Below are 57,671 nucleotides of genomic sequence, written 5' to 3'. Positions count from 1 at the left end.
AGCAGCCTATGCCTTGGGGCGCTGCCCACTATAGCAAATACACCCAATACTTACCCACCAGAAGCGGTTGCTGCCTTTATGGCTGACTGTGAACCTAAGTTTGCGGCGCAAGCACCTGCCGGCTTTGGCGATCGCGGCGATCGCTACTGCACCTGCGTCATTAACCGCCTCCAAGAAACCATGCCCTATGAGCAGTTTCGTCAGCTTGACCCCAACGAGGAACCGCCAGAGCTGAAGGCGGCCACCCATAACTGCATTACCTCTATCTTTTAAGATGTTAAAGATGCCTTGACATCCTCCCCTTGCTAACGGGGTTGCCGGAGGTTTGGATGAGTTACCCCCTACATCTGTTTTGGCACCGCCGCGACCTGCGCCTTGCCGATAACTTAGGTTTGTACGCAGCGCGGCAGCACACCCCAACGGTGGTTGGGGTCTTCTGTTTTGACCCAGCACTGCTGCAAGGGCAAGATGTGGCCGCAGTGCGGGTGGCCTACTTGCTGGGGTGCCTACAGGCGCTCAAGGAAGCGTACCAGCAACGGGGAGGCTGTCTGCTCATGGTGCAGGGGGATCCGCGGCAAGTGATCCCAGAGGTGGCCACCACCTTAAAGGCCACAGCGGTACACTGGCACGAAGACGTGGAACCCTACGCCAGAGAGCGCGATCGCGCCGTTGCCGCCACCCTAAATGACCTTGGCATCGCCGTTCACCGCCAGTGGGATCAGCTATTGCACCCCCCCAGTGCTGTGCAAACCCAACAGGGACAGCCCTACACTGTCTATACCCCCTTTTGGCGCAATTGGTCAGCCCTGCCCAAAGCCGCTCCCGTGCCACCGCCACCAGACTTTGCCCCCCTAGAGGCCACCGAAATAGCGAGCATCCCCTTGCCCAGCACCCATGACTTAGGCTTTGACTGGTCGGGGGAGTTGATTTTAGCTCCAGGAGAAGCAGCAGCAGCCCAACAGCTCGCGCACTTCAGCCAGCACGCCATTTACGAATACGGTGAGCAGCGGAACTACCCCGGGCGACCCGGCACTGCCCTATTAAGCCCTGCCTTAAAATTTGGCGTGATCGGCATTCGCACCATCTGGGCCGCCAGTGAAGCAGCCCTCGAGCACGCCCGCAGTGATGAAGCCCGTGCCAGTATTCGCACGTGGCAGCAGGAACTGGCCTGGCGGGAATTCTATCAGCACGCCCTCTACTGGTTTCCAGAGTTGGCCGAACGTCCCTATCGTCAAGGGTTTGCCAGCTTTCCGTGGGTAAATGACATATCACAGTTTGAGGCTTGGTGTCGCGGCGAGACCGGCTACCCGATAGTGGATGCCGCCATGCGCCAGTTGAACGAAACCGGTTGGATGCACAACCGCTGTCGCATGATTGTCGCCAGCTTTCTCACAAAGGACTTAATCATTAATCCACAGTGGGGGGAGCGGTATTTTATGCAGCGCCTCATCGATGGCGATTTAGCCGCAAACAATGGCGGCTGGCAGTGGAGTGCCTCCAGTGGCATGGATCCAAAGCCACTGCGCATTTTTAATCCCATGAGCCAAGCACAAAAATTTGACCCCGATGCCGACTATATCCGTCGGTGGCTACCGGAACTGCGCTCGGTTGACACGCCAGAGTTACTATCCGGGAGTATTTCTCCGTTGGAGCGTTATCGCTGTGGCTATCCGCCCCCCATCGTCGATCACCACGTGCAACAGCAACGCTTTAAGCAAATGTATCACGACCATTTCCGCCGCTGAGTTCCCTCGATTCCCTTGCGACCAGAACAGCGTTATCCTGAAAAGGAATCATTGTTCGGTTGCCCTTGGCTCACACTCATGAATATCCTTGGTAATCTGCTCACTCCCCCCACCACTCCCGTGCAAACCCSCCCCCGCCGTGGGATTGAAATTAAATCTAAGCGGGAAATTGACATTATGCGGCAAGCCTCACGGATTGTGGCTACCGTCTTGAAAGAAATTTCCGAGATCATCAAGCCCGGGATGACCACCGCCGATCTTGATGCCTATGCGGAGCAGCGAATTCGGGAGATGGGAGCTACCCCCAGTTTTAAGGGTTACCAAGGGTTTCCGGCTTCCATTTGCGCCTCAATTAATAATGAAGTGGTTCACGGTATCCCCAGCCCTCGCAAGGTAATCCGCAACGGCGATATTGTGAAAATCGATACTGGCGCTTACTACAATGGGTTCCATGGTGACTCCTGCATTACCATTGCCGTGGGTCAGGTGTCGGAGAGTGCCAGTAAATTAGTCAAAGTAGCCGAAGAAGCACTCTATCGGGGGATTGAGCAAGTCAAAGAAGGCAACTACCTGATGGATTTGGCGGGAGCCATTCAAGACTACGTGGAAGCCAATGGGTTTGTTGTGGTTGAGGATTTCACTGGCCATGGGGTAGGGCGCAATCTTCACGAAGAGCCGTCAGTGTTTAACTTTCGCACGAATGAATTGAAGAATGTGCGACTGCGCTCAGGGATGACCCTTGCCATTGAACCCATTGTGAACGCTGGGTCGAAGCAGGTGCGAATTTTGCAGGATCGCTGGACAGCGGTGACGGTGGACAATGCCTTGTCAGCCCAGTTTGAGCATACTGTCTTGGTTACCAAGACGGGCTATGAAATACTCACAGATCGCCAACTGGTGAGCTAAGGATGAGTAACACCCACAGTCCCGCTGAGGTGCTCGAACGTCATTGTTTCTGCCGTAGTCGCAAGTTTACGTTTGAGGTCAACCAGTATCGTCTCCCCCACGGTGCAGTGGCAGTGATGGGAACGGTGCGGCATCCGGGGGGTGCCTTGGCGGTGCCTGTAACCCCTAGTGGTCATCTGGTACTGGTGAAACAATACCGTTTTGCTACTGAGAAGTATCTCCTTGAGTTTCCGGCAGGTACCGTAGAGGATCATGAAAATCCCTTTAAGACCATTGAGCGGGAAATACAAGAGGAAACGGGCTACCGTGCCCACCAGTGGCAACCCCTTGGCGAGTTTTACATTGCCCCTGGCTACTCCGATGAAGTCATCTACGCCTATTTGGCCACCGATCTTGAACCCTTAGCCACCCCTCCAGCGCAGGATGATGATGAGCACATTGAAACCCTAGAGTTCAGTATTCCCGATTTTGAAGCGGCTATTCGCAGTGGTCAGGTGGTCGATGCCAAAACCATTACCAGTTTCTATTTAGCCCTGCCCTATTTATCTGCTACAAGCTAAAGTATAGGGAACCGATACATCGATGCATTGCGTCCCAAGGTAGTTAGGTGCACTCCAGCAAGGAGACAAGCCAGTGATCTCGAAAGTGACTCGTTCCCGTCCTGCTCTAATTGTGCTAGCGGCAGTCGGCTTGGCCTCAGCAGGGACGGCAGTATGGCTCACCCTCAATCCACCACGGTTTGATGACCCACAGCCGCAACCCACCCCCACCGATGTTGCTCGACAGCAGGACACGCAAGTGTTTTGGCTGGTGAGTGAGGGAGATGCATTGGTATTGGTGCCAACGACAGTCCGCCTTGAAGGTGACCCAGCCCAACCAGAACTCTTGATCAAGTCCCGACTGGAGCGGTTATTTGCTGGGCCGGTCAATGCAGATGTGGCCACCAGTATTCCTGAAAATACGCGATTGAATCGCGTCGAGGTCAAGGCGGATGGGATTCATATTGATGTGTCAAGAGAGTTTACCCGTGGCGGTGGTAGCACCTCAATGCAAGGACGTTTAGGCCAAGKGATCTTTACTGCAACAGCGAATGATCCCGAGGCTCCTGTGTGGATTTCTGTGGCTGGAGAGCCGTTACGGGTTCTAGGGGGGGAGGGGCTGGAGGTAACCCAACCGATGACCCGCAAGCAGTTTCAAGCGGCGTTTCCTTTGCGCCGCCAATAGTGCCACGCCAAACCGATGACAATGAGGCCACTGCCGCTGCACCACACCACTGGCTCCACCCAAACGGTAAGCCCACCACAGCCCACTAGCCCGACAATTGCTAACCAGCGGGGAAACTGGCGATCGCCCTCTGGCAGTTGTAGTGCAGCCCAGTTGGTAATGGCATAGTAAATCAAGACACTGAAGGCGCTAAACGACCAGGTGGTTTTGACATTGCCAAGGAGCACGAGCAGACAAATCCCCAAACTGACCGTCAGAATGGCCGCCGTGGGTCGAGATCCCTCCAGACTAATCTGTGCCAACACCGCTGGTAAATCTCCCCGCCGTGCCATGGCCAGCACCATCCGCGACAGGCCAAGGATCAGGTTGAGCAAAATACCGACCATGGCGGCAATGGCACCCACAGCAATGAAAGGACGCACCCAAGGGACACCAAAACTAGTCACCAGTACCTCTAGGGGAGCGGCTTGCTGATGGGCAGCCTGCCCTAACGCGGTTGGCCCTACCCCAGCTAGGGCGACAACAGTAACAGCACCGTAGAGCAACATCACAAGGCCAATAGTCACACCAATGGCGCGGGGAATCGTTTGCTGGGGGGCTTTCACTTCCTCGCCGAGAACGGTAATACGGGCATAGCCGCTGTAGGCCACAAACATCAGGGCGGTGGCCTGAAGGACATCCGGTAACCGCAAGGGATCCCAGCCTAGGGTTAATCCTACCCAAGCTTGGCGTTGGGCGTACTGCGCTGCCACAATCACAAAGGTCAATAAGCTTAAGAACGTGACGGTGAGAATGGCTAGATTGACGTGGCTGGAGCGGCGCACCCCTAAAATAACCACCCCAGTGAGCAGCCAAATTAAGGCGATGGCACCAACGACAGGCGCCGAATCATCGAGGTTGACTGCTGGCAGCACGCTTAACAGATAACCCATACACCCTAAGGCGGCAGTAGCGGCTGAGGCTGACTTGGCCACCAGAAACATCCAGCCTGCGGTGAACCCCAAGGCGGGGCTAAGGTAGCGATAGCCATACTCATAGGTGCCGCCACTGAGGGGGTGGCTGGCCGCCAGTTGGGCGCTACTTAACCCATTGCACAATGCCAGTCCAGCCGCTAAGGCGAGGGCAACTAATACCCATGAGCCAGCGATGCCCGCTGCAATCCCGAGACTGACAAAAATACCCGTGCCGATCATGGAGCCAAGACCCGTGAGGATGGCTCCCGTGAGACCCAGTTCCCGTTTGAGCATTGTTTAGGAGTGATCTGATACGTTGACTGTAACGGTCTGTGAGGGGCGTAATTGTCTGGATAGGGGCAACTGCTGCCATTGGCTCCCGAGCACGTGGCGCTGATTAATCAGGTAGATGCTGATGAGGGTGAAACCAACCCCTAGCAATTGTAGCCGACTCAGGGTTTCTGCCAAGAGCAGATGGCCAAAGGTGAGGGCAAACACCGGGGTTAAAAAGGTGAGGGCACTCAGGCTGGTTAGGTTGCCTTGGGCCGCAAAGTAAAAGAACACACCGTAGGCAATGGCACTGCCAAAGACGGTGGCATACCCTAAGTTGAGTAAATCTCCAGTGTGCAGGTTTAACCACGGTGCTGGCTGGTGTAGGCTGGCGATCGCCAACAGGGGTAGCCCCCCCAAGACCATATGCCAGCCGGTGGCCACAATCGGATCGACATGGCGTGCCACTGGCCGCATCAAAATCGTCCCCACTGCCATTGAGAGCGCCGCTAAGAGCATCCACAATTCGCCTCGCTGCCCCCAGTTGTGCCAAGAAATGGCGGCGAACGGTTGCGGCTGTTGTAGCAGGTGCAGTAGATCGTCCCCTAGGCCAATGCAGCTAATGCCCAGCACCCCTAGCCCTAATCCCAGCCAGCCCCACCCCCCGACGCGCTCAGCGTAGAGCCAGCGAGCAAGCAAGGCCACCGCCAAGGGTTGGGAGTCAATCATCACTGAGCCTAACCCCGCCCCGGTCTTGGCTAAGCCAGTGGCTAAAAATCCCTGAAATAATAACCCATCCACTACTGCAAATACGAGAATCCAGCCCCATGCCTTAGGGGTACTTGGTTGCGGTTTCCCCAAGGCGATCGCTAAAAGGATCACAAGCACTCCGGCGGGCACTAGTCGCACCCCTGCAACAAAGAAGGGGGAGGTATGGGGCAGCACCTCTTTCATGGCCACCATTGCTGTTCCCCAGAAGAAGAAGGGGGAAATGAGGATGAAGCGTTGTAGCAGGGTGGTCACGGCAGTCTAGGGTAAATTGTTAAGGATTATTACGTTTTATTTACCTAGATTATACCGCCTGTTTCACATTGGTGCAGCAGTGGTGTATTCGATCCGCTTATCGCCAAAGGGGAAGTAATACCAGTGAATGGTGAGGCCATGGCGATCGCACTCGATGTAGTCGTCGCGGTAGAGGCTTGCGGGGGTGTCCATGCAGTTAGCTCCAAGGCAACAAACAGGTCAAGGTCTGTAACTCGGTTGCAGGGCTCAGATCAAGCTGGGCTAGAAGCATCCGATCTAAGGCCATGGCACCACACAGGAGCATCATATACAAAATCGAAAATTTGAAGAGGGAGCGTGCCCGCTCTTTGTCACTGGGGACTTGGGTGAGGTGCCAAGCGCGATAGAGAAACCCTCCCCCCAAGGCGATCGCTGCTAGACCGTAGCCCCAGCCCACCACACCACAGGGATAGATCAGCAATAGGGAGGTTGGAACTAACGCAAGGGTATAGAGGAAAATTTGCCGTGCAGTGGTCGCGTCGCCATCGACCACCGGTAACATTGGCACGTTCACCCGGGCATAATCGTCTTGGATGAGCATGGCCAAGGGCCAAAAGTGGGGGGGAGTCCAGATAAAAATAATGGCAAAAAGCACCCACGCTGCCCAACTGAGTTCACCGGTGACGGCTGCCCAGCCCACAAGGGGAGGAAKGGCACCAGCGGCACCGCCAATGACAATATTCTGAGGGGAAGAGCGCTTTAGCCAGTGGGTATAGACCCCCACATAAACCGCAATACCCGCCATGGCTAAGCACGCACTCAGGAGGTTTGCAAAGACGGCGAGGAGAATAAAGGCGATCGCCGCGAGGGTGAGGGCAAAAAGTAAGGCTTCTAGGGGCGACACCCGTCCCGATGGCAGGGGGCGATGGCGAGTACGCTCCATGATTGCATCAATATCGCGATCGTAGAGGCAGTTAATGGTGTTGGCGGCTCCCGCGGCACAGGCACCACTCAGCAAGGTGACAAGGAGTAACCACGGTGAGACAGTGCCTTCACTGGCCACCACCATAGCGGCAGCGGTGGTAATCAAAAACAGGAGGATTAAGCGGGGCTTGGTCAGTTGCCAATAATCTGCCAATAGACTTTGCCAAGCCCGAGGCGTGGTGGCTGTCAAGATAGTTTCTGGCATAGGGTCAGTCCTGTAGGGTGCTAGGGGGCGATCGCCCCATTGGCGGCAGAGTCAGCGCGATCGCGCCCGGCAAGGGTAGTCAAGGCCACCAGTAAGCCAAGGAGAGTTGCCCCAACAAGCTGGTGCGCTACGGTGAGCGGCGGCACCTGTAGCTTGAGTTGGAACGTTGCTACCCCTAAACCAATTTGAGCCGCAATAACAAACAGCAAACTAAAACTGAGCTGCCGCAGTACAGTTGCCAAGGCGGGGCTACGCCATGCAACAGTCACCACGGCAAGAACGCTTAAGGTGGCCGGCGCAACCCCTAATAAGTGGCTATTGAGCACATGACACAGGCGATCGCCGTACAGGCACTGATGCACAGCCCATTGGGAAGACACCAGCCCGCCGAGGATGCTCTGGCCATAGACACACACCGTTGCAATGGCAGCGGTTAACCTTAGCCACCGCGATGTGCCGGTTCCCTGAAACGGCACCAGCCCCACCGTGATACTGACCAACAGGCAAAAGAAAAGCAGCCCCGTGCCCAAGTGAGCCGTGACCACTTCAAACCGCAGCAGTTCTGTTACGGTCAAGCCACCGAGAATCCCCTGAAGCACCACAAGAGCAAGGGCGCTGGCCGCCGCATAGGGTAACCAACGGGGCAAGGCGTGTCGCCATGCAATGCTCAACCCCGCAAAGGCGATCGCCATCCCGCCCAAGCTCGTCGCTAGCAGACGATGAAACCACTCTAGGAAGACCTGGAGGTTCATTTGCTTTTGGGGAACCAAGGTGCCAAAACACAGGGGCCAATCGGGACAGGCCAGACCGGCATCCATAACGCGGGTGGCACTGCCAACGGCCATCAAAACGAGCGTAAAGAGACTCATCAGCAGCACGAGTCGCATTATCCATTGACGACGGTTGTCAAGCGCAACTAGCGAACTAGACTCTTGGAGATCAAAGCGCCCAAGCACTGATTTTTCCTCGACAGCAACATTCCCCATGGTAAAGAGGCTAAGGGCGGGATCAGGGGTGCGGTAAAAATCTATAGCTTTTCTTTAAGTTTCAACCAGAGTATAAATATTCTTTACGTATTGATTCTAGTTTGTTCTAGCATTGGCCTATATTGGCCTAAAACGAGGGTTCCCCAGGGCTGGGTTGGCGTTGCAAAAAGTGTAGGAAGTCGAGAAGTTCCTCATCACTCAGTTGTTGGCGCGATCGCTTGCCATAGCGCTCTAGCAAACACGCACGACCTTGGGCGTCCGTCCAGCCAAGGCGTTTCATCTCAACGGTGGTTTGGGCAATTTCATCGGCAAAGTCCACTGGTTCCTGTTTCGGAGCCACTTTCTCTGCGGCGGGTTTGTTGGCAGTCCTACCCCGCCGCGCAATGGGTGGAGGAGCAGGCTCTAACATCAGCTCTGAGGTCTCGTCCTCCGGCCATGGTGCTGCCCCTAAGGCGGCGCGTTGAGGAGATGGGTCTGCGGCAATTAACTCAGCTTGGGTTTGTAGGGGTAGGTGAATCCCCAGCAGTTGCAATGCCCGTTGCCGGGCGCTATCCTCTGCCTGCTCAAGGGTGGGGGCGGCGGCCATTCCCGTGGCCAGAACACTGCCCCCGACCAAGAGGGAGGTTTTGACAATAAAGAGGTCGTCATGAATTTGTAGCAGTTCACTGACCAAGCTGCCCGTAGGATAGCGACGATGGAATTCGCTCAGAGTATGCACATCCGCCATGGCGATCGCCTCTCAGCAATACCAGCAATCCCGTTCATCGTAGCTTATCTGGCTGTCGCTGCTAAGGGCAAGCAGGCAGAATTTTAGCAGTAGGCGCTTTACTGCAGCACTTGCCCCATATAGTCCCCCCACAGGGCAGCAGCTAGGCCACTACTCCCTTGGGTAGGGCTGTTATCGTCGTTGCCTAGCCAAATCCCCGTGAGAACATCTGCAGCAGGAACATAGCCAATAAACCACAGATCCCGCCCATCGTTGGTGGTGCCCGTTTTGCCTGCGACAGGCCAGCTCAGTGCTGCCGCGCGACCGGTGCCCCGACTCACGACAGCGGTCAATAGGTCGGTCATCTGGTTGGCGATCGCCATCTCGAGCACTGGCTGAGGTGCCTCTGTCTTGGCCTGATAGATCACCCGGCAGGTCTGCCAAGCGGTGGGGGTGGTACAGTCGCTGCCGTCGCGCACCTCAAGAATGGTGTGGGGAGGAATCCGCTTGCCAGCATTGGCGAGGACGGCAAAGGCACCACTCATCTCTAGGAGGGTAGTTTCGCTTTGCCCCAGCACTAAACCGGGTACCGCTTGCAGAGGGGTGCTCAGCCCCATCCGTTGCGCCAGTTGAATCGTGGGCTGTAGCCCGACCTCCTGAGCCAGCCGCAGGGCAATGGGGTTTTCTGAGAGGGCAAGGGCAGTGGCTAAATCCATGGCGCCTCCCCCGTGGCGGCAGCCCTCAAAGCGTTGCCCCTGCCAAAATACCGGCTCGCACGATAGGGTCTCGCGGGGCGATCGCCCCTGCCGCAGGGCTTCAGCAAAGACAAAAATTTTGAAGGTGGAGCCAGGTTGGCGCATCGCTAGGGTCGCGCGGTTAAACTGGCTTTTTTGGTAGTCAACCCCGCCCACAAGGGCACGGATCAGCCCCGTACTCGGTTCGAGGGTGAGGATTGCCCCTTGACTAACGCCGTAGCTGAGCGCAACCTCATTGATAAAGGTTTTGAGGCTGGCTTCGGCAGTGGCCTGCCAAGTGGGGTCTAACCCTGTCTGTACAATTAGGTTCCCTTCCCGGGCTAGGTCTTCGCCCAATAGCCGATCTAACTCGTGGTACACCTGATCGGTGTAGTAGGGAGCACGCTGCGCCGCAAACACCTCCTTGGCTTTAGGGCTGAGTTCAATGCGCGATCGCCGGGCGCGATCGGCGTCTTCCTTGCTAATCCGCCCCTGCTGTACCATCCGCAACAGCACCCGATTTCGATAATCGACGGCGGCATCGTAATCCCGCACGGGGTTAAAGCGGTTCGGTGCTGGCAAAATACCCACCAGTGTTGCCGCCTCATTAAGGGTGAGGTCTTTAGCGGACTTGCCAAAAAAGAACTGGGCAGCATCTTCAAAGCCGGTGTTCCCTACCCCCAAATACACCCGGTTCAGGTAGGTCAACAGTAATTCATCCTTGCTAWAAAAGGCCTCTAACTTCAGGGCGACGACCATTTCCCGCCACTTGCGCCCCAACGAGTCATCGGTGCCCACGTAAGAGCGAAAGAGGGTACGTGCCAATTGCTGTGAGAGGGTACTGGCTCCTTCCCGTAACTCGCCGCCGCGCATATTGGTGATAACTGCTCGCGCCAGACCGAGGGGATCCATCCCAAAATGCCAGTAATACCGCGAATCTTCGGAAGCGAGCACCCCATGGATCAGATAGGGGGAGAACTCCCTAAGGTGGCGCAGTTCTTGGTGAGGCCGACTCTCCACGGGATTCACCGGCTGCCCTTGGCGATCGAGGAGAACAATGGGGCCTTGCTCAATGGCTGGGATGGGATGCACAGAAACCTTCGCTGCTTCGGCAGTGATGATCCCCCCCGCGAGTAGGCTCACCCCCAGCAGGCCGTACAGACTGTAGCACACCCCCTTTACCCAGCGAGGCGGTGGGTTCACAAACCGCAGGGTGACCCCATTTTGCAGTTCTGGCGGCCCTAGGGTCAGCACATCCCCATCGTGGAGCACATCCACCGCCATTTTCTGCCGCCCCCGGTATAGGCCATTGGTGGAGTCWAAATCCCGAATCTCAAAGMCCCCTGTGGGGGTCAACCGCCGCAGCTCGGCATGACAACCACTGACAATTTCGCTGTCAATGATAATATCGGCCTTGGTGCGGCTGCGGCCAAGGATGTAGCGATCGCCCAAGAGGGGATACCTACGGTGTGCCCCGGCTCCCTCAACCCAGAGTTCCGTTTTGCGTGCAGTCTCCTGAACCGGTACTTGGCTCCAATCAAACCGTGCCTGTACCGTCTCTACCGCTTGGGTGAGAGTTTGCGTCATGGTATGCCACAGGTTACGGGGTGAGTTGCTCATAGCTGTGGTAAACGGTTGCCGGAGGAGGCACGTGCAACTTGCATAGACGTAGCCACCATGCCATCGTATCCCCTAGCGATCGGGCATATACCCAGAGGGCACCGCAGTGGGATCGCTATCGCGCCTTGAACTCAGCAGCTCCATGCGATCAACCAAGATGACGGGGGTGGAGCGATCGACACCGGTGGTGCGATCTTGCCAGCGATCAAACTTGAGGCTGCCTTTGATGCCAAGGAGAGTGCCTTTGCGAACGTAGTCGGCAGCAACTTGTGCCGTTTTACCCCAAATTTCTAAATTAAACCAGTCGGGTTGGTCGTCTTTGCTGGGACGGTTGACCGCCAGGGTGAGGCGGCATTTGACACTGCCGGATTCAAAGTAGCGCACCTCCGGATCGCCCCCCACCCGACCAACCAGATGCACAACGTTTAGACTCATGGCTCAGCCTCCGAATACGTCGCCTTAACACTCTATTCTAGGGGGTGCGGTCTGTACCCACTCAAGCAATTCCGCGTAGGGCATGGGTCTGGCAAAAATAAAACCTTGAATAACATCACACCCCAAAGCAGTGAGTTGCTCTAGTTGCGCGACTGTTTCCACCCCTTCGGCCACGATGGGCAACCCCAGTCCTTTTGCCAGATCAATAATGGCTTTGGTAATGGCTTGATCTTGGCGATCGCTGACAATATCTTCCACAAAGGAGCGATCAATCTTCAGCCCCGTAATCGGAAAGTGTTTGAGATAGGTGAGGGAGGCATATCCCGTGCCAAAGTCGTCAAGGATAATGCCCACCCCAAGGGCGCGCAAATGACTGAGAATTTGTTGGGTGAGGTTGACGTTGTGAATAGCGGTTGATTCGGTAATTTCTAAGGTGAGCAGGTGCGGTGGCAACCGAGAGGCCGCAAGACTCTGCTGAATTTCCTCAAGCAGGTTTGGGTGCAAAAACTGCCGCGACGACAGGTTCACCGCAACCCCGACCCCTGCCAATCCTTGTTGGCGTTGCCATGCTTGACAGTCATGACAGGCGCGGCGGAGCGCCCAGTCCCCAATGGGTAAAATTAAACCATTTTCTTCTGCCATATTAATAAATCGCCCAGGGCCAAGTAACCCTTGCGTAGGATGCTGCCAACGCACAAGGGCTTCGATGTGGTGAATCTGTCGCCGTTTCAGATCAAGTTGGGGCTGATAGTAAAGGCACAGCTCTTCAAAGCTGAGGGCAGTGTGCAGGTCATTTTCAAGGCGCAGGAGGGCATGGGCGGCAGAGTTAAAGCTGTCGGTGTAGAACTGGTAGGTATTCCGTCCGGTTTCCTTGGCACGGTAGAGTGCCGTATCTGCATTCCGCAGCAGTAGATCGACTGACTCGCCATGATCAGGGTACACAGCAATGCCAATACTGGTGGTGATGTGGAGATGGTGGCCATCCAAAATAAACTCGGGCTTGAGGGCGTGGAGAATTCGCTCGGCCACAATGGCTAAATCATCACTGTGGTGCACCATCGGCAGCAGAATGGTAAATTCATCGCCCCCCCAGCGGGCAATGGTGTCAGTTTCCCGTAGGGAGTGTACTAGGCGATCGGCCACCTGTTGCAGGAGTTGATCGCCAATGGCATGGCCAAGGGTATCGTTAATCACTTTGAAGCGGTCTAGATCCAGAAACATCACCCCCMCCCGCTGCTGCGACCGCCGGGATTCCGCTAAGGCAAGGGAGAGGCGATCGTCAAAGAGGGCGCGGTTCGGTAGCCCCGTCAGGAGATCGTGAAAGGCTTGATAGTGAATCGTGCGTTCTGAGAGTTTGCGCTCGGTAATATCAACAACGGTGCCTTCAAAATAAGCAAGGCGACCGTCGTCATCGTAAACTGCCCGGGCATTTTCAGAGATCCAAATAATCTGGCCATCGCGACGATACACTTGGGACTCAAAGTCGGTAACAATACCGTTTTTCACAAGAGCTTGGACAAATTCGTCGCGTCGTCGGGCATCGACATACAGTTGATGGGCAATATCTGTCAGTTCAGCTTGCAGTTGCGCAGGTGATTCATAGCCATAGATGCGCGCTAGAGCCGGGTTAACGTTCAGGTAGTAACCATCGGGGGTGGACTGAAAGATGCCTTCGGTGGCATTTTCAAAAATACTGCGGTACTGGGCTTCAGCGCGACGGAGTTCTGCGTCCACCCGAATGCGATCGCTAATATTGCGGACGAAGGCCACGACTTCGTCATCTTGGAATGGCAACAGGCGGGCTTCAAAAAATTGCTCTCCCTGGGGGTAGGGGAGTGAGTAGGTCAGCGTCGACAGGGCGCGATCGCGCAGCACTTGACCAATGGCATCCTGAAATTGCTTAGCAACTGAGGTGGGCAGGAACTCAAACATTGAACGCCCCAGCAGTTCTGACTCAGGCACGTAGAGTTCGGCATGAGCGCCCCCCTTATAGTCCAAAATCGTTGTGTCCGCCGCAATCCGAAAGTAACGATCGGGATACACCGCAAAAATCGCTTCCATCTCTGCCGTGGCTTGCTGAAGCTGAGCCGCTGCTAGTTTGCTTTGGGTAATGTCTTCGACTGTACCTTCGTAGTAGCAGACCTGCCCTGCCTCATTGCGAACGACGCGGGCGTGCTCCGAAACCCAAATAATGGAGCCATCCTTCCGATACACTTGGGATTCAAAGTTGCTGAGGGTGGGATGCTGCTCCAGAGCTGCGACAAAGTCTTGCCGTCGCTGGGGGTCAACATAGATCTGAGTAGGAATGTGCTGAACAGTATTGATGAGTTCATCGGGAGACGCATAGCCATACATGCGCGCCAAAGCAGGATTCACTGCCAAATAGCGACCCTCCGGCGTGGACTGAAACATTCCCTCTACAGCATTTTCAAAAATACTGCGGTATTTGCTTTCAGCGGCTCGCAGCGATCGCTCCGTTTCTTGGCGCTCCAGCACATTGGTAAAGGTGGCAGCCATCACCTCCATCAGGGGCAACAGGGTCTCTAAGTCCTGCCGCGCTTGCCTCACAAAATCTAAGCCCAGAAAACCAATGATTTCAGAGCCACGGCGCAGCGCAACCACAATGAGGGACTGAATCCCTTGGGCGTCTAAGCCAGCGCGATCGCGGAGATCTAAGGGCAGGTCTGTCACGCGCGGCCAAAGCACGTGCCAGTGGGTGTACAGTTGCTGAAAAAAGAGGGGGAAGTCCGTGCTGGCAACCCCCTGAAGAGTGTCTTGTTGGGGTTCGATGTCTGCTGCACACCACTCATAGGTATTCGAGAAGCTCCTTAGGGTTGGGGTGTCTCGCTCAAAAAGATAGCTGCGATCGGCGGCAGTGATCTCCCCCAATAAACGCAAAACCTTGTGAATCCCTTCAGGGATGTTGGCCAAGGGCAGATTAATAAACTCGCTGGCAACGGTACTGATTAACTTTTCGTAGCGCAGTTGCTGCTCTAGATGCGCTTCGTGGGCTTTCAGGGCACGCTCAGCACGGATGCGCTCTAGTTCTGCGGTAAGGCGCACCCCAAAAATTTTCAGCAGCCCCTCAATGTAGGCGACCCGCTCAAGAGGCTGTGAGTGCATAATCGCCACCAACCCAAGGGTTTCGCCTAAGGAGTTGCGCAAGGGGATCCCAATGTAGGCTTCAACCCCAGCTGTGGCCAGCATCTCATCCTTAGGAAACAGGCGAGCGACCCCTTGGCTGTAAAAACAGGTATCGGCATGGAGAACACCAGCACAGGGTGTATCGGCCAGACAGTAGCTCAGGGGCGGGTGCAGTTCGCCCTGACAGCAGTAGGCAACTGTGGTGACCCAATCATTATTTCGACCGCTGATCTCCCCAATCAGGACATGATCCACACCCAACTGCTGGCTGAGAAATTGAGCCAAATGACAGACAAAATCACTGCCAACCCACTGATTCAGGCCAGCGATGGGTTGTTCGAGGGCGTATTCTAATTCTTTCCAGAGGGTGATGTCGGCGATCGCCCCATCAATGGCAATGACGCGGCCAAGGCTATCCAGCACCGGTATGCCTTGCTCCCGCACCCAGCGTAGATGCCCATCCCGATGGTGAATGCGATACTCGATTTCATAGGGGCTGGCGTGGGCGATCGCCTGCTCAATAGTTGCCAGTACCTGCGGCAAGTCCTGAGGATAGGTAATTTCATTCAGCCCCTGATCGCCACGGCTCAAGAAATCGGCGGGCGTATAGCCGGTTACGGCGAAGCACCCCTGACTCAGATAGGTGAGTTGCCAAGGTGGCGTACTCTCACAGGAAAAAATAAATCCCAGTAATTGATCTAGCAGTTGGCTCAATCGTGCCGGATTTTCATAAATAGGGCTACGACTCGTGTCTTTATCGAGCAGGCCAAGAATAAAACCAGTTGTAGTTCTCCCACTGTCTTCTGGCAGGGGGATAAAGCTGAAACAGAGATGGCGGTAACAGTGTTGAATGCTCACTTGCTGCTGCCAGCATTGGTTTAAGCAAGCCACTAGGCGCTCATCCTGCAGGAGGTCTGTCCTTGGCAGGTATTGCCCTAAAAGCTGCTGTGCAACTGCATTGACACTGAGCACCTGATAGCAAGGACGGGCTGCATCTACCCCTAGTAAAAGCATTCCTTGGCTACTAAAGCTAAAAATGCTCTCTAACAGGCGATCGTGCAACAACTCCCTCAACGTGCTGTTTATCGTTAGGAGAGGCATTGCAGCTGTACTGTCTTCAAACCTAGACGGCTGAGCCACAGTTGATTTAGTCTGATGATTTTACAGTGTATTACTCGCTACTCTAAACGATCGTGCCAATCATTGACTGTTAAGCCGAAAACAGTTTGCACACTTGCTATGCCACCTAATTCCTTGGGGTGACCCCTGATCAATGAATCATCAGAATCAGCACAATAACTAATCAAAATAGAAAAGCGTTACCACCTTATGCTGTTCCTCTGCCAATTCACAGGTTTGCAGAAGGGTATGGCTATCGTGAAAGGCAAAACAGATCAGTTGTTGACAGCGGGAAACAATTTCTTGGTTACATAGTGCACTGGCTTCTCCCAAGGGAAGTTGATCATTCTCAGGTTTTTCAACCAAGTGCATCACCTTGTCAAGCTGCTGCCGCGACTCCCGCGGTTGTCGTTCTAGGCTCTGGGGCAGAATCACCGTTAACAAGTTGGGGTTTGCCCGCATGGCACCGCGAATCGCCGCTGCATTCGTTCCCAGAGCACCGGAGGTCATCAGACGGTTGCCTGCCAAAACCAATGCATAACTCATCATTTCAATCAGGTGCTGATGAGTAATAGGCACATGACGCGACCCCAAAAGGGCAATTCGCTTGGGACCGGCATTCTGGATAGTGGCTAATTCTTGTAAAAATTCGTCAATTTTTGGGGAATCTATGCCCGGAAGATCAGTCGCCTGGGTCAAGACGGTGTCTCATGTGCTACAGAACGAGGTTATTTTAGCACGTTAGAGCGACTTCTATCCTTTAGGGCGGGGAGTATGTCAAAGTGTGTAACAACTTGGCTAGAGGGCAAAATTCCCTGAAATACTAGAGGGTAGCGTTACCTAAGGTGCGTTTGTGGCGTATCCCTTACACATTGCCTTTGTTTGGCACCAGCATCAACCCCTCTACAAAAGTTGCCGTACAGGTCAGTATCTTCTGCCGTGGGTGCGCTTGCATGGCACTAAAGATTACCTAGATTTAATTCTAGTGCTAGCGAAGTATCCCCGCCTCAAGCAAACCGTCAATTTAGTGCCCTCTCTGATTTTGCAAATAGAAGATTATGTCAATGGTGTGGCACTAGACCCGTACCTGACCGCCGCCCTCACCCCTGTTGAGCAACTCACGGATCAACAGCGGTGGTTTATCATTGAGCATTTTTTTGATGCCCACCACCGCACGATGATTGATCCCCATCCCCGCTATCGCGAACTCTACGAGCAACGGCAGACGGAAGGGGCAGTGTGGTGTTGGCAGCACTGGCACCCCCAAGACTATGGCGATCTGCTGGCATGGCACAATCTGGCATGGATTGATCCGTTCTATTGGCAGGAGGAAGAGGTGAGTCAGTGGCTTGCCCAAGGACGAAACTTCAGCCTCAGCGATCGCCAGCGGATTATTTCCAAACAGCGGGACATTCTGCGGCAAATTGTGCCTCAGCATCGCGCTTTGCAAGAGGCCGGTCAAATAGAGGTAACGACCACCCCCTACACACATCCCATCTTGCCCTTACTGGTGGATACCGATGCCGCAAAGGTGGCCGTTCCGCAGATAACCCTGCCTCAGCACCGCTTTCAGTATCCCCACGATGTGTCCCGGCACCTGCGGCGATCGCGCGTGCTCTACGAACACTATTTTGGGTGTGCCCCCCGTGGGTTGTGGCCCTCCGAAGAGGCCGTCAGCCCCGCCATTTTACCCGCCATCATTGAGCAGGGATTTGAGTGGATTTGCTCCGATGAAGCAGTCTTAGGGTGGACGACGGGTACCTACTTTCACCGCAATGAAGCAGGGGTGGTTCAAGAGGCGGCGGTTTTGTACCAACCCTATCGGCTCACCACCAGCAGTGGAGATTTGAACATTATCTTTCGTGATCACCGTCTCTCCGATTTAATTGGCTTTACCTACAGTGCCATATCCCCTGAAACAGCGGCAGCAGACTTGATCCACCAGTTAGAGGGCATTCGGCAGCACCTGTTGGCTTACGAAGGAACCGGCGGCACTGCCCTTGAGCAACCGTGGCTAGTGACGATCGCCCTCGATGGCGAAAACTGCTGGGAGTACTATCCTCGCGATGGCTTACCCTTTCTGGAAACCCTTTACCAGTTACTCAGTGATCATCCGCACTTGCAGTGTGTCTCTGTAGCCGAATATTTGCAAACCCATCCGCCGCGAGCTGTGCTGGCGGGCGAATCGCTCCACAGTGGTTCATGGATTGACGGTAATTTCTGTACGTGGATTGGGGATCCGGTCAAAAACAAAGCCTGGGATTACTTGGCGGCGGCACGCCAAACCCTTGAACGCCATCCTGACGCAACAGAGCAGGCCAACCCAGCGGCGTGGGAAGCCCTCTTGGCGGCTGAAGGCTCTGATTGGTTTTGGTGGTTTGGTGAGGGGCATTCCTCCAATCACGATGCCATGTTTGATCAGCTATTTCGCGAACATTTAATTGCACTGTACGAGGCTCTTGGCGAGCCGGTGCCCGAGTACTTAAATGAGCCACTTGAAGTTCACGAAGCTAAGGATACTTATCCTCCCCAAGGGTTTATTCACCCGCAAATTGATGGGCGTGGCGACGAACAGGACTGGAACTTTGCGGGTCGGATTCACATTGGCGGCAACCGTGGCACGATGCACCGGCAAACCCTGATCAACCGCCTCTGGTATGGTGTTGATCACCTTAACATCTATATGCGGCTGGATGCCCCTGCTCAAAAGCAGCCCTTTGGTACCGAGATTGGCACCGTCCACTTTTGCTGGTACTACCCCAATGTGGTGACCTATAATAGCCCGCTGTCCCTAAAGGAGTATCCTGACGAGCCACCCCTCAATTACTTGTATCACCACCAACTGGTCATTGACATCGAACGTCAATGCATTGAGTTTAGCGAGGCGATCGCCAACAACCAATGGCAGCCTCAGACCACCCATGCTCAATATGCTCTAGAGACGTGCCTCGAAGTTGCAATCCCTTGGGCGGATCTCCACCTCAAACCAGACTGTGGTTTACACCTCCTAGTCATTCTGGCGCAGCACGGCTATTACCTTGATCATTTTCCCACTGAGCAATTGCTGTTTTTGAGGACACCCTAGCCACTGGCTGTGCTTTGGTGAGAGGATGATTGCAGCCCGTTTGAACCTAGCGTTGCGCGATAGTGTCTCTGTCTCACTATGTTACAAACACGTTCTCAACACGTATTCAATCGCAAGTAAATGGATACCATTCCGATTCTTGATCTGAAGGCACAGTACCAAAGCCTACAACCTGAAATTGATCGCGCCATTGCCGAGGTGCTAGCTTCCGGACAGTTTATCCTTGGACCTGAGGTTCATGCCTTTGAAGCCGAGGTGGCCGCTTATTTGGGGGTGCGTCATGCCGTTGCCGTGAATTCCGGCACCGATGCGCTGGTGATTGCGTTGCGTAGCCTCGGGATTGGCAGTGGTGATGAGGTGATTACCACCCCTTTTTCTTTTTTTGCCACAGCGGAGTCAATTAGCTTGGTGGGGGCACGCCCGGTCTTTGTGGATGTGAATTTGCGCTCCTTTAACCTTAACCCCGCTAATATTACCGCTGCGATTACTCCGCGCACCAAGGCCATCATGCCGGTACATTTGTTTGGCCGCCCTGCTGCCATGGGTGAGATCCACGAATTGGCACAGACGTACAAATTAGCCATTATTGAAGACTGTGCCCAATCCTTTGGTGCCCGCTATTGCCCCCCCTGCGACCAGTGCCAGTGTGCTGAATCAACCCAGGCATTGTTGGCCAATCGTTTGACCGGGGCGATCGGAACCATGGGGGCATTTTCATTTTTTCCTACCAAAAACTTAGGTGCCTATGGCGATGGCGGCTTAATTACCACCAATGATGATGAGCTGGCAGGACAGGCACGGATGCTGCGTGTCCATGGTTCGCGGCAACGCTACCACCATGAAACCCTAGGGTATAACTCGCGCCTAGATAGCGTGCAGGCAGCCATTTTGCGGGTGAAACTTCCCCATATTGATCGCTGGAACCAAGAACGGCGACGGGTGGCAGCCACCTATAACCGCGAATTAGCCGGAATTGAGGGGCTAGTAACGCCTGAAATCGTCCCCGGTCATGTTTTTCATCAATACACGGTGCGTGTGCTCCATGGCGATCGCGATCGCCTAGCTGCTTTTCTCAAAGCCGCAGGCATTAGTTCAATGATTTACTATCCCATTCCCCAAGATCACTGCCCCATGTACAAGGGGCAATATCCGCCCAATCCCGTGAGCGATCGCCTTGCGGGGGAAGTCCTCAGCCTACCCATTTGGCCAGAGTTAAGCGATGCTACAATTGCCCACATTGCCGCAACTATCCGTGAGTTTTTTGCCACCTCCCGCTAAACTCAGGGTCAAGAACCATCGAGCTATACTATGCTTTAGGGTGACTTAGGGCAGTTTGAGCTGTATGCTAATCCTCTTTCGCGTGGACTCTGCCACCATGATTGGCATCGGTCACCTCATGCGCTGTCTCACCTTGGCAGATGCCCTAAGGCGCAGAGGTGCAACCTGTGAATTTATTTGCCGTAACCACCCCCATAACAGTATCGATTTAGTTAGGCAGCAGGGCTTTAGGGTTTATGAACTACCCCAAGCCGCTGAACCCACCGCACCAGATGATTTAGGCGTGGAGGCGATCGCTGACGCGATTGACACCTGCCAAATCATTGAGCGGTGTCCCACAATCCCCGACTGGCTCATTGTGGATCATTACGGCATTGATCGGGAATGGGAGCTAAAACTCCGTCCATATGTTAAACGTATTTTTGCCATTGATGATTTAGCAAATCGTCCCCACGACTGTGATGTGTTGCTAGATCAAAATGACTACAATAGAGGCGCTTATACACAATTAGTATTACCTTTTTGCTTATGCTTACTAGGCTCAGAGTATTCGATCATTAGAAATGAATTTCTAATATCAACGAAAAAAATAAGGCCTTTTAACAATCGTTTGTCAAAAGTATTTATTTATTTTGGAAGTAGCGATCCTTACGGATTAACACTATTAACAATTAACAGCGTTCTAGATAAAGATTTAATTAATTTAGAAGTAGATATTATAGTTTCAAAAGATAATTCGTTTTTTGATCAGATAAAAAATATAGCAGATGACAAAAATTATAATTTATACACATTTCATGAAAATATTTGCGATCTTATGAACTTAGCAGACTTAGGTATTGGAGCGGGAGGAACAACTGCTAAAGAAAGGATAGCTACAGGCTTGCCTTCTATTGTTGTAAGTCTTGGTCTTGATCAAGAAAGAAATTGTATTCATTTAAGCAAATCAGAAAAAATTTATTACTTAGGTAGTTATTTGTCCGTAGATACAAATCAAATGAGAGATGCCATAATAAAGTTAAAGAATAACCCTGATCAGTTATCGAGAATGTCACTCAATTGTATCAACTCATATATTGTGGATGGGGTTTCTAAAATTTGTAGAGTTCTGCTAAAGGACAGATAAATGAAACAAAAAGTTGCAGTTGCTATTGGAACTGGTGATGAGCAATCATACTTTATCAATCTAGCAAAGAAATTAGGTTTTTTTGTCATTGGTTTTGATAAAAGCATCAATAGTAAAGGCTCTAGCATTTGTGATGTATTTTATCCTATCTGCATATCAGATGTAGATAAAATTATTAATACACTTGAAAAGTACAAACCAGAATTTGTTATTCCATCTCCTATTGGAAAAAGACTGACAACAATAGGACTTATACATGATTATTTTCAAATCAATTCATTTAATCATTTTGCAACTGAATCCGTAACCAATAAACTGATCTTTAGTCAACTTCTTAAAAGATTAAATATACCTCATCCCCAAACTAGGATATTTCAAGATATAGATCAAATTATAGCTAATTTTGATCAAATTGATTTTCCAGTCATTGCCAAGCCAAATGAAGGTTCGGGAAGTCGTGGGGTATTTATCATTAAAAATAAAAATTCTATACTAGATTTCAAAAATTACTATAATCAAAACAAAGAATTTTATAAATCTGGAATATTAATCCAGTCTTATATTGATGGTAGTCATATAGGTGTGGATGGATTATTATTAAATAATAAAATAATAAATATAAATTTAAGAAAAAAGTTCTTAAATAAATCAACCCATCCTCTAGAAATTGGTTATCTAGCTCCATTTTTTATCTCTAATGAGATTTACCAAAGTTTAATAAATTCACTTAACAGTGTACTCAAAGAATTAAATGTTAAGTCTTGTGTATTTCATGCTGACATTATAATCGTCAAGAAAAAGGCTTACATAATTGAAATGTCTTTCAGACCTTCTGGTATGAATATATCATCAGTTCTTTTACCCGAGTGTCTTAGAATTAATTATTGTAAGCATTATATGATGCATTTTATTTGTGATGATGAACTTTTGTTTTCAGAAAAAAACCATTATCGATATCAAAACAGTAAATTTGATCGATATTATGTTATGGATTATTTCTTTTGTGATAGTTATATTAATAAGAGAGTGAGATTTCCAACCTTTGATAAGATATGTCAACTATTCCAAATATATAAATTAGAGATTCCTAAAAATGGAATTCTAGAAATTCACGAACCAATCACATCTTTACAAATGCTAAAAAATGGATTTATGATCTATGAAACAAATTTAGATTGCGATCAAATAGATGTGAATCGTCATAGATTTTATAGTTTATTTAAGGAGATCTGAAAAATGGATAAGTATGAAGAAATTAATAAAAATACTTCATCTCAATACTTAATTCATAATCCTAAATATCCTGATGATAGAGTTGTAGCACATGTAATCCGTTTCTTACGATCATCTACTGTTCAACCCTCTAATCTTACGGCGATAGATATTGGATGTGGTGTTGGTCGTCACGTAAAGCTACTAGATGACTTGAACTTCGATGCATACGGTATTGACTATGCTGATAATGTAGCAACTGTAGTAACACAACAGTTTCCAAGTATAAAACCAGATAATATCTATCATGGTGATTATCGAAATTATAACTTTTCTAAAAAATTTGATTTGATACTGATGTGGGGAACTGTTTTTCAATGCAAGAAAAGCCAAGTCATTTTTAATTTGTTAAGGTTGAAAGAACTTCTAAATCAAAATGGACAATTGATTTTGAATTTTCGATCAAAAAATAATTGGTTTTATGGCTTGGGTGAAAAAATAGAAGAGGATAGTTATTTTATAGATGAAAGAGGAAAAGAATATGCAGGCTATATTTACTCTTTTTTTGAAAAAAGTGAAATAGATGAAATGATACAAAAATGCAATCTTAAAGTTGTTGAATGCGAAAAAGTAAATTTAATTCGAGAAGCTCATTTATCCAATCAAGAACACGAATGGTGGATTTATAGAATTCAAAACTCTAAATAAATTAGAAGCTTAACCATCAATTCGATCTCAAGATGCAAAAATGTTTCCTAAAATTTTAACACATAATCCATTTATTATTGCTGAGTTATCAGGCAATCACAGACAGGAACTTGAGACTGCTTTGGCAATGGTTAATGCAGCGGCTCATGCTGGTGTATCTGCAGTTAAGTTACAAACCTATACTCCAGAAACTTTGACTATCAAATCTTCACGTCCTGAATTTTACACAAATAGTAAAGGCTTATGGGCAAATCAAACTCTCTATGACCTCTACAAAACAGCATATACCCCTTGGGAATGGCATCAACCGATATTTGAACGAGCGAGGGAGCTTGGGCTGATTGCGTTTAGCACCCCATTTGACTTAACGGCTGTTGACTTTCTGGAAAAGTTGAACTGCCCTATTTATAAAATCGCGTCTTTTGAAAATGCTGATTTACCCCTGATAAGGCGCGTGGCTGAAACTGGCAAGCCTGTAATTATGTCCACCGGTATGGCAACGCTGGCGGAGCTAGACGAGGCTGTGCGCACCATTCGCTCCACGGGTAACAATCAAATTGTGCTGCTGAAATGTACGAGTACCTATCCAGCAGACCCTACTGATTCTAACCTGCGTACAATTCCCCATTTGAAGGACTTATTTGGCTGCGAGGTGGGGCTATCGGATCACACGCTGGGGATTGGTGTGGCAGTGGCCGCAGTTGCATTAGGTGCAACGGTTATTGAGAAGCACTTTACCCTTAGTCGGGCAGACGGTGGGGTGGATGCCGCCTTTAGTATGGAACCCCATGAGATGAAGTTACTGGTTGAAGAAACCCGCCGCGCGTATCAGGCACTTGGTCACGTGCATTACGGCCCCACTGAGGCGGAGAAAAAATCGCTGGTCTATCGGCGATCGCTGTATTTTGTCAAAGATATGCTCCCAGGTGAGGAGATTACCCCTGAAGCCATTCGCTCGATTCGTCCTGGCTATGGCTTACCGCCAAAGTATTACGAGGTGCTCCTAGGTAAGCGGGTGAAGATGGCTATTGAGCGTGGCACGCCTGTTTCATGGGATGTTTTCTGACGGTTATGACGGTAGGGGAGCTTACTGACACTATTCACCGTCCTAAAATAGATAGCGTCTCTTCGAAACGATTAAGAGATGCTGTAATACTGAATTCTTCAAGGCTGGCGCCCATACACGATGATGCTGCGATTTTCTCCTATCCTTGGTTCATTCCTGGTGCTGAGCGGGCTACCCTCAGTAGCTGCGCCTACCTCATGGCTAGATCACCCGCCACAACCTTGGAATCGTCAAGGTGAAGCGTTGCCAACCGCCAAGAGCGCTGAGGGGTGGAGCCTGAATGCCAAACAGTGTGCTCAGGTGATCCGTGCCCCCCAATCACCGGCAGAAAGAGCGTTGCGCCAGCGGGGGTGGTATCTATTTGGGAGAGCAGCCAAACATAACGCAGTAGAGATTGTGCTTGGGAATATTGGCTTTGATGGGATGTGTCGGCCAATGGGTTACCAAGCCTTTGTTTTTATGGATGGACGGTATGCAGGCACACTTTCCCCTGAACTGATGAACGCTCGTAGTGATGGCTCCCTCGTGGGGGATATGAAGTTTACTGGCGATCGCACCGTTGAAGTGAAGTTTGCCCGCTATCGTGAAACCGACCCACTGTGCTGCCCCAGTCGCATGAGTAGGGTGACCTACCAACTGCGTAACGGCAGAACTCCGACCGTTATGGTGACCCGTATTACAACGGTACCCACCTCAGAGCCACGCTCAACCTCCTCTGTTGAGAAGCTCACCGGCCAGCGCTGGCAATTACGGCGGATTGGCACCAACCAAGAGGTGACCCTAGATAGTGTGTTTCTTGAGTTTAATGCGGCACAGCAGCGGGTGACGGGCTTTAGTGGCTGCAATTATTTCAATGGCGGCTATCGCCTGACGGATCACGGCCTAACCTTTGGCGCGATCGCCAGTACTAAACGCGCCTGCCTAGAGGCACCGATTCAAACCATCGAGATGAATTTCTATGAGGCATTGGGGCAAACAACCCGCTATCACCTTGCGGGGGATCAGTTGCATTTCTATGGGGGCGATCGCCTATTATTAACGTTCCAGCCAATACCCTAACGGTTGATTTCTCCTAAATATCTGGGATTCCCTTAATGACTGAAAAACCTCGACTGCGTAAACTGAACCGCCGTGACGAGCGTCCGCACAACAGTAGTGGTAAACCCCGACCCCAGCGTCAACACCGGCCTAGCCAAGGAAAGCGGGTCGCGCCGAGCCGCCCCACCCGCCGTGAAGCCCCAGAGCTAGCGAATGATGCCCCCGAGTTACTCTACGGGCGGCATACTGTGCTTTCGGCGCTTGAAAGTGGTCGTCCCTGCAACCGCATTTGGGTCATTCCTGCCCTGCGCTACGATCCGCGCTTTCACCAACGGCTGAATGATGCGAAGCAGCAGGGGGCTGTAATTGATACCGTCACCCCTGAGCGGCTGGATCAACTCTGCCAGCGGGGTCGCCATCAAGGCATTGCGATTCAGGTAGCCGCCTACAGCTATTGGCAGTTGGACGATCTATTAGCGAAGGCACGTACCGCGCCTCATCCTGTTTTGCTCGCAGCAGATGGCATTACAGATCCGCAAAATCTCGGTGCCATGATTCGCACGGCGGAAGCCCTGGGGATGCAGGGAATGATTCTTCCCCAGCGCCGCGCCGTCGGTATTACTGCAACAGTGGCCAAAGCGGCCGCAGGCGCCCTGGATCATTTGCCAGTGGCGCGGGTGGTGAACTTAAATCAAGCCTTGGAAGCATTGAAGGCCGCCGGATATTGGCTCTATGGCCTCTCAGAACGAGGTTCTATCCCACTTTCAAAGGTCACATTTGATCACCCCACGGTCTTTGTGGTGGGTGGCGAAGGCCAAGGGGTTAGCTTGCAAACCCAAAAGCACTGTGACCATCTTGTGGCCATTCCTCTTGCTGGACGCACCAACAGCCTCAATGCTGCCGTTGCTGTGGGAATTGCCCTTTACGAGGTGTGCCGTCAGCGATCGCCCGCCTGGGATTTAACAAAGGGGGATATTGCCAATCCCTAGGTAGCCATTGGACGAGGAGGGCACCGTGCAAAAAGCAATCCTGCGAAAACAGTTCCTGCACTGGCGCGAGCAACTGAGTGACAGTGAGTGGCAGGAGCGCAGTCATCGCCTCTGTGAGCACCTCTTGGCTCAGCCCCAGTTTCAAGCAGCAACCACTATCTTGACCTATGTACCCCATCGCCGGGAACCCGATGTGCGCTCCCTCTGGAGTATTCCGAAGCGGTGGGGACTGCCACGGGTAGTCGGTAACACCTTGGTGTGGCACGAGCTTACCAGCCCTGATGCGGTGCTACAAGTCGGACGCTACGGCATTCTAGAACCAGCAGCAGCATGGCCGCCCATTGATCCCTCAACGGTGGAGTTGTGCTTGGTGCCTGCCATTGCCTGCGATCGCCGGGGGTATCGCTTGGGGTACGGTGCCGGTTTCTTTGACCGCCTCTTTGCGGATCCCCTGTGGCAGGCCATTCCCCGCTGGGGGATTGTGTTTGCCGCCACCGATCAGGTGTCATTTCCAGTAGAGGCGTGGGATCATCCCCTCACAGCAGTATGCAGCGAAGAGGGGCTACGGTTGACCAACCTATGAATCTTAGGACAAGCGGCTATTCCACGCGGTGGCCGCATCATTGAGAGCCTGATCAATTGTTTTGCGCTCCAGCAGAACAGCTTGCAGGTTTTCGTAGAGCAGCCGTTGCAGTTGCTTAATATCGCGCACTGGTGGAATCAGGACTTGTGCCTGCGACATTTGCGCCGCACTCACCGCCCGGGCACGCTCCACGGGCGTGGCTGTTGCCCCCACCGACTGAAAGTAGGGATCGTCTAAGGCCGCTTGGGTTGAGGGCAACACATTAGCAGCTTTGGCAAACGCCAGTTGATTCTCGTTATTTGTAACAAACAGCGCAAATTCAACGGCAAGATCAGGATGCTGCGTTTGCCGAGGCACCAGCAGGTTCATGACCGCAACATTTTTTTTACCCGTCTCCCCCGTTAGTTGGGGCGCAGGGGCAGAAACGGCGGCAATCGTCGGGGCATTAGTGGCAATAGTATTTAAGAACTCTGGGCTGGTCATTAGCAGTGCTGTTTGCCCTGACTGGTACAGTTCAATTCCCTGACGATGGCCCTCGGTCAGCACTTGCGGCGGCAGCAATCCCTGACGGTACAAATCCACCCAGTACTGAAATGCGGCGCGCCCCTCAGGACTATTAAATGCTGCCCGTCCTTCGTCATCCACTAAGGTCACCCCCATCTGTACCATCGATTCCATGAGTTCGGCAGAGTCTTCCGGCACCATAGTGATAAAGAAGGCGTATTTCCCCGTTTTTTCTTTAACTGCTTTGGCAACGGTGGCCAGTTCTGCGTAGGTTTGGGGTGGTGTTTCCACGCCCGCCGCCTTGAGGAGGTCTTGGTTGTAGATAGTGATCCGTGAGGTTAAGTACCAAGGCACGGCAAAACTCTGGCCATCGAGGGTGGTGGCCTCCCAAATTTTGGGTAAGTAGCTCTGCCGTACCGCTGCGGGCACGTAGTCATTGAGGTTCAGCCATGCATTCCGTGCTGCCAATTGCGAGGCAAAGTCAGGGTTGAGGTTAACCACATCTGGTGCTGTACGAGCAGAAACGGCGGTTAAAATTTTGCTTTGCATTGCCGTCCATGGCACATCCACCCAGCGTACCTTAACCCCAGAGTGTTGGGCTTCAAACTTAGCAATCAGGGTGTTGAAGTAATCGGTGAATTTCGGCTGGAGTTGCATGGTCCAGAACTCAATCTGGGTGCCATTCGTGGCTGGTGGTGAAACGCAACTAGGCAGCAGGGCTAAACACAGCCCTAAGAGGAGCCAACAGCACCACCGGAGCCAACGGGGCGATCGCCAAACCAACATGTAAATCTCCTCAAAGGGGCGGTAACTCAGCGGTACAGGCACGACAGCGCGTTGCTGCAAGGGGAACCTGCTCTAGACAGTACGGACACTGTCGTTGTTCCGAGGATGGGGGTCTTTTGGGTAAGACGGGCAGGAGACATCGCAAAATAACAAACAGACTCAGAGCAATGATCACAAAATCAAGCACGTTGCCCAAAAAACTACCAATTTTAATCCCGCTTCCAACGGTTATTTCCCGCCAATTACCACCCGGAATAATCGGGTTGAGCAAGGGCATGAGCACATCTTGAACAAGAGACGAAATAACCCGGCCAAAGGCTCCACCAATCATCACCGCGATTGCCAGATCAATCACGTTGCCCTTGAGGGCAAACGCCCAAAAGTCTTGCCAAAACTGCTGTGCTTTGCGACGGCTGCTGCGAGCCATTAGAACCTCTTCGTGCACACCCATAGACTAGCGGGTTATGGCTAGTATGCAATTCTGGGTGTATCCTAGGCAATTAGCTGAGTGTTGCTGGCAGCTTTGGTGCGGCTTCCGGCTCCAAAATCCGGTCAATAATACCGTACTCCTTCGCTGCATAAGGGGTCATGTATAGCAGCCGATCCATGTCGCGGCTAATGCGTTCTGGGGGCTGCCCCGTATTTTGCGCCAAGATCTGAATCATCGTTTCCTTATTGGCTAGAACCTCTCGGGCACGAATTTGAATGTCTGAGGCTTGGCCTTGGGCATAGCTTTTCATCTGGTGAAGCACGATGGTGGCGTGGGGCAAGCTAGCGCGACACCCCTTTGTTCCTGCCGAGAGGAGCATGGCTGCCATCCCCATCGCTTGACCAATGCAAATCGTATGCACTGGCGGCTTAATGTAGCGTAACGTATCACAGATAGCAAAGGCTTCAGTTTCAAAACCAATCGGTTCACCATCGTAGCGGGAGGTTCCCGTGGAATTGATGTAGATGCGAATGGGCTTTTCGGGGTCGTCGTACTGCAAGTACAGTAGCTCAGCAATAATCAGTTCCGTTACCGCTGGTACTAAGGGCATCCCCAGATAAACAATGCGCTCCTTCAACAGTAACGACGGCAAATCAGGCGGCGGTGTTCGGTAGTAGGCATCACCGTAGTAAGCCGCTTGGGCAGCAGTAATGGGCAACCGCATAGGACGTTCAGCGAATGACAGACTACCTGTACTCTAGCAAGATTATTGCCCGTTAGATCGGCAGTATCCGTTTAGCCAGCTTGCCAGCCATTGTGGACGGTCTAGGCTGAGCCTGCCGTAGGCATAGGCTGCCATCTGCTAGAATTGGCACATCACCTGCCGACGAGCCTTGCAGGATCGCCATGACTAGACTCTGAGTGCAGATATGGGATCGATAGAGCGTTGCGATCCGGTTTTCCCAATTGCCCTGAAAGCTATATGAATCAACTGCTCAACTCTCGCCTGATGTCTGCTGTCCTAATTGTGGCGGGGGTGATCTTCGTTTTTCTGCTCAATTCAGTGGTGGTCATTAACCCCGGTCAAGCAGGGGTCTTAAGTATTCTCGGGAAGGCTCAAGATGGGCCGCTGTTGGAAGGGTTGCACTGGAAACCCCCCTTCATTGCCGCCGTGGATATTTACGATGTTACGGTGCAAAAATTTGAAGTTCCTGCCAAAAGTGCCACAAAAGACCTACAGGATATTACCGCCAGTTTTGCCATTAATTTTCGTCTCGATCCTTTAGCCGTTGTGGAGGTTCGCCGCACCCAAGGGACTCTTGAGAATATTGTTACCAAAATCATTGCCCCACAAACTCAAGAAGCATTCAAAATTGCTGCTGCTCGCCGCACTGCTGAAGAAGCTATTACAAAACGCGATGAACTGAAGGATGACTTTGATACGGCCCTTAGCGATCGCCTTGCCAAATACAACATCATTGTCCTTGACACCAGTGTGGTGAATCTGGACTTTTCTAACGAATTTTCTAAGGCTGTAGAAGACAAACAAATTGCTGAGCAGCGGGCGCAGCGGGCCGTCTATGTCGCCCAAGAAGCCGCCCAGCAAGCCCAAGCCGAAATTAACCGCGCCCAAGGCAAAGCAGAAGCCCAACGCCTATTAGCTGAAACCTTGAAGGCAGCAGGGGGGCAACTGGTTCTGCAAAAAGAAGCCATTGAAGCGTGGCGAGAGGGCGGTGCCCAAGTGCCAGAGGTGCTTGTCATCAATGGCGAGGGTGGCACACCACCCTTCTTCTTGAACTTGGCACCCTCCCAGTCAAAGTAGGATGGCAGCCGCGAGAGATTTTGAAGCGACAATTTTCTAGGGTGAGCGATCGCCCAAATCCCGCCTAAAATTGAGAGGAGTAGCTCGCTCCTAACCGTTAGATTTCTGTCAACATTCAGCCATGACTCCAGCCTTTGCCCCCCTTTCACCAAATCAGCAAATTTTGCCACTTACCGCCGAAACTAATTCTCGAGGACATCTTGTCATTGGTGGCTGTGATGTTGTTGAACTTGTTGCCCAGTTTGGCTCCCCCCTCTACATCCTTGACGAGATAACCTTTCGCACCGCTTGTCGCCAGTACGTCGATACCTTCCAGCACAGCTATGGAGGTGACACCCTAGTACTATATGCCTCCAAAGCGTGGAACTCCTTAGCAACCTGCGCCCTTGCCCATAGCGAAGGGTTAGGCATTGATGTGGCCTCTGGGGGTGAACTTTACACCGCCTTGGCGGCGGGTGTGCCTGCCTCCAAGATTTACTTCCACGGTAACAACAAATCCCCTCAAGAATTGCTCTACGCCCTTGAAGTGAACTGTACCATTGTGGCGGACAATTGGTTGGAGTTAGAACGATTGGCTGCCTATGCCGAAGAGCACGATCTGGGAATGCCGCCCCGGGTGATGCTGCGACTGACGCCGGGGATTGAGTGCCACACCCATGAGTATATCCGCACGGGGCATCTTGACAGTAAATTTGGTTTCGATCCCCAGCAATTTCCTGAGCTGCTCCGGTTTGCCCGCGCCCATCCTGAACTTGACTGGGTTGGAATCCATGCTCATATTGGGTCGCAGATCTTTGAGCAGCAACCCCACCTTGATTTGTGCATCGTTCTGGTGGAGTGGCTCCAAGCAGCGCGGGAGGCTATGCTGCCCATGCGGGAACTGAACATAGGCGGCGGTCTAGGTATTCGCTATGTTGAAACCGATAATCCACCGGCGATCGCCCCGTGGAGCAAAGCCATTAGCCATCACCTCAGCCATGCCTGTCGCGATCGCAACCTTGCCTTGCCAAAACTCATTTGTGAACCGGGGCGCTCCATTGTTGGGCCAGCCGCCGTTACCGCCTACACAGTCGGCAGTCGCAAAACCATTCCTGGGCTACGTACCTACATTGCTGTCGATGGGGGCATGTCTGACAACCCCCGCCCCATTACCTACCAAGCGCAGTACACCGCCCTGTGCGCCAATCGCATGACTGCCGCTGCCACTGACACTGTCTGCATTGCTGGCAAGCACTGCGAATCCGGCGACATTTTGCTGCCAGCCGCCACCTTACCCCCCCTGCAACCCAACGATATCCTTGTTATTGCCAGCACCGGTGCCTATAACTACAGCATGGCCTCTAACTACAACCGCCTAACGCGGCCAGCAGCAGTACTGGTGTGTGAAGGCGAGGCGAATCTAATTTTGCAACGGGAAACCTACGCAGATCTTACGGCTCACGATGTTTTACCCCTACGCCTGACACCCACCACCTAGGAGGACGAGAGTACTTGGATGATTGTCCTCACCCTTGGCCTCCTTGGAACCCTACCGTGGCCACTGGTTTCCTCAGAAACACAAACCCGCTTAAAAATGCTTGTGGATGTGGTGTTGGTGTTGGCCTTAACCTACACCATTTTACGGGTCATTGCAGAGCGGCGGACGCTGTGGATGGTACGTGGCTTTATCTTCCTCATTTTTGCTGCATCCCTGAGTCGGGCGCTTGAACTTAACTTTCTCACCTTTGTCCTGAATAATCTGGTCGTGGGGTCAGCGGTGGCGCTAGCAGTGATTCTCCAATCGGAAATCCGTATTTTCCTAGAGCAGTTAGGGCGGGGGCAGTTTTTTGGCCAACCAAGGGTGGAGTCAACCCTGACCAATGATGCTGTGGATCTAGTGGTTGCTGCGGTGAAAGAACTCTCTCAGGATCGCACAGGCGCGTTAATTCTCCTAGAAACCCACACCCAGCTCAGCCCCCAAGACTTTACCCATGCTGGCATTCCCTTGCAGGCTCGCCTCTCTCCCGAACTCATTACCTCAATTTTTCAGGTGAACTCGCCCCTACACGATGGCGCTATTTGGGTACGCGGCAGTGAAGTGGTGGCGGCCAAGCTCATTTTGCCCTTGTCAGAGCGCACGGGGCCATGGCAGTTGGGTACCCGTCACCGTGCCGCCTTGGGCATTACCGAGCGTATTAGTCACTGCGTTTGCGTTGTCGTCTCTGAGGAGACAGGCTCAATTTCCCTTGCCTTTAAGGGAGACCTTCAGCGTCCCCTCACAAGCAGTAAACTAGGGGAGTTGCTGCGTCAGTACGTGCAGGAGGAAACGGCGGGAACTTCCAAGCCAAGTCAGCGTAACCGCAGCTTAAAATTCTGGAAAATGGTTTGGCCTCTCCGCTAATTTGAGCCTATTGGATGTGCCCATGACCCTACAGCCCCATTCCCTGATCACACTACCGGATGATCTTGATCCCGATCGCCTTCCTCGCCATGTCGCTGTCATTATGGACGGGAATGGTCGCTGGGCACGGCAACGGCACTTACCCCGGATTATGGGGCATCAGCGGGGGGTAGATACCCTCAAGGACTTGCTGCGCTGCTGCAAAGACTGGGGAATCGAGGCCTTAACCGCCTACGCCTTTTCAACGGAAAACTGGGGTCGCCCTCTACCGGAAGTCGATTTTTTAATGACCCTCTTTGAGCGGGTGCTGCGGCGGGAACTCCCAGAAATGGTCGAAGAAGGGGTACAAATCCACTTTGTGGGAGATTTAACCTGTTTACCCCCCTCGCTGCAAGCGGAAATTGAGCGGGCGATGTCGGCGACGGCTCATAATCAAAAGATCAAGTTTGTGGTAGCCACGAACTATGGCGGCCGGCGGGAAATTATCCAAGCCTGTCGCTCCCTTGCAGCAAAGGTTAAAGCAGGGGTACTAGATCCAGCGGACATTGATGAGGTGCTCTTTGAGCGGCATTTGTACACTGGGGGGTTACCGGATCCCGATTTGCTGATTCGCACCAGTGGCGAAATGCGGGTGAGCAACTTTTTGCTGTGGCAGGTGGCCTACGCGGAAATTTACGTGACCAACACCCTCTGGCCCGATTTTGACCGAGCCGCCTTCCATGAGGCACTCCGGAACTTTCAGCAACGCCACCGCCGCTTTGGGCGACTATAAAAGACTGTAAACTACTCCCAGCTAAAGCAGGGAGCTTTTAGTAGCCCTGCAGTTAGCAAGCCAACCGCGAGCCTCTGGGGTGGTTTACAACACCCCCAATCGACCGTTACCAGTGCCTTGAACAACCGTTTCTGGTGTCCGCAGTACAATTATAACCTAAAACAACTGAAGTTGCTAAAGGAGCTTTCCTCCCCGCACTGAAGTACGGGGCTTCCAGCCCTACCCGATGTGAAAGCGAACTGGCACCGCTTCAGGGGGTTTGTGCAAAAGCGGTTCCGCAATCCCGTATGATCAAAAGTTGACGCTTCGAGAAATATCTGCGCCATGGAAACCCTCAAAATCACTGTTTATATCGTGGTCACGTTCTTTGTCTTGCTCTTTGTCTTTGGCTTCCTGTCTGGGGATCCTGCCCGTAATCCCAAACGCAAAGATCTAGAGTAACCCTCGCCAAAGGGGGGGAACATCGGGTAACGTATCAAGGCAGTAACCATGAGGAATCTTGACCCTTGTTTTGGCTGCCAGTATTTGCAAGTCTTCCCCCCCCGTTACTCAATCAACCGGCGGATATTACGGAGGTCACTGGGGTAGCTCAAGCAGATCTGCTCGGGGCGCCGGTTGTTCCAGACCTGAGCGTCTCCGTTCCACCAACGGTCAACCCAACTGCGGATTTCACTGCGCCATTACGTTTAGCCGAGGCCGATGCAGATACTGCCGTTGTCCGAGATCAACCCCTTGAGGTTACCGCCGATCGCCAAGAATTTGATCTGCTGCGTCGTCTCTTTAGTGCCATTGGCAATGTTTTATTGCGTTTTCGGCAAGCCGAGCTAAGTGCCGATCGCATTCAAACCGACCTGACGTCGCAAATTTTAGTAGCGGAAGGTAATGTCACAATTACGCGGGGCGATCAGGTGCTGCGGGGCGATCGCCTCGAGTATAATTTGCAACTTGATCAAGGGCTGATAACTAATGCCAGTGGCGTTGTCAATGCCTCCCGCGTCAATCAAGATTTAGACATCAGCCGCAGCGCTGACCCATCCAACTTGCCTGGGTTTAGTGACAGTGAACGACGGACTCTCCAAGCAGAGGTCACCGATGCGCTAGATCGGTTGCGCTTTGAAGCCGATCGGCTGGAATTTGATGGTCGCCGTTGGTACGCCACGAATCTCCGCGTTACTAACGATCCCTTTAGTCCACCAGAATTAGAAGTGCGGGCACAGGAGGCCACCGCACAACCCATCAACCCCGACGAAACACTCTTAACTCTACGACGAGGCCGGGTGGTGTTTGATCAGCGAGTGGCCTTACCCATTGTCCTACGACAATTTGTGGTTGGCCGTCCCTACGAAATTTTACCCCTAGAATTTGGCTATGATGAGCAGGATCGCGGCGGGGKGTTCTTAATCTACCGTTACGCCGCCATTAATACCCGCAACACCACGCTGACGCTGTTGCCCTCTATCTATCTGCAGCGCATTCTCAGTAATAATTTTGCCCTTACCCGTGCCAATAGCTATGGAGCGGCCATGGAACTCAGCCATCGGTTTAGTCCCCAAACCCGTATCCGTGGCTATGGGTTTTTAACGACCCTAGACCCTGCTGACTGGCCTCGCACCTCGCGGGCGATCGCCCAACTACGCCACAGCATCAACAGCCAAAATCTTTTTAATGTTTCGGCGATTTATCGCCAACGCATTTTCAACGGCTCCCTGGGCGAGCAGGAACTCAAAAGTAGTTTTGGCGGCACGTTTACCTCCCCCGGTATTCCCTTGGGCCATGGTCTCACCCTCAGCTATCTTCTTGGTGGCCAGTATGTCACTGCCGCCAGTGATTTGGCCTCCTTACCCCCAGAACCCACCCTCGGTCGGCTGCAAGCAGGAGCTAACCTGAATTGGGTTACCCCCCTCTGGCAGGGGACGCCCTTGCCCCCCACCCAAACCGAAGGATTGCGCTACACCCCTCGCCCTGTACAGCCCTTTTTGCAGTTCTACACAAACGTTGGTGGCGTGGCCAACTACTATACCAACGGCAGTACCCAGCCCGCCCTGATCACGGGCGCCGGGTTTCGGGGACAGTTTGGCCACTTGTCTCGCAACTGGTTTGACTACACTAGCTTCGATCTGGGGTTTACCCAGACCTTTAATGATCAGTCGTCCCCCTACCTGTTTGATCGGATTGCTGACTTTAGCGTTGTCAATGTGGGTCTGTTGCAACAACTGTACGGGCCGGTGCGAGCAGGGGCACAAATGCAAATTAACGTTGATACCGGTGCTGTCTTTAATACGGATATTCTAGTGGAGTATAGCCGCCGCACCTATGGGGTGGTGGTACGCTATAACCTTGATCGCCAAATTGCCGCCATTCTCTTCCGCATCAATGGGTTTAACTGGCAGGGCAATGCCGATCCCTTCTCTAGTCCCGTCCTTGGTACTGCTGAGGATGGCGTTATCCGCCCCGATTTACCCTAGTCCCCCCATGGTTTATGAACACACCACGCATTCAGATCTTCCCCACCTTACAGGCACTCACCGCTGCCGCAATTGATACTGTTCTTGAGCAGGCGGCAGCAGCAATTAGCAAGCGGGGGTGCTTCACAATTGCCCTAGCGGGAGGTAACACCCCCAAACCCCTGTATGAAGGATTGGCCAAGGCGAACACCCCTTGGGCGCAATGGCAAATCTTTTGGGGCGATGAACGCTACGTCCCCCACGATCACCCCGACAGTAATGCGGGTATGGCCATGGCCACGTGGCTTAAGCACATTGACATTCCAACCGCAAATATTCACCCGATGCCAACGGATGAGCCAGACCCAGCCGTGGCGGCTGATCGCTATGAAGCAACCTTACAGCAGGTGTTGGCTCCTGCAACGGGCACCATTCCCTCGTTAGATCTCATCCTTTTAGGGATGGGGCCGGATGGCCATACGGCTTCCTTGTTTCCACACACTGCCGCGTTGCAGGTACGCGATCGCCTTGTTACCGTGGGGGATAAGGATGGGCAACCGCGCCTAACCTTGACCGTACCGTTTATTAACCAAGCGCGGTACATCCTCTTTCTGGTGACTGGAGCGAATAAACAAACCGCCCTTCGTCACATCCTTAGCCGCACTGGTGACCCGCACACCTATCCAGCTATGCTGATCGAGGGGCAGTGTACATGGTTCCTAGATCAGGCTGCCGCAGAGGGAGTCGTTGAAGCGCAAGGCGTATAAACTGTATGGGCGAGGTCAGACTCGAACTGACATGGGGAAACCCCGCTACATTTTGAGTGTAGTGCGTCTACCATTTCGCCACTCGCCCTCGGACTTATTACTATAGCACGCTTGGTGAGGCATTCTTGCTAAATTGGGGCACATCAACCAAAGCGCCCACTCACATAGTCCATCGTTGCTTGCTCTTTCGGACTGTTAAAGATGACGCTGGTGGCATCACACTCCACAAGGTAGCCTACTCGATTCCCCTTAGCAGTGGCCTCAGCATTGAAAAAGGCGGTGCGATCGCTCACCCGGGTCGCCTGCTGCATATTGTGGGTGACAATCACAATTGTATAGTTCTGTTTTAATTCGTGAATCAGCTCCTCCACTTTGAGGGTGGAGATGGGGTCAAGCGCAGAGCAAGGTTCATCCATGAGAATTACCTCTGGGCGGGTGGCGATCGTCCGGGCAATACACAGCCGCTGTTGTTGCCCGCCGGAGAGCGATAGACCACTTTCCTTGAGTTTGTCCTTGACTTCATCCCACAACGCCGCTTGGCGCAGAGACGTTTCTACAAGCTCGTCTAGGTCTCCTTTATACTTATTGACCCGTGCACCAAAAACCACATTATCGTAGATAGATTTCGGGAATGGATTTGGCTTTTGAAACACCATGCCAACCCGCCGCCGCACTTCAACTGGATCAACTGTTTTTTCGTAAAGATCTTTATTGTGATAGGTAATCTTCCCCTCGACACGGGCACCGGGAACCAGATCGTTCATGCGATTAAAGCAACGCAGTAGCGTACTTTTCCCACAACCAGACGGACCAATGAGGGCAGTGACTTGGTTGGCATAAATATCCAAAGTCACAACGGGTAAGGCTGGAAGCCTCGTACTTCAGTACGGGGTGGAAAAGCCCGCAAGCGACTTTAGTCGCTCTGTGCTAAACTATACTTGGTCGCCATCCTTGGTGAAAAACCCAATCGGCGACAGTTGCTACAAGTAAGCAGAACCTTGGGGCTTTGCCTCTAGGAACTGTGTAGGGGCGGTTTGCTCACGCCTTTACGAGTTCGTTTGTGGACTACGTAAGAATCCCCCGACTTTAGTCGGTGGGAGTGTCAAAACACGGCTAACTACCTCAAAACGCGTGGCGCCTAGGCCAAAAGCAGCTAAGCGGACGTCCTCAGGAACCAATACCAGACCTTCTTCAGCCGTGCGCATCACAATAGGTAACATCACCACTGCCAAGGCAACGCCGCCTGCAAATGCACTGAAGCTTCCCATCGTCATCACTGAGGAAAACTGCAATCCCCAACCCAAGGGGCACCGCTACCAGTAGGGCAATGAGGGCACTGACAATTGTGCCGTAAATTTGCGGCAGCACTCCGTAGATATTGCGAACTGGATCCCAGGTGGTGCTGGTCAAAAAACCTAGCCCGAACTTTTCAATCGCCGGAAAGGCTGTTATCCCAATCTGCAAAATAATCCACCCCAAGGCCACCGCAATGGTAAGGGCAAAGATTAGGGTGGTGAGGCTGAGGAGCTGCACTGGCTGGTGTTGGTTCAAATGCTCAGCCGCTGGTAAATGTCTTCGAGGTGCTTGAGGTGGTGATCGGGGTTAAAACACGCCTCTAACTCAGTGGTGCTCAGGTACTGCATCACCTCGGGATCGCCTCTGAGATTAGCGGCAAAGTCACCATCGGTGCGGTTCCAAGCGGCATGGGCGTGTTTTTGGACTAGGGCATAGGCGGCTTCGCGGCTCAGGCCTTTTTCCACCAGTGCCAGTAACACCCGCTGACTAAAGATTACGCCGCCGTAGCAGTTCATATTGCGGCGCATATTCTCGGGATAGACTTGGAGGTGTTGCACTAAGTCCGTCATCTCGACCAGCATAAAGTGGCATAGAATTGAGCTATCAGGGAGGATGACCCGCTCTACGGCACTGTGGGAAATATCCCGCTCATGCCAAAGGGCAACGTTTTCGAGGGCAGCCATGGCGTTGCCGCGCAGCACTCGTGCGAGACCGGTGACCCGCTCGGAACGAATGGGGTTGCGTTTGTGAGGCATGGCGGAGGAGCCTTTTTGCCCTTTAGAGAAGAATTCCTCGACTTCGAGGACATCGGTGCGCTGGAGGTTGCGAATTTCAACCGCAAAGCGCTCAAGTGTAGCACCCAAAAGGGCAAGCGTTTGGGCATAGTCAGCGTGGCGATCGCGCGAGATCACTTGAGTAGAAGCAGTATCGGGGTGTAATCCTAGTTTTTGGCAGGCGATCGCTTCGACCTGTGGATCAATATTGGCGTAGGTGCCCACTGCACCAGAAATTTTACCGACTGCAATGGTGCGCTGGAGCTGACAGAGGCGATCGCGATGGCGCAGGAGTTCGGCCAACCAGCCAGCGAGCTTAAAGCCGAAGGTAATGGGTTCGGCATGAATGCCGTGACTGCGCCCTACCATAACGGTATAGCGGTGTTCTTGGGCACGATGGCGCACAGTTTGGATAAGATGCTCTAATTGCTCCTGAAGGAGGGTCAAGCTCGCCACCAACTGCAACGCCAAGCCGGTATCTAGCACATCGGAACTGGTCAAGCCAAGGTGAATGTAGCGCCCAGCATCGCCGACAAACTCGTTGACATTGGTGAGAAAGGCAATCACATCGTGCTTGACTTCGGCCTCGATTTCCAGCACTCGCTGCGGGTCAAAGGCGGCCTTTGCTTTAATGTCTGCCAACGCCTCCGCAGGGATATACCCTAGTTCTGCCTGAGCTTCACAAACGGCTAGTTCTACATCGAGCCACGTTTTGAATTTATAGGCATCCGTCCAAAGGTGCCCCATCGGGGCAAGGGTGTAACGTTCAATCATGGGTATGCTGTCAATCGGTGATGGTCAATCTCTACTAATCAATACAGTCCAGCCCTACTTGCGTTCGGGATGGTAGGTGGCTGTGGCGGTTGCCAAGCCATTGAGGCGATAAATCAGTTGATACAACCGACCGTAGTCCCGCTGGTTAAAGTGCAGGATCAGGCGAGGCAGATGCAGGGTATGGGTTAACAGGGGGTGGTTGGTGGGCTGTTCGTCTTCTATTTCGCGCGGCAGGGGGGCAGTGCGCTCAATGCGACCGGAGAGAAGAATATCGGCAAAATCGCGATTAAGGTCTGCCAAGGCCGCATCACTAATGTCTTGGTTGAGGCGCAACACGAGGCGATCGCCCACGTAGCGGCAGGAGTGATACACCCGATAAAACCCGCTTAAATACTCTAACCCCTCCTCAACATTGGTGCAGATACGATATAGTTCGCGGTCTTCGTTACTAATGAGACCCGCGCCACAAAACTCCTCTTGCACCAGTTGATCCCAACGTTGCCAGTAGGTGCCTTCCGGCACATCCATCAACACGAGCGGGGTTGGCGGGGCTTTGCCCGTTTGGCAGAGGGTGAGACACTCAAAGGCTTCATCTTGGGTGCCAAAGCCCCCCGGAAAGACGGCGATCGCGTCCGTTTCCTTGATCAGAAATACCTTGCGGGTAAAGAAATACTTAAAGTGAATCAGGCGGGGGTCGCCTTCGATGTAGGGGTTAGCTCCCTGTTCGAAGGGCAATTCAATGTTGAGGCCAAAGGACTTCTCTGGACCCGCGCCTTTATTGCCCGCCTCCATGATGCCGCCCCCTGCACCAGTGATGATCATAAATCCGGCAGCACTGGCTGCTTGGGCAAACTTGACCGCCATGTGATAGACCGGTGCGGTATCCACTGTACGGGCGGAGCCAAAAATTGAAATTTTGCGGGTGTGGCGATAGGGGGCAAACACCCGCAGCGCTTGGTGCATATCCCGCAAGCACGAACGGAGTATTTTCCAATCCAGCCGTTCGAGTTCCTCGTCAGCAATATTCGTAAATATTTGCAGGGCTTGGTAAATGAGATCGCCGTGGGGTTGGCTGTCCAAGCGCGCTAATAACTGCTCTAACTCCCGCTGTAGGTTACTTAAAGCGACTCGCGAAAGGGTCATGGCACCCTGAAAATGTTAGCACCCTATTTTATCATTAGGGGTGGGGATCAACTCTCAGCAGTTTTAGCAATGGGGAAAATAAGGGTAAAGGTGGTGTAACCCGCAGTACTGGTGACACTAACCTCTCCCCGTAATTGCTGCACCAGTTTTTGGGTCAAGGCCAAGCCTAGGCCGGTTCCCCCCTGCTGCCATGGGTCGGCGTTGGGGATGCGGTAAAACTTTTCAAAAATGCGCGGCAGTTCGCTACTGGGAATTTCAGAGGGGTTGCTGACTTGAATTTGCAGACGATCGCCCTCTAGCAGCAGMAAGGATAACGTAATTTGCCCACCCGCCGGACTGTACTTGTAGGCATTGTTCAGTAGCTCTGCCAAAATGCGCTCCAAGGCGTGGCGATTGGAGAGCAGTGGCGGCAACGAGGCGGGCTGGATAATTTGCAAACACTGCTGCCGCTGCTGCATCCGGTTATGAAACGGTTCAAGGATGAGAGGGAGCCATGTATTAAGATCAATCAGCTCCTGTTGAATTTGGCTGCGCCCCGCTTCTAGGCGCTGAAGGTCGAGCAGGTCGTTAATCAGCTCTGTTTCACGCGCACACTCATTGCTGAGGATATTCAGATAACGCTGCTGTCGTTCGTCCATGGGCGTGTGTTTGAGCATGTGAATTGCCATTTTCATATTGGCCATGGGGCTGCGCAATTCGTGAGACACGGTACTGAGAAAATCATCCTTGAGCGCATTGAGCCGCTCTAGCTCTTTCATTTTTTGCTCTAATTCTGCGGTTCGCGCCCGCACTTGCCGCTCGAGATCCGCATTCAGTTCCTGCACCCTCTGGTAAAGCTGGGCTTGATGAATCGCTAGGGCACACTGATCGGCAATGGTTTTCAGTAAGCTTAAATCATCGAAGGTCCAACCATTGGGTAAAGTTTGCTGTAGCATTTGGCCATCGCCCCAAAAGATCGAGGTGCGCTCAATCGCCTCGCTGTCAACCTCCAGCAGAGTAATATGCCCCAACAGTTGCCCCAGATAAATTAAGGGGGTGACCACCAGAGCATTGACATTACAGTGAGTGATCTGCTCTTGGAGGCGATCCGGAATCTCCCCACTTCCCGTGATCAACATGATCTGTTCACCCGTGATTAAGGCGGGTTCATAGGTGGCAATAACTGCTCTGTTCAGGGCAACCAACGGTGACGGGGGCGGGTTCAGGTGGGCACGCGCAGCATAGGTAGAACTATCAACTGTAGATTGGGTAATCAAACACAGACTAGAACCCAGAACCTCCAGTAAAAGATCAGCCGTAATTTGCAAGACTTCCGCTGCCACCATGGTCGTCCGCATGGCTTGAATAATCCGGTTAATAATTGCTTCGCGACGGGCTTGGTTGCGCAGTTGCTCCTCCGCTCGCTTGCGATCGGTAACATCCATCACATAGCTGCGAATTAACTCACTCTCGTAGATATAGTGAATGGACTGTTCATAGATACGCTGCTGGTATTCCACTTCCCGTACATGGACTTTTTCTTGGGTTTGCTGCATATAGCACGCTAGCTCTGGCAAGCCAATGAGCAAGGGGTGACTCAGTTTGCGCTGCTGTAAATCCCCAAACTGCATCACTGCTGCTGGGTTCAGATACGTCACCGTGACCCTCTAAATCCACTTCTAAAATGGGGGTGGGGGTCAATTCCGGGTAGGAGGCCAAGCGCACAAGGGCGGCTTCACTAAATTCTTCAATGTTGGTTTGGTCATGGGGAACTAAGGTGGCGAAGGGGTTGGTGGTTTTTGATAAGAACCCCAATACATCCGTACTTTGGCAAAAGTCGCTAAACTCTGCATTGGTCAGGTTGGTCAGCGTCAAGTAGCGTGCCCGCACATCGCCACCGAAGACGATCATGTCGCCGCTGCGCAAGTCATGGGAAATTGTACGCTGACCATTCACTAAAATACCGTTGGTGCTGCGCTTCCCTTGGAGATCGCCATCAATGAGCCGAAAAAGATAGCTATTACTCTCGGGACTGGTGACTCGTAACAGCAGGCCATGCTGCCGTGACACCATCTTTGAGTGCAGCACAATGGAGTTCGTAGGGTCGCGCCCAATGGAATAGGTGGCTGCTTCCAGAAGAATAGGACGACGACCCGCAGTATCTTCGAGCACTAACAGGTGCCGTACCTGCTCTCGCTCCCCTGCCGCCATGGGTTGCTCCTAAGCTATGACTGTTGTGCGTCGTTGGCGACAAAAGATACTGGCGTAGCCATTGCTTTCCACGCGGGTTCTTTCACTGGTAAATGGGTGTATTGGCGCACCAATGCTCGGAACTCATCCCCATCAATCGTTTCTTTTTCCAGTAGCAGTTCAACGAGTTTGTCGATCGCCGCGCGATGTTCGCGGATGAGCTTACGGGCAATGTCGTAGCAGTGCATTACAATTTCGCGCACTTGATGGTCAATCTGCACCGCCATCGCCTCTGAATACTCCGATCGCGGCATGAGATCCCGCCCTAAAAAGACTTCATTGCCCGGGGTTTCAAGGGCAAGGTGCCCCAAGTCAGACATCCCGTAACGGGTGACCATTTCCCGCGCCAAATTAGCCACCGCCCGCAGATCACTACTCGCACCGATGGTAACCTCGGCATCGCCAAAAATTTCAACTTCGGCAGCACGCCCCCCCAAGAGAATAGTGATCTCATCTAGGAGCCAAGCGCGGGTATAAAGCCCACTGTCCACCCGCTCTTCATCAAAGATCTGTTGGGCAAAGCCCCCCACTCCCCCAGAGCGGGGGATAATCGTCACTTTGTTGAGGGGGTCTGCGTGCTTCAGCAGCGTCATGAGCAGTGCGTGCCCCACTTCGTGATAGGCGATGAGCCATTTCTTTTTGCTATTGAGTAGGGGGGCGAGGGTCATGCCAATGGTGACTCGATCAATGGCATCGTCAATTTCGGCGTTTGAGATGGCACTCTTGCGCCGACGCGCCGTGAGAATAGCAGCTTCGTTGAGGAGGTTCGCCAGTTCTGCCCCAGAAAACCCAGGGGTACGACGGGCGATCGCCTCTAAGGAGACCTCGTCTGCTATCTTCTTATCGCGGGCATGGACGTGCAAAATTTGTAGGCGGCCTTTGTAGCTCGGCAAATCCACGGTAATTTGGCGGTCAAATCGACCGGGGCGCAGCAGTGCCGCATCTAAGACATCGGGGCGATTTGTGGCTGCAATCACAATAATGCCGGTATTCCCCTCAAACCCATCCATTTCTGTCAGGAGTTGGTTGAGGGTTTGCTCGCGCTCATCATYCCCACCGCCAATGCCAGCTCCCCGCTGGCGACCTACCGCATCAATTTCATCAATAAAGACCAAGCAAGGGGCATTCTCCTTGGCTTTTTTGAACAGATCCCGCACCCGTGAGGCACCGACACCAACAAACATTTCTACAAATTCGGAACCGGAAATAGAAAAGAAGGGCACTGCGGCTTCACCGGCGATCGCCTTGGCCAGAAGGGTCTTACCCGTGCCCGGCGGCCCAATCAACAGCACCCCCTTGGGAATACGCGCACCAATAGAGGTAAACTTCTCGGCACTTTTGAGGAACGTAACGACCTCTTGCAGTTCTTCCTTAGCCTCTTCAATGCCAGCCACATCATCAAACGTAACACCCGTCTGAGCTTCCATCTGAAAGCGTGCCCGCGACTTGCCAAAATTCAAAATTTGACCGGGGCCACCAGCGCCATTGGCACGGCGAATAATCATCAAAAACAAAATGAGCAGGAAGAACCCCAGCAACAGATTAGAAATCACCCCCACCACAACGCTATCACTACCGGAGGGCACAACTCGCACATGGGTGCCATATTTGAGGCTGACTTGCCGCAGGAGTTCCACCAATTCTGGATTGCGGTCAAAGAGGAAGACATCGTTTGGGGGCGACTTCTCTGGCTGATCCTTGCGCCGAAACTTGGCTAGGCGTTGCTCTTGGTACAGCTCGACAGAGCTGACCTCCCCAGCTTTGAGGTCAGCAATAAACTGGCTGTAGGACACGGTCTGGCTATTACTCGACTGCGCCAGCCCAACGCTTGTGGGGGTTAACGATAAGCCCAGCACCAAAACCAGTTGACTGAGTCGCTGGGAAATGCGTTGACCGTGCTTCATGTGCGGCTGCCATTGACGAGTTCGAACAATTACTCCCAGTTTAACTGATCTCGCGGAACCCCCTATCCATGTACATAGCGGGGATGAGTCGGTCGTCGCTATTCACGCCTGCGACGGGTCAACGTGGAAAATTTTTAGATACTCTGTTAGTTTACCCCCGTGGCATGGGTATGTTGATCTCTAGAGGCAGTCTGCCGTGCCCCACTCGAATTCAAGGAGTTGCATTGTTATGAAAACTGAGCTTTAAGCTAAATTCCTCCAGCACCTGCTCGCCAAGAAAAAAGCCGACGAAGGCTTCACCCTCATCGAGCTACTCGTGGTGGTGATCATCATTGGTATTCTGGCTGCCATTGCGCTGCCCTCCATGCTGAACCAAGCCGCCAAAGCCCGTCTCTCTAGTGCCAAAAATACCATCGGTGCCATTAACCGTGCCCAGCAAGCCTACCGTCTTGAGAAGACAACTTTTGCTTCTGATCTCACTACCCTAAAACTAGGCGTTTCTACACCTGATGGTTACAGCTCGCTCGATATCATTACTAATGGCGGTACGAGTGCAATTGCTAAAACAARTGCCACCGATCCCGCTGGCACAGGGGTGACCGGCTGTGTCACCGTCGCCAGTGGCATCACCACCTCCACTGTTATAGAAGGGAATAGTAATGCAGCTCCTGGTTGCAGTTAACTGCTAAACACGATATTTTCATCCGGCCAAGGTGACTCCCTTGGCTTTTTTTGTGTTTTGTAACACATTCGCGTGTCGTTGTTGTAGTTCCTGCTGTTCACCTGCTCTGAGGATGGCCTGAGATAGGGCGCATCGGGACATATCGTCTTACTGAATGCGTCCTCTAGGCATCCATAACGGTACTCAGCCGCTAATGGGGACGGCTAGGATAAATGCGTAGCCGCCGGTTGGGTTCTTCGCCGAAGCTACAGGCGGTTAACTGATAGTGCTCAATGAGTTCGTGTTGCATCCGGCGAATATTGGCGGAGCGGGGCAGTAGCTCGACCGCCTGCCCTTTGGGCAGAACAATTTCTTCGACCGCAAGGCGCGCTTCCTCAAGGGCTTCGAGTTCATCGTTACTGCCGCTAGGACTAAACAGGGATAGATCGGCTGTGTCCGTTGGGCTGGTGTCTTCCATCCCTAATAGGTGCCGCAGCCCCCGCACAATTTGAGCCATGCTGTTGGCTTTAATGCTATGGACTGGCAAATGGTGAATATGAGCTAGATGCCGTAATTTACTTTCCCCCTTTAGGTGCGATCGCAGGGTAAGAATTACATCTGCTTGATCAATGTCTCGCGTAATCACCACCGGCAGATGCAGGGTGTGAATGGCTTGCTCGAGGTGGTGGCGGCTCACCGCGTAGGGAAAAATGTGCAGGGGCAGTTCCTCGCCGTTGGGGCCAACGGTCGGTGCATCTAGGGTTGCTTCGAGAAGCTGGGCAAAGTTGGCGCGATCGCGCAGCGGCTCTCCTAGGGGTTGCATCTGGCCACTGTCGCGCCATGAACTGCGGACGTTGGCAGGTGGCCACTCTGAGCGTTGGGGACTAGGTTCCGGCGCCGGATGGGTGACAACGACGGTGCCATTCTCGGCAACGGTGCGTAACTCAGGATTGGGTACGCGCCCCCGCAGGAGCAGATCGACACTTTCGGCCACATCGAGGTGAACAACCCAGCGATCGCGCTCGAGCATTTCGACTGCAATCTGAAAGGTGGGAGGAGCTTTCCGTTCAAGAACACTTTTTTGGGTGCCCCGCCGCCGTGCCTCCTCATCCCCAAGGGTCACGGATTGAATCCCCCCCACCAAGTCTGCCAAGGTCGGATTTTTAATCAAATTTTCAATTTGGTTGCCGTGGGCGGTGCCAATGAGTTGCACCCCCCGCTCAGCAATGGTGCGAGCCGCTAAGGCTTCCAGTTCGGTGCCAATTTCATCAATAACAATCACCTGCGGCATGTGGTTTTCCACCGCCTCAATCATCACTTGGTGCTGGAGTTCGGGGCGAGCCACCTGCATCCGCCGCGCTCGACCAATGGCTGGATGGGGAATATCGCCATCACCAGCAATTTCGTTGGAGGTGTCAATAATCACCACTCGTTTACGCAAATCATCCGCTAAGACCCGCGCCATTTCCCGCAAGGCAGTGGTTTTACCCACACCGGGGCGACCCAGCAACAAAATGGATTGGCCACTTTCTACCAGATCGCGAATCATGCCAATCGTGCCAAAAACAGCGCGACCCACGCGGCAGGTGAGGCCAATGATGGTGCCCTGACGGTTCCGCAGGGCGCTAATCCGGTGCAGGGTGCGTTCAATGCCAGCGCGATTATCGCCGCTAAACTCACCCACTCGAGCCACGGCGTACTGTAGCATCTCGCGGCTAACAGGGGTTTCGGCAAGGTACTGGGTACTTTGCATAAACCGGGCTTCCGGCAGCCGCCCTAAGTCTAAAACAATTTCTAGGAGTTCTTCGCGCTGGGGATGATCAGTGAGGGAGTACCCCAAGGGTGGTGGCAAAATGGCCAGTAGTTGATCCAAATCATCGGTAACCTGACGTTGTCCAGCAGTCAATTCAACCATAGGGTGCAAGGGGCGACGGGACAGATTTGAGAGGGTGGACAAGAGCAGCCGCTGCGGCAACCGCCGCATTGAGAATGTCGGGAACGGTTTGCCATGGTTGATCGGCCATTGTGTGAAACACGGCCAAGCACTTGCGGGCATAACTGCCGTAGGCGACACCGGCGATCGCCTTTGCTGTTGCCCGTGGCGGCAATAACCCCATTGCCCTGAGTTTAGCAACCGTATGCCCATTTGTGCCGCCCGCAAGCTGGACAAATCCGGGTAAATTTGCCTCCAGAATGGCTTGGCCAAATTGAATGGTGGCTCGGGTTGCCCCATCGCCAATATCGCCACTCATAGGGCGACCATCCGCCTGCCAGATGAGTTCACACTGCAGGGGCTGGATCAACTCACTGAGCCACCGCAGATAGCTGATGACCTCTTCCCCTTGGGGACAGCTAATGGCTAGTACTTTCAGGTACCCTGTCCACGGCTGTACCTGCTGCCACAGGGCGTAAAAGGCATCGTAGCGATGGGGCTGGGTATGAATTTCAAGGGCTTGCACGGTGCCTGCCTGAATCAGGGGGGTGATGTTGGCAAAGGCAGCGGGTTGTTCGTAGGTCTGGATAAGGCCAGCGGGGCACAGGGGTAAACAGCGCCCACAGCCATAACAGCGATCGCGCAGGATTCCTTGCACATCGGCAGTAAACGAAATCGCAGCAGCAGGACAAATTCGCTGACAAGGCCGCTCACAGTCGGTGGGGCATTGGCGCGGATCAAAGGTGGCTTTGCGAAAGTGGGGGTCTGCGCCATCGTTAATACTCACCATGATCAGCGGACGGCCCCCCCCAAGCCTTTGGGCTGTTTCCACTGCTTCAACCGCTGCCTGAATCACCGCTGAATCCGCTGCCACATCAATGCAGTCGGCACCCGCTAAGCTGTAGGCCAGCGTCACATTATACACCTGTGCCACATCCTGAAAACTGGCACCGTTAATGAGCTTAAACCAGCGGTGCTGCCTGAGGGCGGCTAAGGGTGTGGCAATATTGGGCATAGGGCACAAGCGCATCAAGACTGTACATTTACCGTGACATACTTCCGCACTCATGCTGACGCATAGAGTATGGGTTTCTCAGTGACCCCATGTTACATACCATCCATCAGCCTTACAGGTAATGGTAACCGTTTTGATCGTAAAACCATTGGGTAGCAGATAAAGTTATGTATCTACTTTCAACATTTCTGGAGCCAACAGCCATTAAAATATCTCCCTAGGGGCTGAGCAGTTAAGAGCAAGAGAGAGTTATGGCCATTCAGTTACCTTTCCTGACCTCGAATAACTTCAGTGGCCTTTTTAATGACCGCTTTTGGCAAAATGCATGGCCTGTGCCTGCTCATAATCAACTGCTACAGGGAGAAGCGGTTCCTGACGGTGAATTGCCTGCAGTTGGGTTGGCTAACCAGGTGCGTCTTTCAGCAGTGTGGCAAGAGCAGCCCCTACTACTCGCGTTTACCCGCATTTTCACGGAGCACCAGTACTGTCCCTTGTGCTACCCCCATCTCAAAGCGCTAAATGAACACTATGAAACATTTCAGAGTAAGGGGACAGCAGTACTTGTGGTCACGAGTACTGATCAACGGCAAAGTGAACAAGTGGCAGCAGACTTGGGGTTGAAGATGCCATTGCTGGTGGATCCCCAATGTCGCCTGTTTCGTAAGTATGGAACAGGGCAAGCACTGGGAGCACCCTTACCAGCGCAATTCTTGATTGATCGGCAGGGAACGCTACGGTATAAGCATCTCTTTTCCTTTTTGGAGGCAAATGCACCCATTGAGCGGCTCCTGAAAGAGGTGGAGGCACTTCAAGCTGGTGCCTAGACTGGACGTGAACTCAATGGATCATTTTTATCGGGGTGGATGTAATGCCTAGAGAAGGCTGGTATGTTGTTTTGGAGTCAACCACCGCCACAGAGGTGTTTCTAACTGCGGCAGAGTTGCAAGAGAAGCTTGTGACCTATTTAGAATTACCGGACTTAGAGTTGCCCTACGATTTACAGCCGTTACCTGATGCTGTTAGCCAAGCGCAACACCTGATAGACACTGGTTGCGAGCTACGACTGCCCAATGGCGGCTATGTGCAGTGGTATGCAGTGCGCCTAGAGAAAACATAGCTCACAAGCATCGTTATCTAAGCCACGTGAACTACCGTGACTGAATCAAAGATTACCACAGGTTTCGAACTAATTTTTGGTAAATCTTCTGAATTGGCGCAGGGTCTCTGTGTTTCCAAGCTTTGGAAACGGTGGACAGGTTGAATTTGACGCTATGGTATTTTAACTGAAACAATAGGTCATGACAACTGTTGACGTTTTTATCTAAAATGAGGGTGAGCCACAAGAGGAAAAATCACTCTGAATTGAGTTTAGGGTCATCACGGCTGGGCAACTCAGCGAGTAAAGATTTGACAATACCGGCGAGAGATTTTAGGATGCCCACAAACAATTATTTGTTGTATTTGTAGCCAAATCATAGCTGTTTGGCTACTTTTTTCTGTCTTTCTTTACTAAATTCAACACTCGTGAGCTTAGAGAGGCCGTACTGACCAACTCCTTTGTTATCCATCCAGTAGCGCAGACATGTGTTGCGACGGTGTACACTTGTAAGGTGTAGGACACCTGTGGTGAGTCACGGTGATGGCTGCGTGTAAACCAGCCAAGTGGTTGAGGCACCATGCATCTATGGGTTACGCCCAGACGGTGTACAACCACTAGTAGAGTCTCCAGCGGTACCGTGTACTGTAGGGGCTTAGTTTACAGACACTCTACGTGTGTACGGTGGGCAATGACCCGCCTTTTTTATTTCCTATGACAATGCAATCGCTTCTACCTGTTGTCCAAGCACTGGCGCAGCAGGTCGCTAACCAAGAACACCTAGACCTTGTGAGTGTGCAGTGGCACACCCATCAGTCGCCGCCAATTCTGCGGGTTGAGGTGCGGCACCCTGGCACCGACACCAGTTTAGACGACTGTGAGCGCATGAGTCGCGCCCTTGAAAGCGTGTTGGATGCAACGGCGGATCTGACCTGTGCTTACGTGCTGGAGGTGTCAAGTCCGGGTCTGTCGGATTTCTTAACGAGCGACCGCGACTTCAGTACGTTTCGTGGCTTTCCCGTGCGGGTGACCACTACTGCGCCCCATCGCGGCAAAACCCTATGGGAGGGCAACCTAGTTCGCCGGGATGAGGTTAATGTCTATCTGAGTCAAAAGGGGCGATCGCTGGCCATTCCGCGTGCCCTGATTGCCACGGTTCAGCTTTACACCCCCCCTGCCGAGGCTTAAAGGGTCTGGGCAGCTTAACGACACATCCATTTGGAGCTTACCATGAGTACCTATCGCTTACCGGGCCTACGGGCCATGATTAACGAAATCAGTCAGGAGCGGCACTTACCAAAACATGCCGTCCACCAAGCCCTTCAGGAAGCCCTTCTCAAAGGTTACGAGCGGTATCGCCGCAGCTTGCGCCCTGACCATGCCCACTTCGAGGACGATCACTTTGCCAATTTTGAAGTGGAGTTAGATACCGAGCAGGAAGGATTTCGGGTGCTGGCCACAAAAACTATTACGGAAACAGTTACCAACCCAGATCGTGAGATTGCCCTTGCGGACGTGGTGGAAGTCGTACAGGATGCCCAATTAGGGGATACGGTGCTGTTGGACGTGACCCCCGACCACCAAGAATTCGGCCGCATGGCTGCCATGCAAACCAAACAAGTGTTGTCTCAAAAGCTACGGGATCAGCAGCGCCGACTGATACAGGAGGAATTCCAAGACTTAGAAGGCACCGTATTACTGGGGCGGGTTTTGCGGTTTGAACGCCGCTCTGTAATTATGGCAGTGCGCAGCGATGCCAGCCAGCCGGAGGTCGAAGCGGAGCTACCTAAACGGGAGCAACTCCCCAACGATAATTACCGTGCCAATTCGACCTTTAAGGTCTATCTCAAGCGGGTTAAGGAAGGGCCGCAACGGGGAGCACAACTGGAGGTCTCTCGGGCAGATGCTGGGCTAGTGGTGTATTTATTTGCCAACGAAGTCCCGGAAATTGAAGATGAAGTGGTGCGGATCGTTGCCATTGCCCGCGAGGCCAATCCCCCGAACCATAAGGTAGGGCCGCGAACCAAAATTGCGGTGGATACCCTAGAGCGGGATGTGGATCCGGTGGGTGCCTGCATTGGGGCGCGCGGCTCTCGTATTCAAGCGGTGGTCAATGAGTTGCGCGGCGAGAAAATTGATGTGATTCGGTGGTCGCCGGATCCAGCCACCTACATTGCTAACTCCCTCAGCCCAGCTCCTGTGGAAGAAGTGCGCCTGATTAATCCCGAAGCCCGAATTGCCCATGTGCTGGTGGCTCCCGATAAGGTGTCCCAAGCCATTGGCAAAGAAGGTMAAAATGTTCGTTTGGCAACCCGCCTCACCGGTTGGAAAATTGAAGTCCGCGACAGTACAACCTACAACTACGAGGAGGAAGATCGGTTGGCGATCGCCGCCCTAGAGGATCAGGATCAAAACACGGCAAGTTAAGAGAGATATGTCCATGGGGATACCACAGCGGCGCTGCGTGGCCTGCGGTCGTGTAGCGAATCGCACTGAATTTTGGCGCATTGTCCGCCGTTGGCCTGACCATGCCGTCAAGGTTGGCGAGGGGATGGGGCGATCGGCCTACCTCTGTCCTACGTCAGAGTGCCTAAAACTGGCGCAGCAAAAAAAACGCCTCGGGCGATCGCTCCGCTGTGCGGTTCCCGATACGGTCTTTAGTACCCTAAAGGCTTGCCTTAAGTCTAGTCAGGCTGACGGTAACGCTGTGCCCCCGCCGGAGACCTAGCCATGCCACACTCACCTATTTGGCAGCCCTTCACCCAAATGAAAACCGCTGACCCCCCACTCCATGTCGAGCGGGCAGCCGGTGCCATCCTTGAGCTGAAGGAGGGGCGCCAGATCATTGATGCCATTTCTAGTTGGTGGGTCACCCTCCATGGTCACAGCCATCCTGTGCTGGCAGAGGCACTCTATCACCAGGCGCAAACCCTTGAGCACGTCATTTTTACTGGCTTTAGCCACGAGCCAGCGGAAACCCTAGCGCACCTCCTGTGTGAGCACACCCCCGCTCCACTGCAACGGGTCTTTTTTTCGGATAATGGCTCAACCGCAGTTGAAGTTGCCCTCAAAATGGCTTACCAGTATTGGCAGCAGGTCGGCCAGCCCCAGCGATCGCGCCTGATTGGCTTTGCCGGTGGCTACCATGGCGATACCCTAGGGGCGATGACCGTCGGCCAAAGTTCCCCGTGGTGGCAACCCTTTCAGCCGCTACTGCCCCCCCTAACCGTTGTTCCCTATCCCGCCACCTATCCGGATGACCCAGACGTCAGCGCTAAGGAAGCAGCAGCACTTGCTGAACTGCAAAAGACGCTGGATGCTGCACCGAATGAGTATGCAGCCCTATTTATCGAACCCTTGGTGCAGGGTGCCGCAGGGATGCGGATGTGTCGCCCTGAATTTTTACAGGCGGTCTCCGCACTAGCAAAGGCCTACGGGGKATTGGTGGTGTACGACGAGGTTATGACTGGCTTTGGGCGCACGGGTGCCCTCTTTGCCTGCGAAAAAGCCGGAACCCAGCCGGATGTGCTCTGCTTATCTAAAGGCTTATCAGGAGGCTGCTTACCCCTTGCGGTGACCTTGGCCACTGAGGCGATTTATCAAGCATTTTACGACGATGATCCGGCGCGAGCCTTCTTCCATAGCCACTCCTACACCGGCAATCCCCTCGCCTGTGCAGTCAGTGTGGCCTCCTTGCAATTGTTGCTGGCACAGCCGCACACCTATGAGCGCTTAGAAGCTCTTCACTGGCAGTGTCAGCAGACTTACCTTGCGGATGTGCCCAATCTGCACCAGTTCCGTACCTGTGGCACTATTGCGGCGATGGAACTCGTCCTTGACCAGCAGACCTCTTATTTTAGTGCGCTAGTACCAAAACTGCGCCGCCGTTTTTTGGAGCTAGGGGTGTTATTGCGTCCCTTGGGTTCAACGCTCTATATTCTGCCGCCCTACTGCATTACTGAAACGCAACTGGCCGCCGTCTATGGCGCAATTCGCCAAGTGGCGATCGAAGTCGCTGAGGGCCTCTTCGGTCAGTGACTCGCTAGGTAACTTAGCAGCCAGTTGACGGCGGTGGCGCGGCGGGTGCGGCGCGGGGTTAATTCGCTAATCTGGTAGCCCTCAAACCCTAACTGCTCCTTCAAGAGTTGCTTATGGGCAGCTGGAATTGAGCGGGTTAGCTTGACAATCGCTGGGCGAGTGCCAATAAAGTCGGGGGGATCGGGGTAGGCTGTGGCCCATTCCGCGGGGACGCGATCGCAGCGCCACGTCTGCTGGTCAGGATCGTAGCGGTACCCCAGACAGTGCCACAATAGGTGGTTCACTGTGGCATCCTCAATTTCATCATTGAGAATTTGCCAGAGGGTCTCTGTTGTCAACGGAGGCAACGGTGAAATCATGGCTAGGATTAGGCTTCAGCGTTCAACTTAGCCACGAGAAGTTGATTGGTGAGCTTTGGATCCGCACGGCCACCGGTTTTCTTCATCATCTGCCCGACAAAGAAGCCCTGTAGCTTGGTTTTACCCGCGCGATACTGTGCCAGTTCATTGGGATGGGCTGCCAGTACTTCGTCAATCATGGCCTCAAGAGTGGCCACATCGGAAATTTGGCTCACACCTTTTTGCGCCACCAGTGCTTTAGCAGACCCACCGTTCGCTAACAACTCTGGCAGTAAGTCTTTAGCAATTTTGCTACTAATGGTGCCCGATTCTATGAGGTCAATGAGTTCCGCTAACCCTGCGGGGGTGAGGGGCAATGCCTCAATACTGAGCTTCTGTTCCTTGAGGTAGGCGGTTATATCCCCCATAATCCAATTCGCTGCTTGTTTGGGGGGTGCCCCTGCCGCCACTGTAGCTTCAAAGTACTCAGCCACCACCCGCTCATCCGTTAGCACCCGGGCATCTTGAGGGGGCAAACTCCACTCCGACTCGTAGCGGCGCCGCTTTTGGGCGGGCAGTTCCGGCAGTTCCTTGCGCCATGCCGCCAATTGCTCGGTGCTCACTTCAATAGGCCCTAGATCCGGCTCCGGGAAATAACGGTAATCGCTAGAGCCTTCCTTGACCCGCATCGTTAGGGTGCGCTGAGTGGCCTCATCCCAAAGGCGAGTTTCTTGGATGATGGGTTCCCCCGCCTTAATTGCTGTCACTTGGCGTTCAATTTCGTAATCAATAGCGCGCTGGATGGCATTGAAAGAGTTCATATTTTTAATTTCCACCTTCGTCCCAAAGGTGGTTGCCCCCACTGGCCGCACAGAAATGTTGACATCACAGCGCAGAGACCCTTCCTGCATATTGCCGTCACAAACGCCTAAATAGCGCAGGATACGTCGTAGCTCTTGGGCATATTCCGCTGCTTCTTGGCCACTGCGCAGATCTGGCTCTGAAACAATTTCTACTAAGGGAACACCTGCCCGGTTCAAATCCACAAGGGAGTAGGTCGAACCGGCAAGGCGATCGCTCCCCGCGTGAACCAACTTCCCTGCATCCTCTTCCATGTGTAGCCGGGTAATGCCTATATTTTTACGACGGACGGTACCCGCGTCATCAATCAACTCAATTTCCAGAAAGCCGTGCTGGGCAATTGGCAGATCGTACTGGGAAATTTGGTAATTTTTAGGTAGATCAGGGTAGAAGTACTGCTTGCGGTCGAATTTACTGTAGGGGGCAATCTGGCAATTCAGTGCCAAACCCGCCTTAACCGCATAGGCCAGCACTTTCTCGTTGAGCACCGGTAAGGTGCCCGGCAGCCCCAAACACACCGGATCAATATTCGTATTTGGCGGCGCACCAAATTGAGTCGAGCTACCGGAAAAGATTTTTGTGGCGGTATTAAGCTGGCAGTGAATTTCTAGGCCAATCACCGCCTCGTAGGTGAGAGTGGCAGGATCCACCACTGCTGGTGTGGCTCCCGTCTCTGGCTTGGCGGCTTTTGTTGCTGTAGATTTCGGTGATTTCTTTTTGGTTGCTTTTGCCATGCTGAGCCTGTAATTCCCAAACTGACCTTGTGTCCACATCTCTATCTAGGGTGACATCCTTCCGAGGCTGATGGCAAGCCAAAACTTGATAAGGTGAAATCAGGTTTTTTTCTCCCATGCGCCTACCCACTGCTATTTCGGTGCCTTACCTGTCCTTACTGGATCGCTACATTCTCCGGCAGATGATCCAACCCTTTGTGGTTGGGTTTGGCATTTTTACGGCGATCGCCGCCGTGATTGGTACTGTGTTCTATCTCATTCGGAACATGGTCGAAAATAATCTCGGCATTTTTAGTGCCGTGCAAGTTTTTTTCCTACGTCTACCGACCTTTGCCGTCCTAGGTATTCCTATGGCCGTGCTATTTGGGGCACTGTTAGCCTATAGCCAACTTTCCCGCCGCAGCGAAGTCATTGCCTGCACAAGTTGCGGGGTTAGCCCAGTGCGCTTGGTCTGCCCTGCCCTCATGGCGGGCTTCCTTGCCTTGATCCTAACCTTTGGCCTCAATGAGCTTGTGGCTCCCCCCCTTGCCTACCGCGCCATTGAAACCCTGCGCACGGCCATTGGCCAACCCCTGCCAACCTACCATCCCAAAAATATTTTCTACCGTCGCTTTGCCCATGGTCAGCTTCAGCAGTTGTTCTTTGCCCATACGTTTGATGGCCGCGTGATGGGAGAGGTCACAGTACTAAATTTTCAGGATGGCGAGTTGCGAGAAATCCTTAGAGCAGAAGCAGCAGAGTGGCAAGGCGCTGTTTGGATATTTCGCCGTGGCGCACTTTATCGCCTCAACCCCGCCCAAGACTATGAAGCCGTTGAACCCTTTGGGGAGCGATATTTTGCCTATCCACGCACCCCCCTTGATTTAGCCCAAGAAACCCGCGATCCTGAATTCATGACCAGTCGCGAAATGTACCACCACAGCCAGATCTTGGCCGAAAGTGGGGATATGAAACGGCTGCGACAATGGCAGGTGCAGTTGCAAGAAAAGCTGTCTTTGCCCTTTGTTTGTGTTGGTTTTGCCCTGATCGGCGCAGTTTTAGGCATTAGCTCACCTCGCCAAGGTCAGGGACGTGCCTTTGGCCTTAGTGTAGCGATTATTTTTGGTTACTACGTAGTGAGCTTCATTTTTACAGCGTTTGGCGAAGGGGGAGCTGTCAGCCCCATTGTTGCCAGTTGGCTTCCCAAGACGGTTGTGACGGCGATCGGTATTGGCATGCTGCACCACGCAAATCAACACTAGACTAACCGTTGGGCTGGGAGTCTGGCCAGATTTCGAGATCGTTAAAGTCTTGAAACTCGAGGAGTGCTTCCCCCAACGCATCCAACTGCTCCAGAGTTGACATCCTCCCCTTCCTTCGCTGTGCTCAGAAAGAGGATTCCATCGTCGCCGATGAAGGTTTCTGCGTCAACGAGGTGACGTGCTCAACCTCTGTTTCCAGAAGATGAGTAGCGGCCTCGTCTCCACCAGCGTAAGAGCCTGTGTGCCCCACAGTCCGTCAACCTAGCTCCACAATGTTGATAGCTGCGTTGGGGTCTTTGTCCAGCACAGTTCTGCACTGACACAGAGGGTTAGCTTGGTAGCTCCGTACTTTAGTACGGGGTGGAAAAGCCCTAAAGCAACTTTAGTTGCTCTGTGCTAAACTATACTTGGTCGCCATCCTTGGTGAAAAACCCAATCGGCGACAGTTGTTACAAGTAAGCAGAACCTTGGGGCTTTGCCTCTAGGAGCTGTGTAGGRGCGTCTTGACAACGCCTTTATGAGTTCGTTTATGGACTGCGTAAGAATCCCCCACCTTTAGGTGGTGGGAGTGTCAAATCAGCGGCGTAACGCAAGAGCATCACCGCCAAAAAT

53 protein-coding genes, 1 tRNA gene and 1 pseudogene (1 of these 55 running past the window's edge) are annotated in these 57,671 nt (G+C 52.8%); 29 read left to right on the top strand and 26 right to left on the bottom strand.

Going from position 1 to position 57,671, the window contains the following annotated elements:
- The 5 genes from L5470_RS09405 to L5470_RS09385 form a co-directional block, all read left to right on the top strand.
- Window positions 1–273, top strand: the 3' portion of a protein-coding gene (locus L5470_RS09405) for a hypothetical protein (RefSeq protein ID WP_099797836.1). 30 nt of this gene lie to the left of the window's left edge; the window shows 273 of its 303 coding nt (coding positions 31–303); its start codon lies beyond the left edge, outside the window; its stop codon occupies window positions 271–273.
- A 56-nt stretch (window positions 274–329) separates the two neighbouring features.
- Window positions 330–1,745, top strand: coding sequence for an FAD-binding domain-containing protein (locus tag L5470_RS09400; RefSeq protein WP_499499622.1), 1,416 nt, complete (start codon window positions 330–332; stop codon window positions 1,743–1,745).
- A 78-nt stretch (window positions 1,746–1,823) separates the two neighbouring features.
- Entirely contained in the window at window positions 1,824–2,651 is an 828-nt protein-coding gene (map, locus tag L5470_RS09395) for a type I methionyl aminopeptidase (RefSeq protein WP_499499620.1), read from the top strand.
- A gap of 2 nt (window positions 2,652–2,653) precedes the next feature.
- The gene (locus L5470_RS09390) at window positions 2,654–3,211 is read left to right on the top strand and encodes an NUDIX hydrolase (RefSeq protein ID WP_099797842.1); all 558 of its coding nucleotides are present in this window, start codon (window positions 2,654–2,656) and stop codon (window positions 3,209–3,211) included.
- 85 nt (window positions 3,212–3,296) lie between these two features.
- Window positions 3,297–3,875 (top strand): GerMN domain-containing protein, encoded by a 579-nt coding sequence (locus L5470_RS09385; protein WP_499499617.1) that lies wholly within the window; start codon window positions 3,297–3,299, stop codon window positions 3,873–3,875.
- On the opposite strand, the gene L5470_RS09380 is transcribed toward L5470_RS09385, so the two are convergent.
- The 10 genes from L5470_RS09380 to L5470_RS09335 form a co-directional block, all read right to left on the bottom strand.
- Entirely contained in the window at window positions 3,845–5,122 is a 1,278-nt protein-coding gene (locus L5470_RS09380; RefSeq protein WP_499499615.1) for an APC family permease, read from the bottom strand. The genes L5470_RS09385 and L5470_RS09380 overlap by 31 nt on opposite strands.
- A 3-nt stretch (window positions 5,123–5,125) precedes the next feature.
- Window positions 5,126–6,121 (bottom strand): DMT family transporter, encoded by a 996-nt coding sequence (locus tag L5470_RS09375; RefSeq protein ID WP_499499613.1) that lies wholly within the window; start codon window positions 6,119–6,121, stop codon window positions 5,126–5,128.
- A gap of 63 nt (window positions 6,122–6,184) precedes the next feature.
- Window positions 6,185–6,313 carry a hypothetical protein gene (locus L5470_RS09370; RefSeq protein ID WP_499499611.1) on the bottom strand — a complete coding sequence of 43 codons (129 nt, stop codon included), beginning with the start codon at window positions 6,311–6,313 and terminating at the stop codon, window positions 6,185–6,187.
- 4 nt (window positions 6,314–6,317) lie between these two features.
- Window positions 6,318–7,289 (bottom strand): heme o synthase, encoded by a 972-nt coding sequence (locus tag L5470_RS09365; RefSeq protein ID WP_499499609.1) that lies wholly within the window; start codon window positions 7,287–7,289, stop codon window positions 6,318–6,320.
- Between the two features lie 20 nt (window positions 7,290–7,309).
- Window positions 7,310–8,275, bottom strand: a complete 966-nt coding sequence (locus tag L5470_RS09360; RefSeq protein WP_499499607.1) for a COX15/CtaA family protein — start codon at window positions 8,273–8,275, stop codon at window positions 7,310–7,312.
- A gap of 127 nt (window positions 8,276–8,402) precedes the next feature.
- Window positions 8,403–9,002 carry a slr1353 family protein gene (locus L5470_RS09355; RefSeq protein ID WP_499499605.1) on the bottom strand — a complete coding sequence of 200 codons (600 nt, stop codon included), beginning with the start codon at window positions 9,000–9,002 and terminating at the stop codon, window positions 8,403–8,405.
- A gap of 98 nt (window positions 9,003–9,100) precedes the next feature.
- On the bottom strand, window positions 9,101–11,335 hold the full coding sequence (locus L5470_RS09350; protein ID WP_499499603.1) for a transglycosylase domain-containing protein: 2,235 nt from the start codon (window positions 11,333–11,335) through the stop codon (window positions 9,101–9,103).
- Window positions 11,336–11,407: 72 nt separating this feature from the next.
- Window positions 11,408–11,770 carry a single-stranded DNA-binding protein gene (locus tag L5470_RS09345; RefSeq protein WP_499499601.1) on the bottom strand — a complete coding sequence of 121 codons (363 nt, stop codon included), beginning with the start codon at window positions 11,768–11,770 and terminating at the stop codon, window positions 11,408–11,410.
- A gap of 24 nt (window positions 11,771–11,794) precedes the next feature.
- Window positions 11,795–15,976 (bottom strand): EAL domain-containing protein, encoded by a 4,182-nt coding sequence (locus L5470_RS09340; protein WP_499499599.1) that lies wholly within the window; start codon window positions 15,974–15,976, stop codon window positions 11,795–11,797.
- A gap of 237 nt (window positions 15,977–16,213) precedes the next feature.
- Window positions 16,214–16,732 carry a DNA recombination-mediator protein A gene (locus L5470_RS09335; protein WP_099797856.1) on the bottom strand — a complete coding sequence of 173 codons (519 nt, stop codon included), beginning with the start codon at window positions 16,730–16,732 and terminating at the stop codon, window positions 16,214–16,216.
- Window positions 16,733–16,886: 154 nt separating this feature from the next.
- Here L5470_RS09335 and L5470_RS09330 point away from each other — a divergent pair, with 154 nt between their 5' ends.
- From L5470_RS09330 to L5470_RS09290, 9 genes are all read left to right on the top strand, one after another.
- Window positions 16,887–19,118 (top strand): glycoside hydrolase family 57 protein, encoded by a 2,232-nt coding sequence (locus L5470_RS09330; protein ID WP_499499597.1) that lies wholly within the window; start codon window positions 16,887–16,889, stop codon window positions 19,116–19,118.
- A gap of 120 nt (window positions 19,119–19,238) precedes the next feature.
- Window positions 19,239–20,396, top strand: a complete 1,158-nt coding sequence (locus tag L5470_RS09325) for a DegT/DnrJ/EryC1/StrS family aminotransferase (RefSeq protein WP_499499595.1) — start codon at window positions 19,239–19,241, stop codon at window positions 20,394–20,396.
- A 64-nt stretch (window positions 20,397–20,460) separates the two neighbouring features.
- Window positions 20,461–21,522 carry a UDP-2,4-diacetamido-2,4,6-trideoxy-beta-L-altropyranose hydrolase gene (gene pseG / locus L5470_RS09320; protein WP_499499593.1) on the top strand — a complete coding sequence of 354 codons (1,062 nt, stop codon included), beginning with the start codon at window positions 20,461–20,463 and terminating at the stop codon, window positions 21,520–21,522.
- A complete protein-coding gene (locus L5470_RS09315; RefSeq protein WP_499499591.1) occupies window positions 21,523–22,755 on the top strand; it encodes an ATP-grasp domain-containing protein in 1,233 nt (410 codons plus the stop codon).
- A gap of 3 nt (window positions 22,756–22,758) precedes the next feature.
- Window positions 22,759–23,442, top strand: coding sequence for a class I SAM-dependent methyltransferase (locus tag L5470_RS09310; RefSeq protein ID WP_499499589.1), 684 nt, complete (start codon window positions 22,759–22,761; stop codon window positions 23,440–23,442).
- 40 nt (window positions 23,443–23,482) lie between these two features.
- The gene (gene pseI / locus L5470_RS09305; protein ID WP_499499587.1) at window positions 23,483–24,508 is read left to right on the top strand and encodes a pseudaminic acid synthase; all 1,026 of its coding nucleotides are present in this window, start codon (window positions 23,483–23,485) and stop codon (window positions 24,506–24,508) included.
- A gap of 159 nt (window positions 24,509–24,667) precedes the next feature.
- On the top strand, window positions 24,668–25,567 hold the full coding sequence (locus L5470_RS09300) for an META domain-containing protein (RefSeq protein ID WP_499499585.1): 900 nt from the start codon (window positions 24,668–24,670) through the stop codon (window positions 25,565–25,567).
- Window positions 25,568–25,602: 35 nt separating this feature from the next.
- A complete protein-coding gene (gene rlmB, locus L5470_RS09295) occupies window positions 25,603–26,535 on the top strand; it encodes a 23S rRNA (guanosine(2251)-2'-O)-methyltransferase RlmB (RefSeq protein WP_499499583.1) in 933 nt (310 codons plus the stop codon).
- A gap of 25 nt (window positions 26,536–26,560) precedes the next feature.
- Window positions 26,561–27,118, top strand: a complete 558-nt coding sequence (locus L5470_RS09290) for a 5-formyltetrahydrofolate cyclo-ligase (RefSeq protein ID WP_499499581.1) — start codon at window positions 26,561–26,563, stop codon at window positions 27,116–27,118.
- Between the two features lie 3 nt (window positions 27,119–27,121).
- Here the strand turns inward: L5470_RS09290 and L5470_RS09285 are convergent, their stop codons facing one another.
- From L5470_RS09285 to L5470_RS09275, 3 genes are read right to left on the bottom strand one after another with little or no spacing between them, the layout of a single operon-like run.
- The gene (locus tag L5470_RS09285; protein WP_499499655.1) at window positions 27,122–28,408 is read right to left on the bottom strand and encodes an ABC transporter substrate-binding protein; all 1,287 of its coding nucleotides are present in this window, start codon (window positions 28,406–28,408) and stop codon (window positions 27,122–27,124) included.
- Window positions 28,409–28,418: 10 nt separating this feature from the next.
- A complete protein-coding gene (gene mscL / locus L5470_RS09280; RefSeq protein WP_198406092.1) occupies window positions 28,419–28,859 on the bottom strand; it encodes a large conductance mechanosensitive channel protein MscL in 441 nt (146 codons plus the stop codon).
- Window positions 28,860–28,908: 49 nt separating this feature from the next.
- Window positions 28,909–29,562, bottom strand: a complete 654-nt coding sequence (locus L5470_RS09275) for an ATP-dependent Clp protease proteolytic subunit (RefSeq protein WP_099797869.1) — start codon at window positions 29,560–29,562, stop codon at window positions 28,909–28,911.
- A 285-nt stretch (window positions 29,563–29,847) separates the two neighbouring features.
- Between L5470_RS09275 and L5470_RS09270 the strand changes: the two genes are divergently transcribed.
- From L5470_RS09270 to pgl, 7 genes are all read left to right on the top strand, one after another.
- Window positions 29,848–30,660: a prohibitin family protein gene (locus tag L5470_RS09270; protein WP_227517499.1), complete on the top strand. Its 813-nt coding sequence runs from the start codon at window positions 29,848–29,850 to the stop codon at window positions 30,658–30,660.
- 121 nt (window positions 30,661–30,781) lie between these two features.
- Window positions 30,782–32,137 (top strand): diaminopimelate decarboxylase, encoded by a 1,356-nt coding sequence (gene lysA / locus L5470_RS09265; protein ID WP_499499578.1) that lies wholly within the window; start codon window positions 30,782–30,784, stop codon window positions 32,135–32,137.
- An 18-nt stretch (window positions 32,138–32,155) separates the two neighbouring features.
- Window positions 32,156–33,040, top strand: a complete 885-nt coding sequence (gene cdaA, locus L5470_RS09260; protein ID WP_499499576.1) for a diadenylate cyclase CdaA — start codon at window positions 32,156–32,158, stop codon at window positions 33,038–33,040.
- A 22-nt stretch (window positions 33,041–33,062) separates the two neighbouring features.
- The gene (gene uppS, locus L5470_RS09255) at window positions 33,063–33,812 is read left to right on the top strand and encodes a polyprenyl diphosphate synthase (protein WP_198406093.1); all 750 of its coding nucleotides are present in this window, start codon (window positions 33,063–33,065) and stop codon (window positions 33,810–33,812) included.
- A gap of 324 nt (window positions 33,813–34,136) precedes the next feature.
- Window positions 34,137–34,253 (top strand): photosystem II reaction center protein I, encoded by a 117-nt coding sequence (locus L5470_RS09250; protein WP_011056917.1) that lies wholly within the window; start codon window positions 34,137–34,139, stop codon window positions 34,251–34,253.
- Between the two features lie 65 nt (window positions 34,254–34,318).
- On the top strand, window positions 34,319–36,277 hold the full coding sequence (locus tag L5470_RS09245; RefSeq protein ID WP_499499572.1) for a DUF3769 domain-containing protein: 1,959 nt from the start codon (window positions 34,319–34,321) through the stop codon (window positions 36,275–36,277).
- Window positions 36,278–36,291: 14 nt separating this feature from the next.
- Complete coding sequence (gene pgl, locus L5470_RS09240) at window positions 36,292–37,023, top strand: 6-phosphogluconolactonase (RefSeq protein WP_499499570.1); 732 nt, start codon at window positions 36,292–36,294, stop codon at window positions 37,021–37,023.
- Window positions 37,024–37,029: 6 nt separating this feature from the next.
- On the opposite strand, the gene L5470_RS09235 is transcribed toward pgl, so the two are convergent.
- The 8 genes and pseudogenes from L5470_RS09235 to ftsH form a co-directional block, all read right to left on the bottom strand.
- Window positions 37,030–37,111: transfer RNA gene (locus tag L5470_RS09235), tRNA-Leu, on the bottom strand.
- A gap of 55 nt (window positions 37,112–37,166) precedes the next feature.
- Window positions 37,167–37,889: pseudogene (pstB, locus tag L5470_RS09230) on the bottom strand (phosphate ABC transporter ATP-binding protein PstB); the annotation flags it as partial.
- Window positions 37,890–38,214: 325 nt separating this feature from the next.
- Window positions 38,215–38,574 carry a hypothetical protein gene (locus tag L5470_RS09225; protein WP_499499568.1) on the bottom strand — a complete coding sequence of 120 codons (360 nt, stop codon included), beginning with the start codon at window positions 38,572–38,574 and terminating at the stop codon, window positions 38,215–38,217.
- Entirely contained in the window at window positions 38,571–39,866 is a 1,296-nt protein-coding gene (gene purB / locus L5470_RS09220) for an adenylosuccinate lyase (protein WP_499499566.1), read from the bottom strand. The genes L5470_RS09225 and purB overlap by 4 nt, the downstream gene beginning before the upstream one ends.
- Before the next feature lie 54 nt (window positions 39,867–39,920).
- Entirely contained in the window at window positions 39,921–41,009 is a 1,089-nt protein-coding gene (locus L5470_RS09215) for an LOG family protein (protein WP_499499564.1), read from the bottom strand.
- 47 nt (window positions 41,010–41,056) lie between these two features.
- A complete protein-coding gene (locus L5470_RS09210) occupies window positions 41,057–42,334 on the bottom strand; it encodes a GAF domain-containing sensor histidine kinase (protein ID WP_499499653.1) in 1,278 nt (425 codons plus the stop codon).
- A gap of 148 nt (window positions 42,335–42,482) precedes the next feature.
- Complete coding sequence (locus L5470_RS09205; protein WP_499499562.1) at window positions 42,483–43,199, bottom strand: FHA domain-containing protein; 717 nt, start codon at window positions 43,197–43,199, stop codon at window positions 42,483–42,485.
- A gap of 14 nt (window positions 43,200–43,213) precedes the next feature.
- On the bottom strand, window positions 43,214–45,142 hold the full coding sequence (gene ftsH, locus L5470_RS09200) for an ATP-dependent zinc metalloprotease FtsH (protein WP_499499560.1): 1,929 nt from the start codon (window positions 45,140–45,142) through the stop codon (window positions 43,214–43,216).
- A gap of 265 nt (window positions 45,143–45,407) precedes the next feature.
- Between ftsH and L5470_RS09195 the strand changes: the two genes are divergently transcribed.
- Window positions 45,408–45,824 (top strand): type IV pilin-like G/H family protein, encoded by a 417-nt coding sequence (locus L5470_RS09195; RefSeq protein ID WP_499499651.1) that lies wholly within the window; start codon window positions 45,408–45,410, stop codon window positions 45,822–45,824.
- Window positions 45,825–46,014: 190 nt separating this feature from the next.
- Here L5470_RS09195 and L5470_RS09190 read toward each other — a convergent pair whose 3' ends face one another.
- A complete protein-coding gene (locus L5470_RS09190) occupies window positions 46,015–47,718 on the bottom strand; it encodes a R3H domain-containing nucleic acid-binding protein (protein WP_499499558.1) in 1,704 nt (567 codons plus the stop codon).
- Complete coding sequence (gene ldpA / locus L5470_RS09185) at window positions 47,711–48,751, bottom strand: circadian clock protein LdpA (RefSeq protein ID WP_099799033.1); 1,041 nt, start codon at window positions 48,749–48,751, stop codon at window positions 47,711–47,713. The genes L5470_RS09190 and ldpA overlap by 8 nt, the downstream gene beginning before the upstream one ends.
- 251 nt (window positions 48,752–49,002) lie before the next feature.
- On the opposite strand from ldpA, the gene L5470_RS09180 reads away from it, so the two are divergent.
- From L5470_RS09180 to bioA, 6 genes are all read left to right on the top strand, one after another.
- A complete protein-coding gene (locus L5470_RS09180; protein ID WP_499499556.1) occupies window positions 49,003–49,575 on the top strand; it encodes a peroxiredoxin family protein in 573 nt (190 codons plus the stop codon).
- Between the two features lie 44 nt (window positions 49,576–49,619).
- Window positions 49,620–49,868 (top strand): CRR7 family NDH-1 assembly protein, encoded by a 249-nt coding sequence (locus tag L5470_RS09175; protein WP_099799031.1) that lies wholly within the window; start codon window positions 49,620–49,622, stop codon window positions 49,866–49,868.
- Between the two features lie 693 nt (window positions 49,869–50,561).
- Window positions 50,562–51,035 carry a ribosome maturation factor RimP gene (rimP, locus tag L5470_RS09170; protein ID WP_099799891.1) on the top strand — a complete coding sequence of 158 codons (474 nt, stop codon included), beginning with the start codon at window positions 50,562–50,564 and terminating at the stop codon, window positions 51,033–51,035.
- Window positions 51,036–51,077: 42 nt separating this feature from the next.
- Entirely contained in the window at window positions 51,078–52,274 is a 1,197-nt protein-coding gene (gene nusA, locus L5470_RS09165; protein ID WP_499499554.1) for a transcription termination factor NusA, read from the top strand.
- A gap of 7 nt (window positions 52,275–52,281) precedes the next feature.
- Window positions 52,282–52,575 carry a YlxR family protein gene (locus tag L5470_RS09160; RefSeq protein WP_198405954.1) on the top strand — a complete coding sequence of 98 codons (294 nt, stop codon included), beginning with the start codon at window positions 52,282–52,284 and terminating at the stop codon, window positions 52,573–52,575.
- 2 nt (window positions 52,576–52,577) lie between these two features.
- Window positions 52,578–53,885 carry an adenosylmethionine--8-amino-7-oxononanoate transaminase gene (bioA, locus tag L5470_RS09155; protein WP_499499552.1) on the top strand — a complete coding sequence of 436 codons (1,308 nt, stop codon included), beginning with the start codon at window positions 52,578–52,580 and terminating at the stop codon, window positions 53,883–53,885.
- On the opposite strand, the gene L5470_RS09150 is transcribed toward bioA, so the two are convergent.
- Together L5470_RS09150 and gatB are read right to left on the bottom strand one after the other, a co-directional pair.
- Window positions 53,879–54,244 carry a DUF1823 family protein gene (locus L5470_RS09150; RefSeq protein WP_099799028.1) on the bottom strand — a complete coding sequence of 122 codons (366 nt, stop codon included), beginning with the start codon at window positions 54,242–54,244 and terminating at the stop codon, window positions 53,879–53,881. The two genes, bioA and L5470_RS09150, sit on opposite strands and share 7 nt — an antisense overlap.
- A gap of 8 nt (window positions 54,245–54,252) precedes the next feature.
- Window positions 54,253–55,818 (bottom strand): Asp-tRNA(Asn)/Glu-tRNA(Gln) amidotransferase subunit GatB, encoded by a 1,566-nt coding sequence (gatB, locus tag L5470_RS09145; RefSeq protein WP_099799027.1) that lies wholly within the window; start codon window positions 55,816–55,818, stop codon window positions 54,253–54,255.
- Between the two features lie 116 nt (window positions 55,819–55,934).
- On the opposite strand from gatB, the gene L5470_RS09140 reads away from it, so the two are divergent.
- Entirely contained in the window at window positions 55,935–57,059 is a 1,125-nt protein-coding gene (locus tag L5470_RS09140) for an LptF/LptG family permease (protein WP_499499549.1), read from the top strand.
- A gap of 1 nt (window position 57,060) precedes the next feature.
- Here L5470_RS09140 and L5470_RS09135 read toward each other — a convergent pair whose 3' ends face one another.
- Window positions 57,061–57,162: a DUF4351 domain-containing protein gene (locus L5470_RS09135; protein ID WP_099799026.1), complete on the bottom strand. Its 102-nt coding sequence runs from the start codon at window positions 57,160–57,162 to the stop codon at window positions 57,061–57,063.
- Window positions 57,163–57,671: the final 509 nt, after the last annotated feature.

The organism is Synechococcus sp. PCC 6717 (assembly GCF_022698185.1).
GTDB classification, from domain to species: domain Bacteria; phylum Cyanobacteriota; class Cyanobacteriia; order Thermosynechococcales; family Thermosynechococcaceae; genus Thermosynechococcus; species Thermosynechococcus lividus.
The sequence above is the reverse complement of the archived record's forward strand: the minus strand, read 5'-3'. Positions and strand labels throughout refer to the sequence as shown.

What these genes read in the sequence shown, in the direction of transcription:
- mscL (WP_198406092.1), bottom strand. Translation starts at nt 28,859, where the DNA reads ATGGGTGTGCACGAAGAGGTTCTAATGGCTCGCAGCAGCCGTCGCAAA.
- rimP (WP_099799891.1), top strand. Translation starts at nt 50,562, where the DNA reads ATGACAATGCAATCGCTTCTACCTGTTGTCCAAGCACTGGCGCAGCAG.
- L5470_RS09310 (WP_499499589.1), top strand. Translation starts at nt 22,759, where the DNA reads ATGGATAAGTATGAAGAAATTAATAAAAATACTTCATCTCAATACTTA.
- ldpA (WP_099799033.1), bottom strand. Translation starts at nt 48,751, where the DNA reads ATGCCCAATATTGCCACACCCTTAGCCGCCCTCAGGCAGCACCGCTGG.
- L5470_RS09390 (WP_099797842.1), top strand. Translation starts at nt 2,654, where the DNA reads ATGAGTAACACCCACAGTCCCGCTGAGGTGCTCGAACGTCATTGTTTC.
- L5470_RS09270 (WP_227517499.1), top strand. Translation starts at nt 29,848, where the DNA reads ATGTCTGCTGTCCTAATTGTGGCGGGGGTGATCTTCGTTTTTCTGCTC.
- L5470_RS09325 (WP_499499595.1), top strand. Translation starts at nt 19,239, where the DNA reads ATGGATACCATTCCGATTCTTGATCTGAAGGCACAGTACCAAAGCCTA.
- pgl (WP_499499570.1), top strand. Translation starts at nt 36,292, where the DNA reads ATGAACACACCACGCATTCAGATCTTCCCCACCTTACAGGCACTCACC.
- L5470_RS09190 (WP_499499558.1), bottom strand. Translation starts at nt 47,718, where the DNA reads ATGGTTGAATTGACTGCTGGACAACGTCAGGTTACCGATGATTTGGAT.
- L5470_RS09215 (WP_499499564.1), bottom strand. Translation starts at nt 41,009, where the DNA reads ATGACCCTTTCGCGAGTCGCTTTAAGTAACCTACAGCGGGAGTTAGAG.
- pseI (WP_499499587.1), top strand. Translation starts at nt 23,483, where the DNA reads ATGTTTCCTAAAATTTTAACACATAATCCATTTATTATTGCTGAGTTA.
- L5470_RS09250 (WP_011056917.1), top strand. Translation starts at nt 34,137, where the DNA reads ATGGAAACCCTCAAAATCACTGTTTATATCGTGGTCACGTTCTTTGTC.
- L5470_RS09345 (WP_499499601.1), bottom strand. Translation starts at nt 11,770, where the DNA reads ATGAGTCTAAACGTTGTGCATCTGGTTGGTCGGGTGGGGGGCGATCCG.
- uppS (WP_198406093.1), top strand. Translation starts at nt 33,063, where the DNA reads ATGACCCTACAGCCCCATTCCCTGATCACACTACCGGATGATCTTGAT.
- L5470_RS09275 (WP_099797869.1), bottom strand. Translation starts at nt 29,562, where the DNA reads ATGCGGTTGCCCATTACTGCTGCCCAAGCGGCTTACTACGGTGATGCC.
- L5470_RS09140 (WP_499499549.1), top strand. Translation starts at nt 55,935, where the DNA reads ATGCGCCTACCCACTGCTATTTCGGTGCCTTACCTGTCCTTACTGGAT.
- purB (WP_499499566.1), bottom strand. Translation starts at nt 39,866, where the DNA reads ATGATTGAACGTTACACCCTTGCCCCGATGGGGCACCTTTGGACGGAT.
- L5470_RS09205 (WP_499499562.1), bottom strand. Translation starts at nt 43,199, where the DNA reads ATGGCGGCAGGGGAGCGAGAGCAGGTACGGCACCTGTTAGTGCTCGAA.
- L5470_RS09360 (WP_499499607.1), bottom strand. Translation starts at nt 8,275, where the DNA reads ATGGGGAATGTTGCTGTCGAGGAAAAATCAGTGCTTGGGCGCTTTGAT.
- L5470_RS09380 (WP_499499615.1), bottom strand. Translation starts at nt 5,122, where the DNA reads ATGCTCAAACGGGAACTGGGTCTCACGGGAGCCATCCTCACGGGTCTT.
- L5470_RS09175 (WP_099799031.1), top strand. Translation starts at nt 49,620, where the DNA reads ATGCCTAGAGAAGGCTGGTATGTTGTTTTGGAGTCAACCACCGCCACA.
- L5470_RS09160 (WP_198405954.1), top strand. Translation starts at nt 52,282, where the DNA reads ATGTCCATGGGGATACCACAGCGGCGCTGCGTGGCCTGCGGTCGTGTA.
- lysA (WP_499499578.1), top strand. Translation starts at nt 30,782, where the DNA reads ATGACTCCAGCCTTTGCCCCCCTTTCACCAAATCAGCAAATTTTGCCA.
- L5470_RS09180 (WP_499499556.1), top strand. Translation starts at nt 49,003, where the DNA reads ATGGCCATTCAGTTACCTTTCCTGACCTCGAATAACTTCAGTGGCCTT.
- L5470_RS09135 (WP_099799026.1), bottom strand. Translation starts at nt 57,162, where the DNA reads ATGTCAACTCTGGAGCAGTTGGATGCGTTGGGGGAAGCACTCCTCGAG.
- rlmB (WP_499499583.1), top strand. Translation starts at nt 25,603, where the DNA reads ATGACTGAAAAACCTCGACTGCGTAAACTGAACCGCCGTGACGAGCGT.
- L5470_RS09315 (WP_499499591.1), top strand. Translation starts at nt 21,523, where the DNA reads ATGAAACAAAAAGTTGCAGTTGCTATTGGAACTGGTGATGAGCAATCA.
- L5470_RS09150 (WP_099799028.1), bottom strand. Translation starts at nt 54,244, where the DNA reads ATGATTTCACCGTTGCCTCCGTTGACAACAGAGACCCTCTGGCAAATT.
- L5470_RS09400 (WP_499499622.1), top strand. Translation starts at nt 330, where the DNA reads ATGAGTTACCCCCTACATCTGTTTTGGCACCGCCGCGACCTGCGCCTT.
- L5470_RS09355 (WP_499499605.1), bottom strand. Translation starts at nt 9,002, where the DNA reads ATGGCGGATGTGCATACTCTGAGCGAATTCCATCGTCGCTATCCTACG.
- pseG (WP_499499593.1), top strand. Translation starts at nt 20,461, where the DNA reads ATGCTAATCCTCTTTCGCGTGGACTCTGCCACCATGATTGGCATCGGT.
- gatB (WP_099799027.1), bottom strand. Translation starts at nt 55,818, where the DNA reads ATGGCAAAAGCAACCAAAAAGAAATCACCGAAATCTACAGCAACAAAA.
- L5470_RS09285 (WP_499499655.1), bottom strand. Translation starts at nt 28,408, where the DNA reads ATGTTGGTTTGGCGATCGCCCCGTTGGCTCCGGTGGTGCTGTTGGCTC.
- cdaA (WP_499499576.1), top strand. Translation starts at nt 32,156, where the DNA reads ATGATTGTCCTCACCCTTGGCCTCCTTGGAACCCTACCGTGGCCACTG.
- L5470_RS09370 (WP_499499611.1), bottom strand. Translation starts at nt 6,313, where the DNA reads ATGGACACCCCCGCAAGCCTCTACCGCGACGACTACATCGAGTGCGAT.